This window comes from Peristeroidobacter soli, from assembly GCF_004138485.1.
Taxonomy (GTDB): domain Bacteria; phylum Pseudomonadota; class Gammaproteobacteria; order Steroidobacterales; family Steroidobacteraceae; genus Steroidobacter; species Steroidobacter soli.
Genome location: NZ_RYEV01000005.1, coordinates 1150877 through 1208547, shown reverse-complemented (window position 1 = coordinate 1208547; position 57671 = coordinate 1150877). Strand labels below are relative to the sequence as shown.

31 protein-coding genes (2 of these 31 running past the window's edge) are annotated in these 57671 nt (G+C 63.4%); 9 read left to right on the top strand and 22 right to left on the bottom strand.

The window, feature by feature from the left end:
* From EKO19_RS26425 to EKO19_RS26385, 9 genes are all read right to left on the bottom strand, one after another.
* On the bottom strand, positions 1 to 13211 hold the 5' portion of the coding sequence (locus EKO19_RS26425) for a non-ribosomal peptide synthetase (RefSeq protein ID WP_129780154.1). 6109 nt of this gene lie to the left of the window's left edge; the window shows 13211 of its 19320 coding nt (coding positions 1–13211); the start codon lies at positions 13209 to 13211; its stop codon lies beyond the left edge, outside the window.
* Between the two features lie 14 nt (positions 13212 to 13225).
* Positions 13226 to 14212, bottom strand: a complete 987-nt coding sequence (locus tag EKO19_RS26420; RefSeq protein WP_129780152.1) for a TauD/TfdA family dioxygenase — start codon at positions 14210 to 14212, stop codon at positions 13226 to 13228.
* Positions 14190 to 14924, bottom strand: coding sequence for a thioesterase II family protein (locus tag EKO19_RS26415; RefSeq protein ID WP_217705598.1), 735 nt, complete (start codon positions 14922 to 14924; stop codon positions 14190 to 14192). Before EKO19_RS26415 ends, EKO19_RS26420 begins: the two co-directional genes overlap by 23 nt.
* 11 nt (positions 14925 to 14935) lie before the next feature.
* Complete coding sequence (locus tag EKO19_RS26410) at positions 14936 to 15178, bottom strand: MbtH family protein (protein WP_129780148.1); 243 nt, start codon at positions 15176 to 15178, stop codon at positions 14936 to 14938.
* Between the two features lie 80 nt (positions 15179 to 15258).
* Complete coding sequence (locus EKO19_RS26405) at positions 15259 to 15459, bottom strand: FecR/PupR family sigma factor regulator (RefSeq protein WP_129780146.1); 201 nt, start codon at positions 15457 to 15459, stop codon at positions 15259 to 15261.
* Positions 15460 to 15562: 103 nt separating this feature from the next.
* Positions 15563 to 16081 carry a sigma-70 family RNA polymerase sigma factor gene (locus EKO19_RS26400; RefSeq protein WP_129780144.1) on the bottom strand — a complete coding sequence of 173 codons (519 nt, stop codon included), beginning with the start codon at positions 16079 to 16081 and terminating at the stop codon, positions 15563 to 15565.
* Positions 16082 to 16481: 400 nt separating this feature from the next.
* A complete protein-coding gene (locus EKO19_RS26395) occupies positions 16482 to 18908 on the bottom strand; it encodes a TonB-dependent receptor (protein ID WP_175597196.1) in 2427 nt (808 codons plus the stop codon).
* Between the two features lie 42 nt (positions 18909 to 18950).
* Positions 18951 to 19472: a hypothetical protein gene (locus EKO19_RS26390; RefSeq protein ID WP_129780140.1), complete on the bottom strand. Its 522-nt coding sequence runs from the start codon at positions 19470 to 19472 to the stop codon at positions 18951 to 18953.
* A gap of 100 nt (positions 19473 to 19572) precedes the next feature.
* A complete protein-coding gene (locus tag EKO19_RS26385) occupies positions 19573 to 27375 on the bottom strand; it encodes a non-ribosomal peptide synthetase (protein ID WP_175597195.1) in 7803 nt (2600 codons plus the stop codon).
* A 445-nt stretch (positions 27376 to 27820) separates the two neighbouring features.
* Between EKO19_RS26385 and EKO19_RS26380 the strand changes: the two genes are divergently transcribed.
* Positions 27821 to 29245, top strand: coding sequence for an SDR family NAD(P)-dependent oxidoreductase (locus EKO19_RS26380; protein WP_129780136.1), 1425 nt, complete (start codon positions 27821 to 27823; stop codon positions 29243 to 29245).
* Here EKO19_RS26380 and EKO19_RS26375 read toward each other — a convergent pair.
* Positions 29240 to 31006 (bottom strand): CocE/NonD family hydrolase, encoded by a 1767-nt coding sequence (locus EKO19_RS26375; RefSeq protein ID WP_157995447.1) that lies wholly within the window; start codon positions 31004 to 31006, stop codon positions 29240 to 29242. The two genes, EKO19_RS26380 and EKO19_RS26375, sit on opposite strands and share 6 nt — an antisense overlap.
* A 318-nt stretch (positions 31007 to 31324) precedes the next feature.
* Here EKO19_RS26375 and EKO19_RS26370 point away from each other — a divergent pair, with 318 nt between their 5' ends.
* Positions 31325 to 36685: a non-ribosomal peptide synthetase gene (locus tag EKO19_RS26370; protein WP_129780132.1), complete on the top strand. Its 5361-nt coding sequence runs from the start codon at positions 31325 to 31327 to the stop codon at positions 36683 to 36685.
* Between the two features lie 55 nt (positions 36686 to 36740).
* On the opposite strand, the gene EKO19_RS26365 is transcribed toward EKO19_RS26370, so the two are convergent.
* The 4 genes from EKO19_RS26365 to EKO19_RS26350 are packed head-to-tail and all read right to left on the bottom strand — an operon-like array spanning position 36741 to position 43462.
* Positions 36741 to 39227, bottom strand: a complete 2487-nt coding sequence (locus tag EKO19_RS26365) for a GH116 family glycosyl hydrolase (protein ID WP_129780130.1) — start codon at positions 39225 to 39227, stop codon at positions 36741 to 36743.
* Positions 39224 to 40561: a C69 family dipeptidase gene (locus EKO19_RS26360; RefSeq protein WP_129780128.1), complete on the bottom strand. Its 1338-nt coding sequence runs from the start codon at positions 40559 to 40561 to the stop codon at positions 39224 to 39226. The genes EKO19_RS26365 and EKO19_RS26360 overlap by 4 nt, the downstream gene beginning before the upstream one ends.
* Positions 40562 to 41905 (bottom strand): spinster family MFS transporter, encoded by a 1344-nt coding sequence (locus EKO19_RS26355; RefSeq protein WP_129780126.1) that lies wholly within the window; start codon positions 41903 to 41905, stop codon positions 40562 to 40564. It lies immediately after the preceding gene.
* Between the two features lie 27 nt (positions 41906 to 41932).
* The gene (locus EKO19_RS26350; RefSeq protein WP_129780124.1) at positions 41933 to 43462 is read right to left on the bottom strand and encodes an aldehyde dehydrogenase family protein; all 1530 of its coding nucleotides are present in this window, start codon (positions 43460 to 43462) and stop codon (positions 41933 to 41935) included.
* A 321-nt stretch (positions 43463 to 43783) separates the two neighbouring features.
* Here EKO19_RS26350 and EKO19_RS26345 point away from each other — a divergent pair, with 321 nt between their 5' ends.
* A complete protein-coding gene (locus EKO19_RS26345; protein ID WP_129780122.1) occupies positions 43784 to 44791 on the top strand; it encodes a dipeptide epimerase in 1008 nt (335 codons plus the stop codon).
* A gap of 7 nt (positions 44792 to 44798) precedes the next feature.
* Here EKO19_RS26345 and EKO19_RS26340 read toward each other — a convergent pair whose 3' ends face one another.
* From EKO19_RS26340 to EKO19_RS26330, 3 genes are all read right to left on the bottom strand, one after another.
* Positions 44799 to 45989: an ABC transporter permease gene (locus EKO19_RS26340; protein ID WP_129780120.1), complete on the bottom strand. Its 1191-nt coding sequence runs from the start codon at positions 45987 to 45989 to the stop codon at positions 44799 to 44801.
* 2 nt (positions 45990 to 45991) lie between these two features.
* Positions 45992 to 47161, bottom strand: coding sequence for an ABC transporter permease (locus EKO19_RS26335; RefSeq protein WP_129780118.1), 1170 nt, complete (start codon positions 47159 to 47161; stop codon positions 45992 to 45994).
* 156 nt (positions 47162 to 47317) lie between these two features.
* Complete coding sequence (locus EKO19_RS26330; RefSeq protein ID WP_217705597.1) at positions 47318 to 48814, bottom strand: hypothetical protein; 1497 nt, start codon at positions 48812 to 48814, stop codon at positions 47318 to 47320.
* 235 nt (positions 48815 to 49049) lie between these two features.
* Here EKO19_RS26330 and EKO19_RS38415 point away from each other — a divergent pair, with 235 nt between their 5' ends.
* Together EKO19_RS38415 and EKO19_RS26325 are read left to right on the top strand one after the other, a co-directional pair.
* Positions 49050 to 49202 carry a hypothetical protein gene (locus EKO19_RS38415; RefSeq protein WP_157995446.1) on the top strand — a complete coding sequence of 51 codons (153 nt, stop codon included), beginning with the start codon at positions 49050 to 49052 and terminating at the stop codon, positions 49200 to 49202.
* Positions 49202 to 49606 (top strand): DCC1-like thiol-disulfide oxidoreductase family protein, encoded by a 405-nt coding sequence (locus EKO19_RS26325; RefSeq protein ID WP_129780116.1) that lies wholly within the window; start codon positions 49202 to 49204, stop codon positions 49604 to 49606. The genes EKO19_RS38415 and EKO19_RS26325 overlap by 1 nt, the downstream gene beginning before the upstream one ends.
* 1 nt (position 49607) lies before the next feature.
* On the opposite strand, the gene EKO19_RS26320 is transcribed toward EKO19_RS26325, so the two are convergent.
* Positions 49608 to 50537, bottom strand: coding sequence for a LysR family transcriptional regulator (locus EKO19_RS26320; protein WP_175597194.1), 930 nt, complete (start codon positions 50535 to 50537; stop codon positions 49608 to 49610).
* Between the two features lie 103 nt (positions 50538 to 50640).
* On the opposite strand from EKO19_RS26320, the gene panB reads away from it, so the two are divergent.
* On the top strand, positions 50641 to 51492 hold the full coding sequence (panB, locus tag EKO19_RS26315; protein ID WP_217705596.1) for a 3-methyl-2-oxobutanoate hydroxymethyltransferase: 852 nt from the start codon (positions 50641 to 50643) through the stop codon (positions 51490 to 51492).
* Positions 51493 to 51588: 96 nt separating this feature from the next.
* Positions 51589 to 52257 (top strand): class I SAM-dependent methyltransferase, encoded by a 669-nt coding sequence (locus EKO19_RS26310; RefSeq protein WP_129780110.1) that lies wholly within the window; start codon positions 51589 to 51591, stop codon positions 52255 to 52257.
* 10 nt (positions 52258 to 52267) lie between these two features.
* On the opposite strand, the gene EKO19_RS26305 is transcribed toward EKO19_RS26310, so the two are convergent.
* From EKO19_RS26305 to EKO19_RS26290, 4 genes are all read right to left on the bottom strand, one after another.
* Entirely contained in the window at positions 52268 to 53941 is a 1674-nt protein-coding gene (locus EKO19_RS26305) for a galactose-binding domain-containing protein (RefSeq protein WP_129780108.1), read from the bottom strand.
* Positions 53942 to 54007: 66 nt separating this feature from the next.
* The gene (locus EKO19_RS26300; RefSeq protein WP_129780106.1) at positions 54008 to 54769 is read right to left on the bottom strand and encodes a thioesterase II family protein; all 762 of its coding nucleotides are present in this window, start codon (positions 54767 to 54769) and stop codon (positions 54008 to 54010) included.
* On the bottom strand, positions 54766 to 55035 hold the full coding sequence (locus EKO19_RS26295; RefSeq protein ID WP_129780104.1) for an MbtH family protein: 270 nt from the start codon (positions 55033 to 55035) through the stop codon (positions 54766 to 54768). The genes EKO19_RS26300 and EKO19_RS26295 overlap by 4 nt, the downstream gene beginning before the upstream one ends.
* 316 nt (positions 55036 to 55351) lie before the next feature.
* Positions 55352 to 56311, bottom strand: coding sequence for a threonine ammonia-lyase (locus tag EKO19_RS26290; RefSeq protein WP_217705595.1), 960 nt, complete (start codon positions 56309 to 56311; stop codon positions 55352 to 55354).
* 311 nt (positions 56312 to 56622) lie between these two features.
* Here EKO19_RS26290 and EKO19_RS26285 point away from each other — a divergent pair, with 311 nt between their 5' ends.
* A complete protein-coding gene (locus EKO19_RS26285) occupies positions 56623 to 57546 on the top strand; it encodes an ABC transporter substrate-binding protein (RefSeq protein WP_157995445.1) in 924 nt (307 codons plus the stop codon).
* A 10-nt stretch (positions 57547 to 57556) separates the two neighbouring features.
* Positions 57557 to 57671: the 5' end (the start) of a hybrid sensor histidine kinase/response regulator gene (locus EKO19_RS26280; RefSeq protein WP_129780099.1), read on the top strand. Its footprint extends 2735 nt past the window's final position; 115 of the gene's 2850 nt are visible here — the first part of the coding sequence; the start codon lies at positions 57557 to 57559; its stop codon lies off the right edge, out of view.

Below are 57671 nucleotides of genomic sequence, written 5' to 3'. Positions count from 1 at the left end.
CGTTCCATCGCGATGCCGACCCGCGCCTCCGCACCGACGCCCGATGCGATCAGGCGATGCGCCAGTCGATTGGCCCGATGGTTCAACTCCGCGTAGCCGATCTGTTCATCGTTCAACAGCAGCGCTATCGCGTCGGGACGCTCGCGCGCCTGACGCTCCACGCGGCGTTGTAGCGACTCGGGGCAATCGAGGCGCGCGCCGCCGGCACTCCACTTTCGAAGCAGCCGATCTTCCTGCACAGGGATCGCGCCTAGCTCACAGATTCGCCGTTGCGACTGTATCGTCAGTGCTTCGGCAATGGAACGAAGCGCTACTTGCATGAGCTCGCACACGCGTTGCGCGCCCACACTGCCCGAAACCTGGGCCGACAGCTCGAATCCCTCGCCCAGGTCATCGACGCAGAACGTGACGGGATAGTTCGTGCGCTCCTGAGTCTCGAGCAGCTCCGTGCCTTCGCCATAACGACGGTTGCGGCCCGCTCCGCCTTGCCAACCGTATCGATAATTGAGCAATGCCGAGAACAGCGGCGAATCAGCCACCGCACTACACCGCTGCACCAGTGCCAGACTCGCATGCTCGTGCGTCAGCAAGTCCGTCAGAACCGCATGTACCTCGCGCACGCACTGCTCCACCGGACGCGTCCCGAGCTTGATTCGAACCGGCAGCGTGTTGATGAACATGCCGAGCGCGCGTTCGGCGCCCTCTCCGCCTTGCATCCGTCCGAACAGCACGGTACCAAAGACAACATCGTCCCTGCCGGTGGCCCTCGCCAGCACCAACGCCCACGCGAGGTGGAACAACACCGCGGCGCTCACGCCGTTGCGCTGTGCATGCTGCCTCAACTGGCGCGAGAGCTCTGCCTCCAGCGGCAGCCGCGCTTCTGCGATGTCGATACCGTCGCCCTGCACATCCAGCAGACCGAAGGGCGCGGTCGGCTCTTCCACATCCGACAACATGTGGGTGAAGAATTTCTCGTGCTCGGCTTGACTGACACCCAATCTCGCCTGCGCCACGAAGCGGCGGAACGGGATGGGTTCCGGCAACCGCTCGACCTGGCCTTGCTGGATCAGCGCGATCTCGTTCACGATCAGTTCGAGCGTCGTGTGATCCAGCACTAGATGATGGCAAGCCAGCTGCAGCAGCCAGCGCCGCCGCGCCGGCTCGTGCGCCGCGAATGCCGCAATCATCGGTGCGCGTCGTGCATCGACGCGATATCGATGTGGATCGATGCGCGCACGGAGCCGATCGCTGATCCCTTCGCTCGCTGCTGTGTCCTCGTCTTTCAACCACTCCAGCTGCACGGTTGCCTGTCGATACACGACTTGCACCGGCTCCCTCAAGCCTTCCCACAAGACGGCAGAGCGCAGAATGTCATGGCGTGCGATGACTCGATTCAGGCCGTCGATGAAACCGAGCAGACGATCCGAGCTGTCGAAGGCAAGCAGGCACGGCAGCGTGTAGGCATCACCCGCCGCCTGCAGCACATGATGAAACAGAATGCCTTCCTGCAGCGGTGCCAGCGGATAGATGTCTTGAATGTTGCTCGCGCCGCCCGGCACCGCACTCTCGATGAGATCGATCTCGCGCGCATCGAGCTCGATCAGCGCAAGCATGTCCGGTTCGATCCTCGTACAGCCCGACGGAATCCCGTTGGGTGGCACGACGATCTCAGCTTGCTGCCGCTCGGCCAGCGCCTCGGCGAACGCGGACAACTTCGGGTACACAAAGAGCGAACGCACCTGCGCGTGCCACCCCCTGACCCTCAGTCTCTCCACCAACACCAGCGCCAGCAACGAATGGCCACCGAGCTGGAAGAAGTTGTCGTGTCGACCGACCCGAGGCACGCCGAGCACGTCCGCCCAGAGGGCGGCGAGCTCGACTTCCATCCTTCCTTGCGGCGCTTCGTAAAGCGCATCGCTCACGAACTGCGGATCAGGCAGCGCCTTTCGATCGACCTTGCCGTTCCGGTTGCGAGGCATGCTGTCGAGGAACGCAATCGTTGCCGGCACCATGTAGTCCGGCAGCGTTCGTTCCAGCCGCCGGCGCAACTCAGCACTATCGATACTCTGCCCGGAGCGCGTCACGACATAGGCAACGAGTACGCTACCGGCGATTGTTTCCTTGGCCAGCACCAGCGCCTCGCCGATCTCGGGCTGGGCCAACAGCTGCGACTCTACCTCGCCGGGCTCGACGCGGAATCCCCGCACCTTGACCTGATGATCCGTCCGTCCCAGGTATTCGAGCTGACCCTCGCCATTCCAGCGCACGCGATCGCCGGTGCGGTACAAGCGGCCGCTACCCGCGTCGAATGGATTTGCGATGAAACGTTCCGCCGTCAGATCGGAGCGCTCTACATAACCCAGCCCGACGCCGATACCGGCGATATGCAGCTCGCCCGGCGCACCAAGTGGCACGGGCTCGAGGCGGCTGTCCAGCACGAACAGCGTGAAGTTATCGACCGGGCGGCCGATCGGCAGGATGCTTCGATGACTCGACGGCGCCGACATTGCGGTTTCGACGTGCAACGTCACATCGTCGGCGCATTCGGCCGGGCCATACGCATTGACCAACGTCGACTGCGAATAGCGCGCGCGCCAGTCGCGCGCCAACTCGGGTGGAATCCGCTCACCCGTGGCCATCATCACTCGCAGCGACGGCAGCGGCACGGGAGCCAGAGCGAGCATGCGCTGCATGAGACTCGGCACGGATTCCAGAATGGTGATGCCATGATTGCGCACGCGCTCCAGCAACGCCGCCGGCTCGCGCGCCACATCGTTGGGAACGATGTCGACACAAGCGCCACAAATCAGGCCACCCAGCAACTGCCACACCGAGATATCGAAGCTCGGCGAGGCGGTCTGAGCGATGACATCGCGCGGGCCGAGCGGGAAGGACTGGATCTTGCTCAGCTGATTGTTCAGCATGCCCGCGCTGGTCACGACGACGCCTTTCGGCTCGCCCGTGGAACCGGACGTGAAGATTACATACGCCGGCTGATCCGGATGCATGGGCGTCGCCCTGAAATCCAGTGACGCGGTGATCGCCTGCGACGCCGAGACGACGCGGGGCCCAGCACCGGGCAGAAGCGTCGTCACTGCTTGCAGCTCGGGCAGCCAGGCGTCGTCGGTGACGACCACCTTCGCACCGCTCGACGCAAAAATCCTGGCGAGTCGCTGTGGCGGCGTTTCGATATCGACGGCCAGATAGGCAGCACCGGCCTTGAAGCAAGCGAGCACCATGTCGAGCCATCCGAGGTTGCGCTCGGAAAACACGATGACCACATCGCCAGCTCGCACGCCCGCCGATCGCAGCAACCCCGCAAGTTGTGTGCTCGATGTATCCAGCGCCTGATACCGCACCGACCGATCGTCACAGCGCGCCGCCACTCGCTGCGGATGCAGAGCGACCTGTTGCCGGAACAGACTGATGTAGTCCACCTCGGCCGGCTGATGGCGCAAGGGGCCTCGCCCGAAGTCGATGAGCGCATCGCGTTCGGCTCGTGGCAGAGCCTCGATGTCACGCAGGGCGGCGAGCGGCATGGCGATGAACTGCTCGACTACGTGCCTGAAGCTTGCGAGCAAACGATCGATGGTCGCGGCGTCGAAGCAGCGCTCGTCATAGGTGATCTGCAGGATCAGCTCCGGACGCGGCAGGATGACCACGGTCAGCGGATAGTTCGTGTGCGTCCGCGAGCTCTGTTTGGTGGCCGAGGACTGCTGCGCTCGTTCGAGCAGCGAGAACTCGACCGGTGCGTTCTCGAAGACGAACAGACTTTCGAACAGCGCATTGTCGTGCGCGCGGCCGTTGAGTGTCTGCACTTCGACCAGCGGCAGGTGTTCGAACTCCCGCGATCTCAAGTTCTGTGAGAACAGCGCGCGCAGCCAGTCGGCGACGCCGATGCCCCGCTCCGGACCTGGCATCGGGACGCGCAACGGAACCGTGTTGATGAACAGTCCCAACGTTCGCTGCAGCTGTGGCATGTCGACGGGACGTCCGGCGACCGTGACACCAAAGAGCACATCGTCCAGATCGGCATGACGTGCCAGCACCAGCGCCCAGGCGCCCTGAGTCAAGGTGTTCGGTGTGATCTGGTGGCGTTGCGCGACGGCGTACAGTTGCTTGGTCTGCGCCGCACTCAGGGCCGTCGTCACATCGATCATGCGCGAGCCAGCGACGCCCGCCGCGAAATGACGGCGCATCGGCAACGGGGTGACTTCCTCGAATCCGTCGAGCACGTCATGCCAGTACTCGCGTGCGGCCGACTCGTCCTGCCTCTGCAGCCAGGCGATGAAGTCCCGGTACGGCGCCGGCCGCTCGGCGCTCAACGGTTTACCCAGCGTCCTGGCGTCGTACTCCGCCAACACATCGCCCATCAGCAGGCCCAGGCACCAGGCATCCATCAGCATGTGATGGAAGCTCACGATCAGGTGAAACTCGCTCTGGGCCACCTGCGCCAGCCGTACGCGCAGCAATGGCGCTCGATCCAGTTCGAAGCCGTTGGCAAGCTCGTCCTCGAGCATCGCATCCACCTGCGCGAGCGCGTCGGATCGGCCGAGGTGACGCAGATCCAAATGGTCCTTCGGCAGGGTCACCTCACGATGGATGATCTGGAAAGGCGTTTCAGTCCCTTGCCAGACGAAGCTGGCGCGCAACGCGGCGTGCCTGCGCAGGACAGCGTCCCAACTGTCCCAGAACGCTTGCACATCCAGCGCGCTGCGAATCGTGCTTCGGTCCTGCATCAGATATATGCCGGACGCGGGATCCAGCAGCGTGTGCAACAGCATCCCTTGTTGCATCGGGGTCAGTGGCAGGACGTCCTCGATCGAATCGACGGACACCGGCAACGTCGCGCGCTGTGCTTCACTCAAATGAAACAAAGGCTCGGTCGGCGCAATCGTAGTGTCTTTGAACGCCTCGCCCACGTATTCGGCGACCTGCGCCAGCTCGCTGACCGTTTGCAGCTCGAACAATTGCCTCGGGCTGACCTTCCAACCCATCCGATGCAGCTGCGCCACCACTTGCAGGCCGACGATGGAGTCCCCGCCGGTCTCGAAAAAATTGTCGTGGCGACCGACGCGCTCCACACGCAACACCGCTTTCCAAACAGCGGCAAACGCCTCCTCGACTGCACCTCGTGGCGGCTCATACTCCGCGGCGCTGGTGAACTTCGGCTCGGGCAACGCTGAGCGATCGAGCTTGCCGTTAGGCGTCAACGGCAACTGCTCCAGCACCATGATTGCCGCCGGCACCATGTAGTCCGGCAGCACTTGTGACAAGTGCTCCCGTAGCGTGGTGCTCTCGATCGCTTCACCGACGACATAGGCTACGAGTCGCGCACCGCTCTCGCCGTGCCGGGACACAACCGCCGCCTCGCGCACCCCCGCTTGCGCCAGCAGCTGAGTCTCGATTTCTCCGGGTTCGATACGAAAGCCACGAACCTTGATCTGATGATCGATGCGTCCCAGGTGCTGCAGCTCGCCGTCCCACCCCCAACGCACTCGATCACCGGTGCGATACAGAAGCTCGCCGTTGCTCGACGTGGGATCGGCGACGAAGCGCTCCGCCGTGAGCGCGGGGCGGTTCAAATAGCCGCGCGCCAGCCCCTCTCCGCCGATATATAACTCACCCGGCATGCCCGGCATCGCCAGCTGCAGATCGTCCGTGAGCACACGCAGCCGCGTGGCCGCCACTGGATATCCCAGCGCCGGACGCGCATCCCGCACCTCGCCCGTGCTCGACCAGATCGTGGTCTCCGTCGGGCCATACATATTCCACAGGGCGACACCCCGCTCGCAAAGTTGACTGGCGAGCTCCGGCTGCAATGCCTCGCCCCCGCAAAGTCCCTTGATCGCAGCACCCCGCCAGCCCGCCGCCAGCAACATGCGCCAACCTGCCGGCGTCGACTGCAACGCCGTGGCTCCACTCACTTCCAGCAGCCGCGCCAGTGCAAGACCATCGCGAGCGTCGGCTTCGCTTGCAACGACCACGCGTGCACCGACACACAACGGCACATACAACTCAAGCGCCGCAATGTCGAAAGACAACGACGTCACCGCCACCAGCACATCCTGCGCCGACAGTCCCGGTGATAGTCGCATGCTCTGCACGAAGTTGCTCAGCGCGCCATGACGCACCAGAACGCCCTTGGGTCGCCCCGTCGAACCGGAGGTGTAGATCGCGTAAGCCGGATGCTCCGACTGCAGCGGCACCTCGAGATTTGTGTCCGGTTCCTCGTGCCAATCAGGCTCGTCCACGAGCACGCACGTAACGGCCATTCGATCATGCAACCGCTCTCGCACTGTGCGAGTCGTCAGCAGTATCTCGATGCCGCTGTCACGCCTCATGTAATCCAGCCGCTCTGCCGGATACGAAGGATCCAATGGCACATACGCCCCGCCCGCCTTCAACACAGCGAGCAATCCCACGACCATCTCAGGCCGGCGTTCGATGGCGATACCGACGCGGGTTTCCGCCCGCACACCGAGTGCGATCAATCGATGCGCCAGCTGATTCGCGTGGCGATTGAGCTCGGCATAGCTGAGCGGAACATCCCCTTGCGCCAGCGCGATCGCCTCGCCACTGCGCCGAGCCTGCTGCTCGATCAGCGCATGCACCGGCGGCAGAGCGTCGAAGCGTCGTTCGTTGATTCCCCAATGACTCAGCAGCGCGCGCTCCCTCGTTCCCAGGAGCGCAACGCTGCCGATCGCAACGTCGCTTCGCTCTGACATGCGCTTCAGCAGCTCGACCCAGTGCGCGCACATGCGCTCGACCGTGGCACGATCGAACAGATCCGTGCTGTAGGTCAGGCAGCAATCGAGTGCCTCGCTGATATCGCCCACGTCCAGCATCCAGTCGAGCTTGGCCGCGCGCACGTCGTTCGGCAGAAACTCCACCACCAGCTCGCCCATCCGCGTGCGACGCTGAAACTCCCAGCGATGGACGTTGAGCATCACCTGGAACAGCGGATGAAAGCCGAGACTGCGCGGCGGGCGGATCGCGTCCACCAGGCGGTCGAACGGCAGATCCTGATGCGACTGCGCGCCGATCGCCGTTTGCTTGACCTGACTCAGCAGCTGCGCGAAGGTCTTGGCGCCATCGAGATGGCAGCGCAGAACTTGCGTGTTGAGGAAGGCGCCGATGAGTCCTTCGGCTTCGGGTCGCACTCGATTCGCCACCGGCACGCCCACGCGCAGGTCGCTTTGCGCCGAATAGCGATACAACAATGCGAACATGCCGGCGAGCAGCGTCATGAACAGCGTCATGCCGCGCTCCGTACTGAACGCGCGCAGGCGTTGAGCGAGCTCGGGCTCGATTTGAAAGCGAAAAACATCGCCGCGGGCGCTCAACACTTTGGGCCGCGGACGATCGGTCGGCAGGGCCAGCACTTCATGGTCGCCGGCGAGCTGGCGCTTCCAGTACTCGAGCTGACGATCCCGCTCGCCGCTTTCCAGCCAGCGTTGCTGCCAATGCATGTAGTCCGCGTATTGAAAGGTCAGCGGTGCAAGCGCCGGCACCTGCCCATCGCACAACGCGCCATACAGCGTGACAAACTCGCGCGTGAAGATGTCGATCGCCCAGCCTTCGGCGACGATGTGATGCGTGGTCACGAGCATGACGTGCTCACGCTCATCGAGTCTCAGTAACACCACGCGAAGCAATGGCCCGCTCCGCAAGCAGAATGGACGATGCGCTTCGGCTTGTGACAACCGTTGCAGCTCCGCCTGCCGGTCGACCGCAGCCAGCGCGCGAAGATCCTGTCGCTCGATCGAAATATCGAGCTCGGGTGCAATCACCTGCGTGGGCACATCGTTCATGATCGTGAACGTGGTCCGCAGGGTCTCGTGACGTCGAACCAATGCCCGCAGCGCGGCGTCGATTGCGGCATCGTTGAGCAAGCCCGTCAGCTTGACCGCACCTGCGAGGTTGTACGCGACACTGTGCGGATCGATCTGCCAGAGCAGCCACATGCGCTGCTGCGCATACGACAGCGGTATCGGCTGGCTGCGATCGACGGACTCGATCGGCCCGAAGGCGTTCTTCTGGCCGCCCTCGACACTCTTACGCACCTCGGCCGAGAACTCAGCCAGATTGGGCGTCTCGAACAGCGTCCGCAGCGGTACATCGATATCGAACGCCGCACGCACTCGTGCTATCGCTTGGGTCGCGAGCAGCGAGTGACCGCCGAGCTCGAAGAAGCTGTCGTGAATGCCGATGTCCTCCACCGCCAACACTTGCGACCAGATCGCGGCCACGCGCCGTTCGATTTCGCTGCGGGGGGCAGTGAATGTCCTGCGACCCGACGCAGGTTGATATGCCGCGAGCGCCGCTCGATCAAGCTTGCCATTGCTCAGCAGAGGCAATGCATCGAGCCACGCGTAATGCATGGGAAGCATGTAGTCCGGCAAGCGCTGCGCGAGATGGCGGTGAAGCCGCTCCCTGCACTCGAGCTCATCGGCGACGTCGGCCACTCCGGCACGGATCACGTAGGCGACCAGCTCGTTCTCGCCGATCCGATCCCGCCCGACGGATACGACAGCCTCGCGTACCTCCGGGTGCTCGCGCAGCCGGGCCTCGATCTCGCCCAGCTCGATGCGAAATCCACGTACCTTCACCTGATGATCGATGCGACCGACATATTCCAGCGCGCCATCCGAGCGATAACGCACCAGATCGCCACTGCGATACAGACGCTCGCCAGGCGCGAAGGGATTCGGCACAAAGCGTTGCGCCGTCAAACCCGGCCGACCGGCGTAACCTCGCGCCAACTGCACGCCGCCGATGTAAAGCTCGCCCACCGCGCCCACCGGCACGGGCGCCAGCTCAGGGTCCAGCACATAGAGCTGCGTGTTGGCGAGCGCACGCCCCATCGGCACGACGCGATCCTGCGAGTCGGCGCGACATTCCCAGAAACTCACATCGATGGCCGCTTCGGTCGGGCCATACAAGTTGTACAGTGACGCGGCCGATTGCCTGAAGAACGCCGACTGCGCCACCGTCGACAGGGCTTGCCCACCGACGAACACCCGGCGCAGTGAATCGCAACGGGTCAGCTCGCCGGTTTCGAGGAACGCGCTCAGCATGGGTGGCACGAAGTGCAGCGTCGTGACGCCCTGATCCCTGACGATCTCCGAGAGCCGCCACGGATCCCGATGCGCACCCGGCGGAGCGATGACCAGCGTCGCGCCTGTCATCAGCGGCCAGAAAATCTCCCAGACCGAGACATCGAAGCCGATCGGCGTCTTGTGCAGGACGCGATCCTCAGTCCGTAGCGCATACACCTCCTGGCGCCAGAGCAGTTGGTTCAAGAGCGCGCCATGAGTATTGGCGGCGCACTTCGGCTGCCCCGTCGAACCCGAGGTGTATAAACAATAAGCGAGATTGCCGCCATGGACATCGACACAAATATCGTCCACGCGAGCCTCCGCCGGCGACGTCCATTGCGGGTCGAGCAACCAGGCGACCGCTCCGGCGCTGGCCGGCAGAACATTCATGACATTCCGTTCGGCCAGCACAACGCGAGGCCGCGCGTCGTCGAGGATGTATTCGAGGCGCGATTGCGGATAGGTTGGATCGAGCGGCAGATACGCACCGCCCGCTTTGAGGATGGCAAGCAGCCCGATCACCAGCGCCATCGAGCGTTCACTGCAGATACCCACGACCACGTCGGGTCCGACACCGTGCTCACGCAGTCTCACCGCAAGCACGTTCGCGCAATCGTTCAACTGCCGATACGTGCAGCGCTCGTCGTTGAACACCACGGCGAGCGCATCCGGAGTGTGAGCGACCTGACGCGCGATGTATTGTTGAAGAAAGCCTTGCGCTGGATAACGCCGTGTCGTGGCATTGAACTCATGCAACAGCTTGGCGTATTCCAGGTCACTGAGCAGCGGCACCTCATCGATGCGGACCACGGCCGACGCCACCGCCGCCCGCAAGGCATTCAGCCAATGCCCGGCCAGGCGATCGATGGTTGCATCGTCGTACAGAGCGGTCCGATAGGTGATCGCGGCCATGAGCCGATCGCCCTCTTCCTCCGTGTTCAGCGACAGCTCGAACCTCGCGGTGTGCCCCACCCGTTCGAACGCCTCGACCTGCAAGGGTGCCAGCTCATCGAACGCCGTCCGCTCGCGCCGCTGATGGTTGTGCATGACTTGAAACAGCGGATGGCGCGCCGATGTTCGATCCGGAGCGAGCGCTTCCACCAGTTGTTCGAACGGCAGATCCTGATGCGCGTGCGCCTCGACGACGGTGCGCTTGATCCGCTGTAACAACTCGGCGACGCTCGGATTGCCCTCGAGACTGGTACGCAACACCACCGTGTTGACGAAGGGGCCAACGAGCGACCCGCTCTCCAGCGTGCGGCGGTTGGCCATCGGTGCTCCGACCCGGATGTCGCGGTGACCGCTGTTTCGAGCCAACACGATCTTCCATGCCGCGAGCAGCACCATGAACACCGTCATGTCGTGACGCTTCGCGAGCTCGCGCAGCCCTCGCGTCAGCGAAGCATCCATGGGAACAGTCCGTCGCCGGCCATGATCGTCGGAGGGTGTCGTATGGGCCCGATCCGCATGGGGCGCGACGTCCGGAGCATCCCGACCCAGTTGCTGGATCCAGTAAGCAAGCTGCCGAGCACGCTCCCCCCCATCCAGCCGAGTCTCTTGCCACGCCGCATGATCGAGATACTGCAACGACTGTGGCAGTGGAATGGGCTGTCTCCGCCGAAGCGCGCCATACAGTCGAACGAATTCATCCACGAGCAGCGCCACCGAGATGCCATCGGCCGCGATGTGATGAATCGTGAGGAGCAGCAACTGCTCGTCATCGGCGAGGACCGTCAACGTAGCGCGAAGCACCGGCCCGGCCTGCAGATCGAACGGCTCCTGCAATTCGCTGAGCGACAACTGCTCCGCCCGCATGGCGCGTGCAGCCGAAGGCCAATCGCGCAGATCCTCGGTACGAAGCACAACCGGCGCCGGGTCATCGATCAGCAGCTTGACCTCGCCATTGTCATCGCCAAAGCGCGTCCGCAGAATTTCGTGACGCCGGACCAGCTCATCGAGGGTGCGCTGAACGATCGTCGCATCGACCGGACCGCGCAATCGCAGACCGCCGCCGACGTTGTAGGCCGCGCCTTTCGGATCCAGTTGCCAGGCGAACCACATCCGTCGTTGTGCTGGGGACGGCGGCAGCGATCGATCACGATGCAGGCGCGCGATACTGAATGCTTCGCTTCGTGGCGCCTTCTCGATCTGCGTCGCGAATCCGGCGAGCGTCGGGGTGTCGAGCAACGAACCTGGCGCCACGTTCGCACCCAGCTCATGCGCCACGCGCGCCGCGACCTGCGCAGCACTGATGGACGTTCCACCCAGCGCGAAGAAGTTTGCATCGGCAGTGAGCACCCGATCGACTTTGAGCACGCCCCGCCAGATCTCGCCGAGCTTGTCCTGCATGTCGGTCAATGACGGCTCGACTTCGTTACCCGCCGCGCCGGCGAACTGACCGCGTTCGATGACCGCATAGCTGTCGAGCGAGCCCTCGCGCCATCCTCCTCGACAGGCAGACCGCTGCAGCTTGCCGCTGGAGGTTCTTGGCAGGCCGCCGGGATTCAGCAGCACCGCCACCGCCAACGACTCGCGACAGACTGCACCGACCACCGCACTCAGCTCATCGAACAAACGCTGCGGCGGAATCAGCTTCTGCAAGCTTCGCGACACCTCCACTGCCACGCCGACGCCTTCTCCCGCGTCTGTCTCGATCGCGAACGCCGCGACACGTCCTTTGCGCACGGCCTCGATCTGCGTCTCTATTGCCTGCTCGATGTCCTGCGGATAAACGTTGTATCCACGCAGAATGATGAGGTCCTTCTGACGCCCCGTGATGAAGAGCTGGCGTCGATGGATGAAACCCAGGTCGCCGGTGCGCAACCAGCGCTCGCCGTCCCGCGCCACGAATGTTTCTTCGGTCTCGGCGTCGCGCTGCCAGTAGCCCCGCGACACGCTCGGGCCAGTGACCCAGATTTCGCCGACGCGGGCGTCAGGCTGTTTCGCGCCCGTTGTTGGATCGACGATGCGCACGTTGTGCTGGTCGTGCGAGGTACCGCAGGCCACCAGCGTCGTGCCCTGCTCACTCGGCGTGGCACGGCCCTTCGCCAATAGCTCGCTGGAATACGTGCGCGCGTTCATGCCACCGCCCCGCTGCACGCCGGTGACCAGCAGCGTCGCTTCGGCCAGGCCGTAGCAGGGATAGAGCGCCTGCGGGTCGAACCCCGCCACTTTGAAACGTTCGGCGAAGGCATGCAGCGTGTCGTAGCGCACCGGTTCCGCGCCCGAGAATGCGACGCGCCAGCTCGACAGATCCAGCAACTTCAGCTGAGCCTCCGGAACGCGCTCGACACACAGTCGATAGGCGAAGTCGGGCCCGCCGCTGATGGTGCCGGCGTGTCGCGAGATCAGCTCCAGCCAGCGCACCGGCCGCTCCAGAAAATAAGCGGGCGACATCAAGACGAGCGGAATACCGCTGAACAGCGGCTGGAACAGGCCACCGACCAGGCCCATGTCGTGAAACAGCGGCAACCATGAAACGAACACGTCGGTCGAGCTCACGCCGAGCGACCGACGAATCGCGCGTTCGTTGGCGAGCAGATTGCCGTGATCCACGACTACGCCCTTGGGCGAAGCGGTCGAGCCGGAGGTGTACTGCAGGAAGACAACGTCCTCATCCCGCAGCTCACGCGCAAGCCATCGATCGGCATCGCCAGAGGACAGCACATCCACGAGCAGCAGCTGCGTTCCGCGCAGCAACTCGCTCGCACTCTGGATCGTTGTCAGCAGGTGGCTGCTGGTCAGCACGCAGCGGGCTTGCGCATCTTTCGCGATCGACTGTAATCGCGCGACATGCTGCTCTCGCCGAGTCTCGGGTGGAAACGCCGGGACCGCGACCAGCCCTGCATACAGGCAACCCAGAAATCCGACGACGTAGTGCTCGTCGTTATCGAGCAGCAGTACGGCACGATCGCCCGGGGCGAAGCGCGCCTGTAGCTGTGCGGCCAACGCCCGTGCACGCCGATCGAGCTCTGCATACTGGAGCACGATCTCTCCATCCGAGCTCGCCACGATGAGTGCCGTGTCCGTCGGCCGCGTAGCCGCGAGCGATCGCAAGTGAGCGACCAAATCGTTCGTCAGCCCCTCGCTGGGCGGGCGCAATGCGTTCATCGTCAATGAATCCCTTATGAGTGACGCACGCCCCAGCTCAGATTGTCGTGCGGCTCCGCCATCGCCACGATCACCTTGCGAGGTCCTTTGAATGGAGCGCGCCCGTGCGAGACGCGCATGTTGTCGAGCATCAGCACATCGCCGGCCTGCCATGGAAAAACCACGGACTGCTCGGCGAGCACGCCACGAATGTCATCCAGCAGTGCGTCCGGAATCGCGGTGCCATCCGCGAACAGCACATCGCGCGGAATGTTTTCAATGCCCAAGGCATCGATCAACGACTCGCGCACTTCCGGTTGCAGATTCGAGCTGTGAAACAGGTGCGCCTGGTTGAACCAGACGGACTCGCCGGTTCGCGGATGACGTTCCATGCCCTGGCACAGCTGCTGCGTCCGAAGCTCACCGCCCGACTGCCACTGCCACCCGATGCGAGCACGCCGGCACTGTGCTTCGACGTCCTCGCGACGTTCGGTATTGAACACTTGCTGCCACGGCACGTCGAAGTCGCCGAAGTTGCGCACATAGCGGACGCCGGCCGCGAAGCGCTCGCGAATTGCCGGCGGCATACGCGCATAGATCGCGCGGTTATCGGCGATCGGCGTCTCACCGCCAACGGCCGCTGCCGTCACGCAGTGAAACCAGATCTTCATCGGCCACTCGCGCGTGTACGCCTGCTCGCTATGCAACGGGATGTGCTGGTGCGCCGGATACTCCGTGGAGGTGTACACGCCGCCGGCGATCGCGGTTCGCGGCGTCGACCCGAGCTCGTAGCTCAACAGGGGCTGGCCGAAAGCTGTCGCGAATTCACGAAACTCATCGACGCCCGGCACCGCGAAGCCGCGCAACAGGATTCCACCCACGTCATCGAGCATCTGTTGCACTCGTGGGCGGAGGAGCGCCAGACCTTCCGACAGCGACTCCCTCCGACTCCGCGCTTCAACCAACAGCGGCAGCGAGGAACCTGCGGGCGCGCGACGCTCAAGACAGGGCGACGTCGACACCGGCCACCTCCGCGCCTTCGTACGAAAGCGTTCGCGCTACGTCGTCGAGAATCGCCTGTTCGTGCCGCCGATTGAAAAAGTGGCCGCCGTCGAACCAACGCACCGAGAATCGGGCCGAGGTTTCGGCTTCCCAAGCGAGGATGCGTTGCACGTGAATGTCATCCTCTCGTCCCGCGAATGCATGGATGGGCACAGCGAGCGGATGAGAGTCGCGGTACTGATATCCCCCGCAAAGGCGATAGTCGGCGCGCAGGGTCTCAAGCGCGATCTGCAGCAGTTCCTCGCTATCGAAGACTTCGGCCGGCGTGCCGCCCTGCTTGCGCAGCTCCGCGAGCAGCGCCGTATCGGTTTGCTTGTCGAGGAAGTAGGCAGGATTTCGGAGCTTGGGCGCGGGGCTCGCGGAGACGAACAGCGCTTCGGGCAGCCGTCGTGACAAAGACCGCCAGCGCAGGGCCATCGCGTGCGCGATGAGACCGCCCATGCTGTGGCCATAGAGCGCGTAACGCGCGGCGCTATGGCGCTCGTGCGCCTCGCACAGGCATTCGATGAGCTCGTCGAAATCGTCCATGAAGGCTTCGGCCATGCGGATGCCGCGTCCCGGCAGTTCGACGGGCACGACCCGGAGCCAGCGGGGTAAGGAATGTTGCCAGCGCAGATACACGCTGGCGCTGGCCCCCGCCCATGGCAGACACAGCAGAGCGACAGGCAGCACGGCCACCCCGCTCAGCGTTCGACGGTTTGTTTGTTCGCCTCCTGCTCCGCCATCCATTTGCGCAAGGACAGCGGCCGCATGTCGGTCCAGACCTTCTCGACGTGCTCGAGACAGCGCTGCTTGTCACCTTGCACGCCGGTGTCGGTCCAGCCGCCGGGGATCTGCTTCCACTGCGGCCACAGAGAATATTGCTCTTCGTGGTTGACGAGCACCTTGAAGACGCCGTCCTCACGATCGAAGCAGCTGGTCGACATCGGATCTCCTTGTCTGCCGAGGGTGGCGCGGCCACCGTGGACTACTGTCAAAGGAGATGACGAACGATGCCGCAGATTGTTTAGGAAGGCGGCCGGGGGATCAGTGCGGCGCCCAGCCAGACGCGATGCGCTTCTTCGTAGTGAGCCCGATGCGCGGGATCCGCCTTCAACCAGGCAATGAGTTCGGCACGGCCGGCGTCGTCGAGCACTTGTTCATGCTCCCGGATCACCCACTCCCATGCCGCATTCCATAGCGCCTCGTTCCGTTCAGAACGGCTCATGTGTCGATTTGACCCAGCATGGGTTACCCGTCATACGGCGAACCAAACTCCCTCTACGCCGTCCCTATGATAAGTAATTTCCCCGTCACTATGCAGCTGGCCGTCACGTTTCGACGCCGTCGCGACACTCCTTCAACGCATCGACCGCGTCCTTGATCATGAAATTGACCAGCGTCGCCGACACTCCCAGCCGTTCAGCAATATCACGTTGCGTCAGACCATCGAGCCGATACAGTATGAATGCCTGGCGCGTCCGTGCCGGCAGCCGCTCCAGGGTTTCGCCGATCCGCGCCAGGAACTGGCCGCCCATGGCGCTGGCTTCGGGTGAAAAACTCGGCGCGGACACCGCTTGGCCCTCCGGTTCCGAGACGAAGAACTGAGCCTCCAGCGAGCGCCGGCGACAATGATCGATCGCCAGATGCCGTACTACTTGATAGCAGTAGCTCAGCGGTTGCTGAACGACGACGTGCGCCGACGTTTCCGTGATCCGCAGATAGGACGCTTGCAAGACGTCCTCGGCGAGATCCCGGGTGCCAACGATGCGCTTCGCCGCTTCCCGCAGACGCTCGCGGTGCTCGACAAAGGTGTCCTGCAGATCCTGGCGTTGGCGGTCACTCGACACAGCGCGCTTCCTTAGATCAGAGCATGAAATAAGAGAATCCCCTAAATGGGAGTGATTCTCATTTGTTCACATTATGATCAGAGCGCCTTCCACGGAGCAACCATCTAAGCACCGCTAACAGGAATATCTTCGAGCTTATTTCCCGTGACGCCACGCTGTCCCGGGCTTACCCCCAGCGACACTCCCGGCGCATACCTGGTAAACACGAAGTCCCGACCCTTCGCCGGCGCCGAGCCTGCTGCAGCCAAAACAAACCTGCGTGCCTGGCATCATCTTCGGCTTCCAGGGCCTGGAGTTCATGCAAGACGACCTCGCCTCGATCGACCGTTTCGCCGGCACATCGCGACTATTTTTTATTGAAATTCATTCCAGGCTAGCCAATTGGGTGTTCCGACAGACATTAGAACCGGCATTCCACCTGAATCCCCGCCGTCCTCGGGCGCAAGCTGGTGTCGAAGGCTGGCGGCAGATTTGCGTTGCGCACTGGTGTGGCCATTTCGTTGGTCAGATTGTCCACGAACACCAGCGCACTCCAGTGATCCGTGGCATCGAGCGTAATGCCGGCGCGGCTGGTCAGAATCGTGTCTCCGATGGACACTTTCCGCTCGTCGCCGTTGAGCGCGTGTAGCGCCAAGGACGACGTGTAGTTTGCCGACAGCCACAGGCGCATCTGCAAAGAGTCATTCAACGCAATCCCGTAGCCGGCCGATGCACCGATGACATACTCGGGCGACGTGTTGAGTCGATCGCCGTCGTCGAACAACACCAGGCCCCGCGACAGCACGGCTTCATCCAGGGTCAGATCGTTCCAGCTCACATTGAGGCCGAGCGTCAAGCCGTCGATGGGCTCGGCGTCGAGCGTCAGTTCCACACCCGGTCCGCTCGCCGATGCGCCATTGAGCATCGCGCTGACATTCACCGGCTCGGTCTGCGTTCCAACGTTCACCGCCAGCTGCTGTTGAATGTCGTCCCATTCGATGTAGAACGCCGCGGCCTGCACGGTAACCCTGCCGTCGCCCGATGAGTGTTTGATGCCCAGCTCATAGTTCTTCAGATTGTCCGACTCGAGCGGGCCGAACTGCGGCGCGGTGGCGATCACGCTGCCATTCTGCGGAAAGCCGCTGCGGAAGCCTTCGCCATATGACGCGTAGGCAAGGCTGTTCGCATCGACGTGCCAGGTAAAGACGGCACGTGGGGACAGCTTGTGAAAACTCGCCTCGCTGAACACGAGCTCATTTGGCAATACCACGACGGTGGTGCCGCGGGAGATTTCCCGACTGGAAACATTGTCTTCGAAGTAACGCAGTCCGCCGGTGATCTCGAACCGCCCGCCCTGCAATCGCCGTGTCAGCTCCCCGAACACCGCCATCGAGCGCGATGAATCGAGGTAGTCGGTGGGCTGCGCATACTGTCGCCGGAATTGATACAAGCGGTCCTTGGCATCGCGATACATGCCGCCGAGCGACCAGCGCCAGGCGCCCGGCTCGGCCGACTGAACCATGAGCTCCTGATAAAACGAATCGGATCGCAAATGGGTGGTGAGTACGGTGTCCGGCAGGTTGAGCAGCGAATAGTCGGCGTGGCTGAGGCTGGAGTAATCCAGATGCCCGGTGGCGCTGGACAACGAGATGTCACCGAGCTTGAGCTCCGCCTTGAGCCCGGTCACGTGGAAATCGACGTCGATGGGATCCTCGATCAACGACGGATGCGTCCGGCCATCGGTGGATGCAGGTGAAGCGTCGTAACTGCTCCAGGAGTTCCAGGACAACAAGCCGAGCGACAAGGATTCCGTCGGCGTCGCATCGACGCGCACGCGCGCATTTCGCACATCGCCTTCGTTCGCATTCGCGCGATAGGGTCGATCGATCCAGCCGCCTGACTGTTGATATCCGCCCACCAGACGCACTGCCAATGCATCGGGAATGACGGGCACATTGATCGTCGAGTCCACCCGTGAGCTGGTGCCACCATGCTCGGTCGCCGCGATCGACGTGCGCGCCTTGAACTCGAATGCGGACGAGTCCGCGGCGTGAGTCAGCACACGCACCACCCCGTTTTGAGCGCTCGCGCCGTACAGCGTCCCCTGCGGTCCCCGCAGCACTTCGATCCGTTCCAGATCGTAGAGATTCACGTCCGGCACGAATGCCGACTTGATCAGGCTGAACGGCACAAAATCCAGGTAGTAGGCAATCGGGCTCGAGCCGGTGAAATTCGCCCCCGTGGCGGACACCCCTCGCACCGACAGCACGGTATTGCTGCCTGACACGGCGAGCGTCAGCGCCGTTACCGCGGCGAGCCGGTTCAATTCCTCGGTGGCACCTCGGGCGATGGACGGGTCGAGGTCGACGCCGCCCGCCACCGAAATCGCAATGGGCACATCCTGCAGGCGCTCGGGATACTTCTGTGCCGTGACGATGATCTCTTCGGGAGGCTGCGACGAAGCATGCGAGGCGGACTCGGCGGTCGGCCCCCGTTTTTTATCCTCCGGAGCCCGCGGCGAATCGACGACGACGCTCGCGGCGGTCGGCTTGCGCGACGATCCGTTCGCATTCGGCGTGACGATCACGATGGTTCGCTCGTTGGAGCGCAGAAACGAAAACCCGGTCGTCGCCAGCAATTGAGACATCGCCGCGTCGGCGGTGAATCGCCCACGCAAAGGACCGACCGTTGGATAGGCCGGCATCGTCTCGAGCCAGACGATCTGCAGTCCGGTTTGAGTCGAAAGCGCGTTGAGAGCGCTCGGCAGGGACTGCTGCTGGATGTCCAGAGAGTATTCCGGCGCCGCCTGCGCGGCCGCCGCGATGCCCAAGCCGATTGCGAACAGCACGGCTCCGCCGCACCCCTCGAATGTCATCCGTCCCCCGATTCGCTACGCGCCTCCTTGCTCCACCAGCCCCTTCAGATTCTCAAAGTACTGCTCCAGCAGACTGCGGGCATGCTTGAGCTCTTCCTTCCGGCGTTCACAGAAGCCCGGCTCGCCCTTGCCGGCGAACACGTCGATCATCAGAAAGGTCAATGCCGTTCGTTCGCCCAGATCGTTCAACAGGATGCTGTCGAACGACATCGACTGGCGGGTTTTGCCATAACTACCGCCCTTCTCCGGCATGACCTCCAGCGCGATCAGCTTCAGCGGAATGATCTCCGCGATCCCGTACATATGATAGTGCGGTTGGGGGACTTCCGCCGCCAGCTTCCGTGGCAAGACCTTCTCGAAGTGGCCTACTTTACCCGGCTCGCCGGCTACGGTCTCCAGGTCGTGCGCCGACATCCAGCCACCGATGTTCAGCACGTGGGGCCAGACGCGCCGCACGGGATGATCGATCACGGTTTCGGCGTGCAGATACACCGATTCATAAGGCTTATCGTCCAGGGTCCGGTATCCGTCCGCCATCCATTCCTCCCGTAGCGAGCCGAGTTTTGAGCGCAAGTGCACAGCGGCGTGAACCGGTGCATTCAAGTAGACCGATTCACGCGCCCGACTACTCCCCCCTTTAATGCGGCATGGCGCCGCCGGCCCGGCGCCGGGTCGCATCACGCCCGTGCGCCTCGCGAAGCTCGGCATCCCGGGACAGCATTCCCTCGATACAGCCGCTCAACAGCGAGTCGTTCAGCATCGGCGTCACGATGCCCGCCGCTTCGAGCTCCCGCTGCGTCTTCTCAAAGCTGAATCGAACGTGCACCGCCGAGCGCACCGAGCGCTGGTGGCGCTGAAAGGTGTCCTGGTTCATCGAGAAGGCATACTCGATGAGCGGCACCGCCGGCAGCGAATACCCCTCCAGATGCAGTCGCTTGATCTGCTGAATCCACTCGTAATGAGGCAGCAGCTGCAACGAGGTGCTGGCAATGTCGTTACAGCGCTCGAACACGCCGTCGACGTGCTGGTCGGTGGCGCCGATATGGAATATCCCCTGCCCTTGCGCATGCCGGTTGCCGAGGAACACGATGGCGCGCGCCACGTGATCCACCGGCGTAGGCGGCATCGGATAGCGATAGCCGGCGATGCCATAGCCGGACAGCAGGCTGCTCTTCAATACCCGATACACGTTCTGCAGCTCATCGAACCGTCCGCGCTCCGCATCCGCCCACACCAGTCCGAGTCTGAACACATTGCACGGCACTCCCCGCTCGGCCGCCATCAGGAACATTTTTTCCGAAACCCATTTGCTCGCGAGGTAGCCCTGGGAGTACCGATACTTCTCATGATCGAGCGGCGTCTGCTCATCGACCTGACGCGGGGGCTCCTCGGCGGTGGCGCCGAACACGCCGAGGGTGGAAATGTAGTGAATGGCCTTGGGCCGGCCGTCGGTCGCGAGCCGGAGCAGATCGTTGACGGAGTCGACATTCGCGGCCCGGGCCATGGCGAATGTTTCCAGATGATTCATGCTGGTGGCGCAGTGATAGATGCCATCGAGCGTGCCGGCCAGCATCCGGAAGGTGTGCTGATCCAGACCCAGACGCGGCAATTTCAAATCGCCTGGCAGTGCGACGATGCGCGCGTCGAACTCCGGCCGCCACAAATCCCAATGTGACAGAGTCGCGATCAATCGAGTGCGCGCGTGCGCCCGTGACTCGGCCCGTAGCAGGCAGTAAACGGTCGCCTCCGTGTCCTCGAGCAGCTGCGCCAACAGGAATCGTCCGACGAAACCGGCGGCGCCAGTGAGCAGGAGGGCTCGCGGCGGTACTTGGACCGATCCCGGCGCCGCCACGATATTCGGATCGATGCGTGCCTCGCGACCCAGGTCGACAAAGGCGTCCTCGGCGGCCACACCACCGATTCTGGCTGAGAGCTCCTGGAGCATCGCATTCTTGTAGATATCCGTGACCCGCAGCGTACAGCCGAACTGCTGATTGACCCGCAACAGCAGCTTGAGCGCGAGCAGTGAATGGCCGCCGAGCTCGAAGAAATCATCCCGCCGGCCGATGCGCTCGACGCCGAGCACCGCCCGCCAGATCGCTGCGAGTGCCTGCTCGACCTCCCCTTCCGGTGCCTGGTAGTCATTGCATCCATACGCGCTCACCTCCGGCGCCGGCAGCGCGCGCCTGTTCAGTTTTCCGCTGGGTGTCACCGGCAGGCTGTCCAGGACCACGAACGCGCCCGGCACCATGTGCTCCGGCAACGTTTCTTTCAGATGCAGGCGCAGCGCATCGGGGCCCGGCTCGGCCGACTTGCCGGTGGTGATGTAGGCGACCAATCGTTTGCCGGTCGAGCCGTCGTCGCGCGCCACGACTGCAGCTTCGCGAATGTCCGGATGCCGCCTCAGCTCGGCCTCGATCTCTCCCAGCTCGACGCGATAGCCGCGAATCTTGACTTGATCGTCGTTGCGCCCCACGTACTCGACCGAGCCATCGGCGCGCCAGCGCCCCAGATCGCCGGTCTTGTACATGCGTGCCCGAGGATCCGCGCTGAAAGGATCGCGCAGGAATCGTTCGGCCGTCAGCTCGGGGCGATGCAGGTAGCCGCTCGCCACATTGGCACCGGCGATATGGATTTCACCGGCGACTCCGAACGGCGTCGGCCGGCGCTGCGCATCCAGAATATAAATCTGGGTATTGGCGATGGGCCGGCCGATCGTTGGCAACGCCGGCCACTGCGCCGGCTCGCCAGCCAATGTCAGCGCGGTGACGACGTGCGTCTCGGTGGGGCCATAGTGATTGTGCAGCTGGCAAGACGGCAGCTGCCGGCACAATGCCACGATCTCGTCACTGACGATCAACTGCTCGCCCGCGGTGATGATGTCGCGCAGTCGCAAGCCATCGACCGGCGTCGTGCCGAAACATTCGGCCAGGCTCTGCAGCATGAGCGGTGGAATGAACAGTCGCTCGACCGATTCATCGACCAGCAGGTCCAGCAACGCGCGCGCGTCCTTGCGAACCTGTTCATCGAGCAGCACCAAGGTGCCACCAGTGCACAGCGTCGAGAACAGCTCCTGGAACGCCACGTCGAAACTCAGGGCCGCGAACTGCAGCGTTCGGCGCGGCTCGCTCAGTCGCGCTTCATGTCGGTGCCATTCGAGCAGATTGACCATCGAGCGATGGCCCATGACCGTGCCCTTGGGCCGCCCGGTCGAACCCGAGGTGAAGATCACATAGATGGCGGGATCGGCATCCGAACCGTCCGATGTCAACGGAAGATCGTCAGCATCGTAGCCCGCGATCTGCGGCGCCACATCCTCCAGCGACACGCTCATGTCGGCGTCAGGCACCATCAGTTGCAACGACCGCTGAGTCAGGATCAGCGAGGGCTGTGCGTCCTCCAGCATGGCCTGCAGTCGTTCCGGCGGATAGTTCGGATCGAGCGGCACATACGCCGCACCGGCTTTGACGATGCCCAGTACACCCACGACCATCGCGATGCTACGTTCCATGCAGAGCGCCACGAGCGCGCCGGGCACCACGCCGCGAGCTTGTAGCCACCGAGCCAGGCGGTTCGAGCGCTCGTTCAACTCGCGATACGTGAGCTGCTCGCTCCCATGAGAGACGGCAATGGCCTGCGGTGAATGCCCGGCAGTTTGCTCGAACAAACGATGAACGAACTGTTCGCCCGAATATTCCCGGGCTGTCGCGTTCAGCGACTCGATGAGCTCGCGCTGCTCCGCCGCCGGCACGACGGCGAGGTCCAACGCAGGCAGCTGCGGCGCTCGCGCCAACGCGTCGATCAACGATTCGACCGCGGTTTGCAGATAAGCCGCGACCCGCCGCGGACTCACCCTCTCATCGGTGAGCACCGACAGGCCAAATCCTTCGCCGAGATCGTCGACCGAGACCGTGATCGGATAGTTGGTGCGCTCCTGTCCCGCGAGCACCTGCAGGCCCTGGACACTGCCCCAGTCACCGGCGGGATTGGGCACGCTGTGACGAAAATTCAGCAGCGCGCTGAACAGCGGTGCGGTCCCTTCGATGCCGCTGCACCGCTGCGCATCCGCCAACGAAGCTTGTTCATGATTTAACAGACCCACCAGCTCTCGCTGAGTCTGCTCCACCAGGCCTCGAGCACTCACCTCCTGCAGTCGGACTCGAAGCGGCAATGTGTTGATGAACATGCCGAGCGTGCGCCGGGCTCCCGAGCTCACTTGCAACCGGCCGAGCAGCACGCTGCCAAACACGACGTCGTCGCGACCGCTGGTGCGCGCCACTACTAGCGCCCAAGCCGCATGAAACAGCGTTGCCGCACTCACGCTTTGGCGGCGCGCCTCGCCGCGAATCCGCAGGGAGAGTTCCGGCTCGAATTTCAATCGGGCGTGCTCGATCTGAGTGCCGTCGCCATGCACATCGAGCAGTCCGTAAGGTGCCGTCGACTCATCGACATCGCCGAGCCGCTCCCTAAAGAATGCATTCGCGTCATGCTTGCGCGCATACGCCAGCGACTGCGCCACGTGATTGCGATATGCCGCGAGATTGGAGTCGCTGTGCTCCCGTCGCTCCATGCACTCGACGATCTCGGTCGTGACGATCTGCAAGGCGACGTGATCGATGGTCATGTGATGCAGCTGGAGCATGGCGTAGCATCGTCCATCGCCGCTCGGGTCCATCGCCCACTGCAGTCGTAGCAGAGGTGCCTGACGAATATCCAGTCGCTGCCGCTGCGGCGACATCCACTCCTGGATCTGCTCCGGCACTGGCCGGGTCGCATCCAGTGGCGCTTCGCTGACCGGCAGCAGCGCCCGTCGATACACGACCTGAACCGGGCGCGACAATTGTTCCCACCGTACCGCCGTGCGCAGCACATCGTGCCGATCGATGATGGTCTGTACCGCCGCGATCAGATCGTCGAGCCGATCGCGATTGACAATTGCGAACGCTCTCGGCAGCACATATGCATCGCCGCCGGTTTCCTTCAGCAGATGATGAAACAGGATGCCTTCCTGCAGCGGCGCAAGCGGATAGATATCCTGCACGTTGCGCGCTCCGCCGGGCACGGCCGCGACGATGCGATCGATTTCCGCCTGGCTCAGATCGATCAAGGGCAGCAGGGCCGGCGTGATCACCTCGCAGTCCGCGGAAATCAGATTCGGCGGCGCCTCGAACTGTTCCATCGCCTCCGATTGCAATGTCTGCGCGAGGTCCGCCAGGGTCGGACTCTCGAACACGTCTCGCACCTCCGCCGACAGGCCCAGACGCCGCAGCCGCTCCATCATCTGCACGATCAACAGGGAATGTCCGCCCAGCTCGAAAAAATTGTCGCGGCGGCCAACGCGTTCCGCGTGCAGCAGCGCTTGCCACACGCCCGCGACACTTTCCTCCACAGCGCCCACCGGCGCCTCATAGCTGCGCCGGACATAGGCCGCCGCATCCGGCGCGGGTAGCGCGCGTCGATCCAGCTTGCCGTTGGGCGTAGCGGGCAAATGCTCCAGCATGACAAACGCGCTTGGAATCATGTGCTCGGGCAGCAGCGCCTTCAGATGGGCGCGAACGTCCTCGACGCTCACCTGCTCCGCCGCCTCCGGCACGAAGTAGGCGACCAGGCGCCGGTCGCCAGGAACATCTTCACGTGCGATTACCGCGCCCTCACGAATGCCCGGGTGCCGGATCAATTGCGCATCGATCTCACCGAGCTCGATGCGTACGCCGCGAATCTTGACCTGATGGTCGTTGCGGCCCAGATATTCGACGGAACCATCGGGACGCCAGCGACCGAGATCGCCGGTGCGGTACATCCGCACTCGGGCGTCGGTGCCGAAGCGATCGGCGACGAAACGCTCGGCGGTCAATGCCGGTCGATTGTGATATCCGCGCGTCACCCCCGCCCCGGCGATGTAGATCTCGCCGCACACCCCGACGGGCACCGGCTGGTGATAAGCATCCAGAATATAGATTCTCGAGTTGGCGATGGGCCGGCCAATCGGCGGATTGCCAGCTTCATCAGCAGCGCACACATGCACCGACGCGCAGACGCTGATTTCCGTCGGGCCGTAGCCATTCAGGAAGCGTCGCCCCGGCGCCCATCGTTGCACCAGGCTCTCAGTACAAACATCGCCGCCGGCGAGAATCGACCTGAACGACGCGAGCCCCTCGGTGCCCGGCATCGCCGCGAGCACGATGGGCGAGAGGATGGCATGCGTGATCCCCTGGCTTTGCAACGTCGCTCGCAGCGGCTCGCCCGCGGCCAGCTCATCACGATCCGCCAGACACAGACAGGCACCGGCGCTGTAGCTCGAGGTCCATTCCCACGTGAACGCATCGAAGCTCACGGACGCGAACTGCAGAAAGCGGCTATCCGCGCGCACCTCCAGAGGGCCGAGCTGGGTCACCGCCAGATTGCAGATGCCCCGGTGCGGGACCATCACGCCTTTGGGCCGGCCGGTCGAGCCCGAGGTGTAAATCACATTCGCCAGGTGATTCGGCCCGACGCCAATCTCGGCGGCATCCAGGTCCGCATCCTGGTGGGCGCAGATCTCGTGCCAATCGGCATCGAGCGCTACCACACGCGCCGGCGTTTCCGGCAGCCCGCCTTTCAAGCGCTCGTTCGTCAGCAGCACGCTCGGAGCGGCATCGTTCAACATGTACGCCAGCCGGTCCGTCGGATAGTGAGGATCGAGCGGCACGTAGGCGCCACCGGCTTTCAACACTCCGAGCACACCGACCATCAGCTCGATGCCACGCTCGACGCACAAGCCGACCAGTCGATCGGGCCCGATGCCGAGCGTTCGCAGGAAGCGTGCGAGCCGATTGGCACGCGAGTTCAACTCGGCATAGCTCAGCGCCACGCCTCGATAGGTCAGCGCCAACGCCCCTGGTGTGCGGCGCGCATGCTCCTCGAACAGCTGATGCAGCAACTTCTCGCGCGGATAGGGCATCCCGGTGTCGTTGAATGTTTCAACCACCAGGTGATATTCGGAGCGCGGCAGCAGCTCGAGCGTGCCAATCGGGGCATGCGCGGCCTCCGTCATGCTGTTCAACAACGTCAGATAGCAGGCGCTCCAGCGTTCGACAGTGCGACGATCGAACAGCGCTTCGGCATACGACAACGCGCCACCGATGCTCGTGCCCCGCTCCTCCAGCACCAGTTGCAGATCGAATTTGGCGGCGTCGTTCTCGGTCGCATCCTGCGTGACCTCGAGGCCATGCAGACGCAGCTCGTCGCGAGGCGCGTTCTGCAATACAAATACCGTCTGAAAGATCGGATGCCGGCTCAACGTACGCTCCGGCTTCAGCTCCTCCACCAGCCGTTCGAAAGGGGTGTCCTGATGATCGTACGCGCCGAGCGTCGCTTGCTTGACCTGCTTAAGGAACGCATCGAGCTCGAGCCCCGCTGGCACGCTCACTCGCAGCGGCAGCATGTTGATGAAAAAGCCGATGAGCCCTTCCACCTCCGCACGACGCCGGTTCGCCACCGGCGTGCCTACGACGATATCCTCCTGTCCGCTGAGCCGCGACAACAGCAATGCCCACGCCGCGTGCAACGCCATGAAGAGCGTCATGCCGTGCCGTTGTGCCAGCGCACGCAAACGCGCACTGAGCGCCTCGTCGACAATCAGCGGAACGCTCTGCCCCCGATGATCCTGGATGGCGGGACGCGGCCGGTCCGTCGGCAGATCGACCTGCGAGGCGGCGCCTTCGAGCGCCGTGCGCCAGTAATGCATCTGCTGATCGAGTACCTCTCCCCGCAGCCACTGACGCTGCCATTGCGCATAGTCGGCATACTGAATGGGCAGTGGCTCGAGCGTCGCTTCGGCACCGCTCGCGAACGCGCTGTACAGCTGCGTCAGCTCGCGAATCAACACATTGGTGGACCAGCCGTCCGACACGATGTGATGCATGGTGATCAACAGCACGTGTGATTGCGGCTGCAATCGCAACAGCCGGCCACGAATGAGCGGCCGCTGCCGCAGATCGAACGGCGTGTGCATCTCGTCGCGCCGATGCTGCTGAACTCTGCTCTCCCGCTGCGATTCGGGATGTCCGGTGAGATCGATCAGGCGCAGCTCGAAGGCGACGGACGTGGCGATTTCCTGGTGCGCTTCGCCCGAGACACTGACAAAGCTGGTACGCAGGACCTCATGCCGCTGCACGATCGCATCGAGCGCGCGACGCAAGGCCGGCTCATCGAGCGCGCCGGCGAGACGAAGCGACAAAGGAATGTTGTAGGCGGCGCTGCTTCCCTGCAGCTGATCGAAGAACCACAGCCGTTGCTGAGCCCACGACGCCGGCGCACGCGTCACATTGCCGACCTGTTCGCGCGGCTGCGGCCTGATCCGTGATTTCGCGGTCCGCTTCTCGAGCATCAGCTCCAGCAGCTTTGCCTGTTCGGGGGAAAGGTTCGCGCGCTTGCTTGCGGCCCCGGAAGAATTCGTCATCGTCGTCCGTCCTCCATGTACTCGATCACAACCCGCCTGCGCGAGCGGCAGCGACGAATACCAAAGGCCGGCAACGGGAAGCAATTCATCCTGTCGTTTCATTGTCTGGCCACAACGGCGCGCAACACTCGCGGTCCGATCGTGAACCCGAGGTACAGCGCTCGCATCGGCGCCGAATTGTTCTTGCCATCAACGATCTATGCGCGCACTCACTGGCAACAGCACCGCCGATGGTTGACGCGGTGCAGGTTCGCTACTGTGAATTTACCGGCATGCAGGGCGGAACGTCGGCGAGTGACAGAGGGAGGACTGTTGGGAATTTCACAAGAGCTGCGTCGGCTCTCATATATCCAGCGATACATGAGAGCGCGCTGCTGCGCGCGGATTGTCGCCGTCGACGCGTCGAGCGTATCTTCGCTCCCCCTTTTCAGCGGCGGGCGACAGGATGACGGACTTCACCACGGAATTTGCGGTGTCGCTGGCGGATAGCGTCGCGTTCTCGCGCCTGAGTGGCGACTGCAACCCTCTGCACATCGACGCGGTCGGCGCCCGTCGACTGCGGTTCGGCGGTACCGTCACGCACGGTATTCATTTGTTTCTTCGTGTTCTCGATGAGCTCGCCCGGCGCGGATTGCTGCAAGGACAGACACCGGCCTTGTTGAGCGCAACGTTCAACAACGCCGTCACTTCAGACACGCGAGTCAGCCTCCAGGTGAACGCCCAGGGAAACAGGATCCGCGTCAACGGTGCGGCCGCCGGAGCACCGGCGTTCACTGTCACGATCGAATTGCAGCCGGGATTCATGCCCGAGTGCCCGATCGCAAACACAGAGTTCGCGCCGACGGTTGCCGATGAGATCGAGTTCCCGCCCCCGGTGCGCGAAGGCAAGGTGCCACTGCAGCTCTCCAGCACGCTGCTCGGCGCATTGTTTCCATCACTCGCGGCCCTGCCTCATCACGGCTGGATCGCGGACCTGCTCGCGACCACACAGATCATCGGCATGCGCTGCCCCGGTCTGCATTCGATTTACTCCGGCTTCAAACTGCAGCGATCGTCGGCGGGCTCGACCCCTCAAGCCATGCACTATCACGTGCAGGGCACGGAGCAACGCTTGCAGATGATTCGCTTGCAAGTGGCGGGTGCGCACCTGAATGGCACCATCGAGGCATTCTTTCGAGCACGCCCGGTGGCCCAGCGCCCCTTGCGTGAGATCGCCACAGCGGTTCCGCCGCGCCTGTTTGCCGGACATCGCGTCCTGGTCGTCGGTGGCTCCCGGGGGCTCGGCGAGTTGACCGCGAAGATCGCGGCCGCTGGCGGTGCGAACGTGACCATCACTTACTCCAGAGGCGCCGACGATGCACGTCGGGTCTGCGCCGAAGCCGATGAACTCGGCTATCAGTGCACGGCCCAGCCGCTCGACGTGCTCGGACGATCCGCCCTCGACGACTCACGCTGGCTGGCGAGCGCGGCACCCAGTCATGTCTATTTCTTTGCTTCCTCGCCCATCGTCATGAACCTCGAGCGCTGGGATGCGATCCTGTTCGACAAGTTCGTGCGAATGTACGTCACGGCATTCGCCGGACTGGTGGATCGCGTTCTAGAGGCACGCACCAGCAGGCGACAGCCAGTGCGCTTTCTCTATCCCTCTTCGGTTTTCGTCGGCCAGCCCGAAACGGGCTTCGCCGAATACGCGGTCGCCAAGGCAGCAGGTGAAGCGCTGTGCGATCAGCTGCAAGGCCGGCGCGGCGCGCAGTTCTCCAAACCGCGCCTGCCCCGCATGCGCACCGATCAAACCAGCTCGGTTACCGATATCGGCGCGGCCGATCCGTTTCCGGTGATGCTCGAGACGGTGCGCTCCTTCCATTCATGAGCCGATCGGCACCTGTAGCACGCTCGGATGGGACGGATCGTGAAACAACCGCACCGTGACCGGGCGCGCATCGGCCACGGTTTGTGAAGCGATGTCGCCGCCGGTGTTGTAGTTCTTTTGGTTGTAGATGGAATGCAACGGACCGATCACCAAGCGCAGGCGGTGTCCCTTGCGGATCAGACGGGAGACGAACATGAAACGTTCGAAGTCGTACCGCAACGGTTGATCGGTGTTCACCAGCACCGGCTCACGCAGGCCCAGTCGATAGCGGGCCCGGATCGAATCGAAGCACAGTTGGGTGGCACCGCCGTCGATGGCGACGTCGTACACCCACGCTCGAAAATCCGTGTCCGGCTGATCGATCGACAGCCAGGCGGACAATTTGAAGAAGCCGCTGACCTCGGTATCCCGTTCAAAAGGCGCGCTGTGATACACGAGCAGCTTGCCCACCGACGCGAACAGCATGCGCTGATCGACGCGACTTTGCGGATCGACCGTGCTCTCGAGCGACGCGCGACCGAGATCGCGAGGATCGTGAACGTAATGATCCGGCCCGCTGTTCGTCGCCGGCGCCGCTCCCAACGTGCCGGAATGAAACACGTCGGTGGGATTGACCGTGGAGCTGAGATACAGCGGCTCGTGCTGCCGCGTGACCTCCTCCAACGTATCCGCATACCGCCACTGATCCGCGACCATGAGGTAGTAGGCGACGTTCTTGCGCAGGAATTCCGGCTTCGGACCGCCCTGCAGGGTCCACGCATACCATTGCAGATGGAGCGCGGGCAGATCGACCATGCTGGCCGCACCGACCTCCAGCCCACCAAACTGCGTCGCCGGCGTGCGCGTGCCGGCGTGATCCCAGGGACCGATGACCAGGTAATGACGACTCCGAATCTCCACCGGGCAATGTTTCAGATGCTCGGCGTAATGAGCCAGTGCGCCCGGCTGATCGCCATCGTAACAACCCGTGATGGTCAACACCGGCAGCGACATGTTCGCGTACTGCTGCGCCGTCGGGTTGTAACGATCCCAGTACGCGTCCTGGAACGGGTGCTCCAGCCAGCGTTGAAACACCGGCGACGGACTGCCGAGTTGCCTATCCAGATCCCGGAAGGCGGCACCGGATTCGAACCATTGCCGGAAGCGCTCCCCCCAATAGAGCTCGTTCTTCCAGAACAGCTTGTCCTGCGACGTGCGCCCCCATACCAGCGTCAGCCATTGCATCAGGTACGGCGTGGGCAGGTTGCTCCGACCGGGAAAGTCGGCACCGATGAACGGCGCCGCGGCCGGCACGATCGTCGCTAGATGCGGCGGATGTTCCCGAGCCGTCGCCCACTGCGTGTAGCCGGAATATGAACCGCCCCACATCGCGACCTTTCCGTTGCAGTAGGGCTGGGTCGCGAGCCACTCCGTGATGTCGAAGCCATCGCGCGCTTCGTTGATCAGCGGCTCGAACTCACCTTCAGAGTCGCCGCGGCCCCGCACATCGACGCAAAGGAACGGATAGCCGTGACTGGCGAAATACAGGCCACGGTCATGAGAGGTCTGGGCCACGTAGGGCGTCAGGGTGAAGATAACCGGCCGCGGCTCCAGCGGTTCCGGCGGCAGATACAGGATCGCGTTCAGATGAATGCCATCGCGCAGGGGAATTCTCACCCCCCACTGCATACGTACGTCGGCGCCCGTGGATTTCATGTCGAGTGGACCGGTACAGCCTCGCGATCCAACCCTGCCGATGCCGGCCGTTTGCCAATTTTCCATGACCGGCTCGAATATCCGCGCCCGCATACCGTCTCGGATACCTCCCCGTGTGTCGGCCTCGCGGCGCGCGCGTTCGGAACGGGCGAGCAAGAAAACGTCGATAAATTCAACGGCTAGGCTCCTGGCTTAACAGCACCACACCCGTCCTTTGGAATCCGGTGACCCGCGTCCGAGGATCGCTAACGGCGGTTAACGACTACCAGTCGTAACCTAACTTCCCATCATGGCCGTTCGCAGGGAGGCGGCGGCCCGGAACCGGCCTCCCGACGACTCGATCCCATTGCCCGCAGGCAATCATTAAGCTCAGGAGCTTTGTAGATGAATCAGGCCAGTTCGACCCGGATGGCGATCGCCGCAACCTTCACGGCCGATCCGCTGCAACGGCCGCTCGCGTTTTGGATGGACCGCCTCGGCATCGACGCCCAGCTTTCCCTGGCACCGTATGCGCAGATCCTGCAGGAAGTCCTCGACCCGAACAGCATGTTCGCGCGCAACCAGGGCGGTTACAACATTCTGCTGCTGCGCCTGGAGGACTGGATTTCGGCGCGCCTGGCCGAGGGCCTGAAGAGCAATGTCGAACATGTCACTCGGACCTGCGAGGAGCTGGCGCAGGGCCTGGAAGCGTTACGCGAACGCAGCTCGGCGCAGAACCTGGTTTTCTTCTGCCCGGTGTCGAGCTCGTTGCCGGCTGAGTACCGCGAGCCGCTGGAAACCATTCAGCGCACGCTGCGCGCCCGTCTCCAGCACCTCGCGCACACCCATTGCTGGGATCACGCCGAGCTGCTCCGGATGTATGCACTGCCGTCGTTCGAAGATCCCGCCTCCGACCGCCTCGGCCATATTCCCTACACGGACCGTTACTTCGCCGCGCTTGCCTCGCTGTTCGCACGTCGCATCGGCGTGCTGCTCCGGTCGCGTTACAAAGTGATCGCCGTGGATTGCGACAACACCTTGTGGAAAGGTGTTTGCGGCGAGGATGGCGCGTCGGGCGTGACGATCACACCGGCGCATGCGGCGTTTCAACGCTTGCTGGTCGAGCAGCACGATGCCGGCATGCTTCTATGTCTATGCACCAAGAACAATCCCGCCGATCTGGAAGCGGTGTTCGCTGCTCGTACCGACATGCCGCTGCGCCTCGAGCACGTGGTGGCCTCGCGGGTGAATTGGCAGCCCAAGTCGAGCAACCTGCATGCGCTCGCGCGTGAGCTGGACCTTGGGCTCGATAGTTTCATCTTCATCGACGACAGCTCGCTCGAATGCGCGGAGGTGCGGGCGAATTGCCCCGCCGTCCTGACCCTGCAGTTTCCGCAGGATCCCGCAGCAATGACCGATTTCATGAGTCGCACCTGGGCATTCGATCGGGTAGCGGTCACCGACGAAGCACGACGACGCACCGAGCAGTACAAAGAGAATCGTGCACGCAACGAGGCACTCGCCAGTGCCAGCGGTCTCGATCAGTTCCTCGCCTCGCTGCAACTCAACGTCCAGATGTCAGTCATCGAGCCCGGCACTCTGCCTCGTGTCGCCGAGCTCGTGCAGCGGACCAATCAGTTCAACTTGACGGGCATCCGTCGCTCGGCCAGCGAGCTGCAGCGGTTGCTGGACGGTGCCGAGCTCGCGGGACTCACGATTCGAGTCCAGGATCGATTCGGCGATTACGGTCTGGTCGGCGCAGTGCTGTACCGGCTGACGGACGATGCTGTCGAGGTCGATACCTTCGTGCTCAGTTGCCGTGCGCTTGGCAGAAAGGTCGAGCATCATATCGTCGAGCAACTGGCACAAATTGCCCGTGACAGCGGACGCTCGCAGGTCGTGCTGCCCTTCACCCGCACGCGCAAGAATGTCCCGGCCTGGCAGTTTCTCGAGCAGTGCCTCCATGAGTTTCGCGTTCCAGCCGAGACCGACGACACGGCCAGCTTCGTGATTCCACGAGACGCGCTACGCGGTCTGATCGAGCGCTCGACGACGCTTGCGGCGCCAACGGAGGATACGCCTCGCGCCGACTCACACAGCAAGCAAGACGACACGACGCGCCACCAGTGGCATGAGACCGCCTATCGCTTGAGCGATCTGTCGATCCTGCTGAGCGAGCTTGGCACCAGTTGCGCCTCGGCACCGCCCGTCGAGCAAGAGCAAACAGCACCGCGCACCGAGTTGGAAAGCACGCTGACGGATCTCTGGGCGGATATTCTCGATCTGGATGCGCAGGACGTGGGCGTGACCACTGATTTCTTCCGTCTCGGCGGCACCTCACTGTCGGCGGTGCGCATTCTCGCCCGCATGCAGGCCGATCTAGGCGTGGAGCTATCCGTGTTCGATTTCTTCGAGGCTCCCACGGTGGCGGGCGTGGCAGCCAAGCTTGCGACCGCGGCATCCAGCAGCGTGCCGATCGACCGCGTCGATAGAAACTCGGCGCTGGTCCTGTCGGGCGCGCAGCTGCGCTTGTGGTTCATCGATCGTCTCGAAGGCTCCAACGCCAGCTATCACCTTCCGCTCGCCCTGCGCCTGCGAGGCGAACTGGACTATTCGGCCCTGCAGGGGGCGCTCAACCAGCTGCTGAAACGTCACGAGATCCTGCGCACTCATTTCGACCAGGTCGGCGAGGAGCCCGAACAGAAGATCGTCGCCACCGCGCAGCTCGAGCTGCGACGAATCGACCTCGACCGGCTCGACAGCGCGGCGCGCGAAGTGGCGACAGCGAGGCGGCTGCGTGAGGAGTTCTCAACACCGTTCGATCTGCGCGCCGGCCCGCTCATTCGTGGTCTGCTGATTCGCACGCAAGCCGATGAGCACGTGCTGCTGCTCACGATGCATCACATCGTTTCCGATGGCTGGTCGCTGGGCGTGCTGCTCGATGATCTCGGTGCGTCGTATGACGACATTCGCGCGAATCGCCCGAGCACGTTGCCAGCATTGCCCATTCAGTACGCCGACTACGCTCAATGGCAGCGGCGCTGGGTGGCGGGGCCCGAAGTGCAGCGACAGCTGCAGTACTGGATTCAGCACCTGCAAGGCAGCCCCGAGTTGCTCGAACTGCCGACGGACCGCCCACGTCCCGTCGTGCAAAGCTATCGCGGCTCGAGCGAGCCGGTGAATCTCGGCCGCGAGCTCACCGCGGATTTACAAACATTGGCTCGGCAGCACGACATGACAGCGACCATGGCGCTGTACGCCGGCTGGCTGCTGTTGCTCTCGAAGCTCAGCCGCCAGGACGACATCGTCATCGGCATGCCGGTGGCGAATCGACGCCGCGCCGAGCTGGAAGGTCTCATCGGCTTCTTCGTCAACTCGCTGCCGCTGCGCCTGAGCGTCCAGCCCGACTCGAGCGTGACCGCGCTGCTGCAGCGAGTGAAGCGGGTCATGCTCGATGCGTTCGCCAACGAGGACGTGCCGTTCGATCAAATCGTCAAGGCGTTGCGACCCACCCGCAGCCTGCGGCACGCGCCGATATTTCAAGTGATGTTCGTGTTCCAGAGCGCCTCTCGCCCGACGCCGGGCCTGTCGGGTCTGCAACTGGAGGCTCAGGAAGTACCGTTGCACATGGCCCACTTCGACCTGACGCTGTCGCTGCAGGAGACTGCGGACGGCATTGCTGGCGCGCTCAACTACGCAACGGATCTGTTCGATGCTTCGACCGTGCGTCGCTGGGTCGATTGTTTCAAGGTCCTGCTGCACTCGATGGCGAACGACACCAGCCAGTCGCTTGCCACGGTGCCTTATGTGCCCGTCCCCGAGCGCCACCGCCTGACCGATACGTTCAATGCGACCGGCGCGCCCTACCCTCACGACAAGCTGATTCACGAGCTGTTCGAGGCGCAGGCCCGCCGCATTCCCGGCGTGCCGGCCGTCGTCTATCAGGACCGCTCGCTCAGCTTCGGCGCGCTGAACGCCATGTCCAATCAGCTGGCGCGTCATCTGCGCGAGGCCGGCATCGGCTCCGGCGAACTGGTGGGCATCTGCATGGAGCGTGGCATCGATGTGATGATCGCGATTCTCGCCACGCTGAAGGCAGGTGCGGCCTACGTGCCGCTGGATCCGGACTATCCCGCGGCTCGACTGAAGCACATTCTGGAAGACGCCGCGCCCCGCGCCATCCTCACTCATTTGTATCTACAGACCCGACTGCCCGACACCAGCATTCCCTCGATCGCCGTCGATGCGCAGTGGCAACGGATCGAACAGGAGGCGGACGGCGATATCGACCCGCGCTCCATCGGTGTGACATCGCGCAATCTCGCCTACACGCTGTACACCTCGGGCTCCACGGGCCGCCCCAAGGGCGTGATGATCGAACACCGCAATGTGCTGAGTCTGTGGCAGGGACTCGAAGCGATCTATCGACAATGCGGAGCCTGCGAGCGCGTCGCGGTCAACGCGTCGTTGAGCTTCGATGCTTCAGTCAAACAGTACATGCAATTGTTGTCGGGACGCACCGTGGTCATGGTGCCGCAGGCCTGTCGATGGGATCCGAGCCTGCTGTTGAGCTTCATCGATCGTCAGCGCATCGATGCCATCGATTGCACGCCGATGCAGCTGAAAGCCTGGCTGTCGGCTGGCTTGCTCACGCGGCAGGAGGGTCATCGGCCGCAACTGGTACTGGTCGGCGGCGAGCCCATCGACGGGCCACTATGGCGCACGCTCTCGCAAGCGACCGGCACCGAGTTTTTCAACGTGTATGGGCCGACCGAGAGCACCGTGGACACGACTTACGCCCGCCTGCGAGGCGATAACGGTCCACCGCACATCGGCCGGCCGATGCAGAACCGTCAGGTCTATATCCTCGACGCCGGCCGGCAGATCGTGCCCGTCGGCGTGCCGGGGGAGATATACATCGGCGGCGAAGGCGTCGCGCGTGGATATGCGAATCGACCCGAGCTCACGCACCAGCGATTCTCGCCCAATCCATTCCGTGCCGAGCTCTCCTCTTTATATAAAAGCGGCGACCTGGCCCGGTGGCGTGACGACGGCAGCATCGAATATCTGGGCCGCAACGACGATCAAGTGAAACTGCGCGGCTATCGCATCGAGCTGGAGGACATCGCCAGCCAACTCGATGCGCACCCTGGGATCGAAGATGCGGCAGTCATCGTGCGCGACGACCCTCGAGGTGAGCCGTGCCTGGTGGCCTACTTCGTCGCTCGCGAGGCCGCGCCGGGTGTCGAGGAGCTGCAGCGGCATCTGCGCGCGGCGCTACCTGAGTACATGGTTCCCAACGCATTCGTGCAAGTGCAGAGCCTGCCTGTGACCGCGAACGGGAAGCTCGACAAGCGCGCGCTGCCCGCTCCGGATGCGACTTCCTATCGCACGCGACATTACGAGGCTCCGCAGGGCGAAATCGAGGAGTCGATCGCGTCGGTCTGGCGGGAGTTGCTGGGTCTCGACCGGGTCGGACGCGACGATAATTTCTTCGAGCTGGGGGGCCATTCCTTGCTGGCGACGCAGGTGATCGCCCGCGTCGAGGACCGTCTGTCCATGGCACTGTCGATCCGCTCGCTGTTCGAGTTCCCGACGCTGCGACAGTTCGCGGCGGAGGCGGCCTCTGCGCGGCACAACCCTGTCTCCGCAGCGCCGACCGATGACGATGAGGACATCGATGGGTTGCTGGAGCAGATCGCCGCGATGTCACAAGCGGAGGTCCGTGAGCGGCTCCACGACTACTCGATGAAGGGCGGGCGGTAAGCCGGATCGCGGCGGGGCGCGTTCAGTGACAGCTTTACGATCGGGGAGCGCCGGCTCAGGCCGGCGTGTACTCGATGGATCGACAGGCAATCTCGCCGGCGACGACGTCCAGAAACGGCGCGCCGTCGCGGACGCCCACCGTGCCGTAGCCGGTCGCGGTCGAGAGGAAACATCGGAAGTCGCCCTTGATCGCGGGCCGCAGATGGAGCACTCGATCGACGGCATCGAAGCGTGCGCCGCTGAAGGCCTGGAGCAACGCGTAAGACGACATCGCTCTGGCGTACCAGTGCCCCGCTTCCACTTCGCCGAACGGGTTGCGAACGCGGCCATCGTAACGATTGCGGCACGCACGAACGACCTGTCGTGCGGCGTCGATCCGGCCGAGCAATGCCAGGTGCGAGGCAACCATGTACTCCACACCGGTCCATACCTCGTCGCCCATGTACATGGGGAGCGAGGGACGCCGGTCCTTCGGCCAGCTGCACACGACCAGCCCCGCTTCTTCGGCGCAGCCCAGGAAGCCACGCGACAGATTGACTCGATCGTGCAGACTCTGCTGAAAGTTGTGGCGAAACACTGCGTCGAGATGGCTGGCCACTTTATTGCCATCGAGAATCTCTCCGACCCCGACCAGCGAGCACAGCCACGCGCCGAGCATCGCGTCGGACAGACAGCCCTCGCCAACCTGGTAGGGCGGCCCCTCCTCTTGCGCCACTCGCAGCTGTTCAGGGTGGCGTCGTAGCAGATTCGCGAGCGGCCCGTCGTGCGGAGGAAATTCAGCGCGCAGCCGCCGCCATTCGACCCTCTGAAAGAAATATTCGCCGTTGAACAAGAAATCTTCCAGGCTGCGCACGGCCGCGCCATATAACCGTGTGTAGCCGTCGACGTCCTCGCCCAGCGCTTCGCCCATCAGAATCGCCGCCTTGAGCGCCCCCGCGTAGGCACCCGTGCACAGGCCATCCGGCCCCCAGAACTCCACGTCATAAGTATTGAAGTGCGGCTCTTCGATGACACCGCGACGGCGCGGATCCCAGGCATTGATGGCGTAGTCGAGGCTCAGCTCGATCTTCGGCCACAATCGCCGCAGCCACGCCGCATCGCCGCTGATGCGCCAGTCCCGGTAGACCTTGATGATGGTGCCGAACTGACCGTCGGCCGCCGCCGGAAAGCCCCAGGCGTCTTCCCGCGAATCGCCGATACGACGGGTCGGCAGCGCGGCGCGAATGGCCTGAAAGCCATCGGCGCCCAGATTTTCACCCAATTCAGTCTCACGCAGCGTGCGTTCCAGATCGGGAAACAGATGAGCCAGGCTTTGTGCGAAGTTCCACACATGGTTGGCCGAGCCGTACCACGAGCCGACTTCGTCGAAGCAGCCTTCCCATCCCCACAGCCGGCCGTCCGCCTGCCGCAGCACCGTCGGCGACTTGAGGATGCTCAGATTGGCAGCCACCGCTTCCATCACCTCATCCGGCAACGTGCTATCGAACAGCGTATCGCTGAATCGTTGCGACGCCTGGCGCAGCGCTGCGTAGTGCCCGGTCCAATACTCCTGCAATGTTTCCAGACTGGCGAATCGCGTCGAGTACCACGGCTGGTAGTGCGCGTCGCTGCTCTCGACGCTATCGAAGCGGCCCTGCCGGAAGAAAAAACTCGGCTCGAACAGATTGCTCCGCGGCACATACCAGGCCAGATGCAAACGAAGCGTTCTGGTCTCACCCGGTGCGAGCCGCAGCGGTGCGAACAGCGATACCCCAGGATAGGAGTCCGCGCCATCTGGAACACGCGCCTGGCGCACGCCGGTTGTGATATCGCGCCAGAGCATTTGTATCTGCGCGCGCGATTCGCCTTTGAACCATGTTTGCACACCGGCTTGCTCCGTGGATTCCAGCCAGGCGGCGAAGTACCCCTCGTCCGAAGCGCGATGCTCCGAACCCCGTTCCCCCAGCACGAAGCCACCCGGCGAGGCCCGAATGAAATCCGCAGCCAGCGACTGCTTGTCTGTCGGGTCCGGGCACGCCATGAAATTCCCGGCGCTGAACCAGAACTCCGCCTCGACGGTCGAGCGACCGGGATTGACGAAGGAATACTCCATAGCGGCGACCGGCAGACACGCGTTGTCGGCATCCCCTGGAGCGAACGGACTCCATGCGGTCAACTCCGCCTGCAACGGAAAGCTCTCATCGAGCAGACGCACTTTGGCGAAGGGAAAGCGCGCCTCGAAACTCGCCGCGCGAAATCGCGGCAAGCCAAGAAACATGTTCGGCGCGAGTCCGAGCTTGCCGGGATGGCGCGGCCGCCGCTTCCACTCGGCCACCGGTCCTTCGAGCACTCTGGCGACGCCTGTATCGCGCATCGAAATCGCGGCGAACGCTCTGTGCTCGGCACACAGCTCGGGCTGGTGTCGCAAAGAGAATTTGGAGAGCGCCCCCGAGCCTTCCACACAGATCATGCCCGCGCCCATGCCGCCCAACGGGAACGCAATCTGCTCCAGATGCCGGCCCGTGTAGCAGGCATTGTACTTGCGAGAGCAGCCCTCCCTCATGAAGCAGACAGTTCCAGCCCCGCCACTCGATTCAACTTGTCCCAACCCTCGACATAGGCGGCATCGATCGGCGTAGCGGCCGCCGGAATGCGGGTCAGCCAGCGGGCCTCCACCGCCATGGCCTCCTGCCAACACTGCGCGACGACGTGCGCACGATCGGCATTGCTGCCACCCGCCATCACCGACTTGATCCGCTCATCGAAATCGCGCTCCAGCGCGTCGCGCTCATCGGCAATATCCGCCAGGAACTGATTGAAGTCGCCGAGCAGCGCCGCGCGATGCAAACGTTCGTGACGCCACCACAACGTCGCGGCATCGAAGCGGTCGGAGGGCGCAGGTCCGCTGTCAGGCAAGGGGACGTCGAGCAAGACCGGCTTGAAAATCGAGGTACAGGGCGCTGCCGAGCCGGTCACCCAATGAATCGCCCGGCCGCTGCGCACGTCGGACACCATGGAGCCGGTGGTTTGTCCCGGACTGTTTTCCGGACCGGCGTGCATGCACACCGTGCGTCGAATGGCGCATTCCGCCTGCCAGCCCGCCACGTGCCCTTCACCCGTGCCGTGGTCGCGAAGGATGCGCATCATCCCGAGCGCAGTGAGCCCGCCGTCGTGCAGATTCAACAGCGAGGTACTGCACTGGCGGCGAGCTGTGGCGTGACCGATGTGCTCGCGATTCGGATTGGCGATGACATCGGCGTAGCGCGGTTGCGCATCGCTGCTCCAACCCGAGTCGCGCAGCAACGCCGGCAACCCCGGACTGACGCGCTCGACCCGGTCTTGGATACTGTAGCGATTCGACATCGCGCGCACGCCCGACACTCGCTCGAGCAACCATTCGCGCCCCAATGTTTCCAACACGAACGCGTCGGTGGCATCCGCGATCATGAACGCGTTGTTGAAATAAGAGCGTGTGATGTGGCCGTTGTTGCCGCCTTGACCGAATCGCTCGAGCAGCCGCGTAATGACTTCGACAGCCTCCGCGGCCGAGCTCGCTCGCTCCAATCCCAGACGCACCAGATCGTCGCCCAGCAGCGCCTCCGCTTCCTGCGCGGGATTACGCGCATGCACCGCCTGGTTGCCGATGACGACGCCGTGCTCGTTCGCGCCCATCTCCGCACCCCACATCCAGAACGGACGACACAGCAGGACTGCGTTGGTCCGCGATACTTGTGGAATCGCGATGTAGGTGCACTTCAGCGACGCGTTCACTTCATGAGAGCCGCTCGGCAAGCGTTCGATCGCCTGCGCCTCGTTGCGCTGACGGTCGCTGTTCTTTCCATATAGCATCGCCTCGCCGGCCGTGCTGCCGGGCGGCGCCAGAATGGTGTCACACATTTACGTAGCCTTATGCAAGCGTCCAACTTCCAGTTCACTCTGCGGCTCGCGCGGGATTCGGATCCCGGCGGCAGGCTCAACCGCCGCGCTCGGCAGGTCCCGTTGCACCGAGCCACTGGCCTTCCATAGATGCCACGCAGCCCACCCGTACCCGGGACAGCACAACAGCAGCGAATATCGCAACGACTCTTCGCCGACCCAGGGGCGCAACAGATCGCTGACCACACCTACGATCAGCGGTCCGAAGCCCGCTCCGATCAGATTGGCAATCAGCAGGATCAATGCAATCGCGACGGCTCGCATATGGGGCGGCACCAGCGTCTGCGTCACCGAATACATGGGGCCATTGCTCAGGCCGGCCATGAAGCTGGTCGCCGCCAGCGCGCCGAGTGCCCAGTACATGTCCGATAGAACATAGACACCGACCTTCAGTACGGCGAGCAGCGCGAAGGCGATCGACGTGCCCAGCAGTTGCAGACGCTCATCGTGCGCGGCGTAGCGAGTGGCGAGCTCGCCGCCCACATAGGTGCCGAGAAACCCGACCCCGCCATACGCGAGCGCCAGCCACGTGCCGATCTCGCCACTGCTCATACCATGACTGCGCATGAAGAACGCAGCCTGCCATTGCACCATGCCCGAAACAAACAAGTACTGAATACAGAACGCGAACAACAGATGCCGAAACGTGTCATTGCGCCACAGGGTGGCAGCCACCTCTCGCGCGGACGGTTGCGCATCTGGCAGCGGCTCGTGAGGCTGCACCGTGCCGCGCTCCAGTCTGGGCTCTTTGAGTGTCACGGCGGCGAGAATGCCGAGCGCAAAGCCCGGGATCCCCACGATCATGAAGGTCGTCCGCCAGCCAAACAGTTCGTTCAACCAGCCGGCCGCGAGATTGCCAACGATGAGTGCGATCGGCAGGCCCAGCATGTAACGCGCGATGGCCCGCGGCCGCTCCGCCCGGCTGAACGTATCCGAAATGAGTGACAATGCCGGAGGCTGGCATCCTGCCTCACCCACCGCGACACAGACACGCGTCAACAACAGCTGCGTGAAGTTGGCAGCGACGCCGCATAAGGCCATCGCCCCGCCCCAGAGCATCGCGGTCACCGAGATGATGGTGACGCGGTTGCCACGGTCCGCCCAGCGAGCGATGGGAACGCCGAGCACCGCATGGAACATCGCGAACGCAAGGCCCGTCAGAAACCCGAGCTGGGTATCGGTCAGCGCCAGCTCCGCCCGGATATCTTCCAGCAACAGTCCCAGCGTCAAGCGGTCGAGATAATTCGACGCGAAGATCACCAGCAAAACGGTCAGCAGATAATTCTTGTAACGCGACTCGAGCATCGTCGTTGCGTCAGGCCGTGACCTCGCTCAGGCGTGGCTGAAGCTCACGAGTTGCCGACGAAGGTAGCTTTCGATGCCCTTCATGCCGCTCTCGGTGCCGATGCCGGACTGAGCCGCGGGCTCGTACGATGCCGCGTAACCGGAACCCTCGCCGACCGGCCCGGTCGCGTTGATCCGGATCGAGGAGCGAATACCTTTCATCATCCTCATGCCGGTGGAAATATTGGCGGACCAGACATACGACACCAGGCCGTACATCGTGCCATTGGCGATCCGGATCGCCTCGGCCTCATCCTCAAAGGGAATGACCGACAATACCGGGCCAAAGATTTCTTCCTGCGCGATGCGCGAATTCGGCGCCACGTCCCGAAACAGCGTCGGCTCGATGAAATAGCCGCCCGCATCGAGGCGCGCGCGGCGCCCGCCGATCACCGCTTGTATTCCCTCGCGCTGAGCGCCTTCGATGTACTGCATGACGCGCGCACATTGCTTTTCCGATGCGACCGGACCGAACGTGGTCTTGGGATCCAGCGCATCGCCCATGACGATCTGCTCGAAGCGCGACACGATCTTGTCGACCACCCGATCCTGGACGGACCGCTGCACCAGCAGCCGCGAGCCGACGCTGCACACCTGCCCCTGGTTGACCAACAACTGGCGCGCGATCCGATCGCTGGCGACATCCAGATCGACCCCGTCATCGAACACGATCTGCGGACACTTGCCGCCACATTCCGCCATGACCACTTTCATGTTCGACTGGCCCGAGTACTGCAGCATCAACTTGCCGGCCGCCGTCGATCCGGTGAACGTCAGCATGTCGACATCGCCGTGCAAGCCGAGCGCCCGGCCGACGGTTTCGCCCAAGCCGGGTACGACGTTCAACACACCCGCGGGAATTCCCGCCTCGAGCGCGAGCTGTGCCAGTCGCAGCGACGAGCGCGACGACAGCTCCGAAGGTTTCAACACCACGCTGTTGCCAGCGACCAGGGCCGGGGCGATCTTCAACGCCGCGACGAAGGTTGGAAAGTTCCAAGGCACCAGCGCCGCCACCACGCCCCGTGGCACCAGCCGCTGCAATACGAAGCTGTTCTTGTCGCTCGTATAAACGTCGCCCAGCAGCTTATCGACAGCCTCGGCGTGAAATCGCATCAGGCCGGCGGCGACCGCGGCACTGGCAAATCCCTCCTGGACCGGCTTGCCCATCTCGGCGGCATCCAGCGCATCGAGCTCCTTGGCATGCGCCGTGATGAGATCGGCGAACCGATGCAACGCTTGTTTCCGGACCGAGGGCGCAGCCTCGCTCCAACGCCCGTCGTCGAAGGCCTTGCGAGCCGACGCCACGGCCCGATCCACGTCCGCATCGCTACCGGCGGCGAGTTGCAGACACAGCCGCCCCGTCGACGGATTCATCACATCGACGATGCGCTCGCTCTGCGAGGCGGACAGGCCCCCGTCCAGAAACGGCGCCACCGCGAGCTTGGGCGGTACTCGCTCCGTCCCCCGCTGCTCGGAGGCCGTCCGTGACTCGAGCCGCTCGACATTGGCATTTTTCATCGAAGATCGTCCTGAATCGTGGGCAAACACCGGCGACGAAGCAGCGCGCTCGGACACTCAATTTCTTTGGTGTTTGGTTATGACAACGCTGCTGAATGGGCTCGGGCCCGATGAACGGAAAAGAAGATGCGCCACGTGGGTTGGCGCTGAACAGTCATGCATCCGGAGCTCGCGAACTGTGGCTGCTACTTTTCATGACCGTGTTACCCGCGGCCTTACTCCCCCCTCCCCACGAAATGTTTCGTTGATGAACGTTCCATTCGAATCTGCCATGCTGACGAGGTGAGGAATCGACGACCGAGACCCCAGGGAGCAGATGTCATGACTTTGGAATCGACCGAGCCGGTGCGGCTACACCTTCAGACCGAAGAGTGGCCGCGCCGGATCCCGGCTCGCATCACGGGCTATACGTGGAACGTGACGCGCGTGCTCACCGTCGCTCTGGAACGCAACGGCGCGATCGGCAGAGCCGAAGCCAGCGGCATTTACTACTACGACGACACGCCAGACAGGATGCGAGCGCAGCTCGAATCGCTGCGCTCAACCATCGAAGCGGGTGTGAGCCGCGAGTCGATACAACAACTGCTGCCACCCGGCGGCGCGCGCAACGCACTGGATTGCGCGTTCTGGGATCTCGAAGCGAAACTCACCGGCATCCCCGCCTGGCAACGCGCCGGGTTGCCGAAACCCAAGCCGCTGGTGACCACGTTCACGTGCCACGCGGATACCCCGGAGAAGATGTCGGCGCAGGCACGCAACTTCACTTCGCTGCGTGCCGTCAAACTGAAACTGACGGGCGAGCCCGTCGATGCCGATCGAGTCCGCGCGGTGCGCGAAGCGCTGCCGGACATGTGGCTGAGCATCGATGCCAATCAAGGCTTCACGCGCGCCTTTCTGGAGGAACTGATGCCGACGCTGGTCGCTGCGCGCGTCGCTTTGATCGAACAGCCGTTCCGTATCGGCGAGGAAGCGTTGCTCGACGGTTTCGCCGCGCCGATTCCAATCGCAGCCGATGAGAGTGTGCAAGGGCTCGCCGACATTCCCTCGCTGGTGGGACGATTCAACGTCGTGAACATCAAACTGGATAAGTGCGGCGGATTGACCGAGGGCCTGGCGATGGCGCGCGCGGCGCGCGAACGCGGGCTGGAGGTCATGGTCGGCAACATGGGCGGCACCTCGCTCGCCATGGCACCGGCCTTCCTGGTCGGTCAGCTGTGCGATGTGATCGATCTCGACGGCCCGACCTTCCTCAAGACGGACCGGGATATCACCGTCGACTACACCGACGGCACTCTGTTTTGCCCGGACCGGCTATGGGGCGGCTCATGACATCGCTTCAAAGCTCTCGCAAGGCAATCGCGATCGGCAGGCGCGCCGCTCTGACCGCCGGCAACAGCCCGCCCGCGAATCCAATCGAGAGCGCTGCGAGCAATCCATTCCTCAGCAACTCCGGCGAGACATCGAAGGCAAACATGATCTGACCGCCAGATCCCATGGTGGAGGCGCTGAAGCCATCGAACAGCAACCACGCGATGCCGGCGCCCATCACTCCGCCCACCGCGGCCAGCAGCATGGTTTCGAGCAGGACGGCAACGATGACTGGCACGGATCTGAAGCCGATCGCACGCAACGTGGCGATCTCCCGGGCGCGCGTGGCAACCGCGGAATACATCGTATTGAGCGCCCCGAACATCGCGCCCAGCGCCATGATCGATGCAATCGTGACACCAAACGCACGAATCATTCCGGCCAGCCGTTCCGACTGACGACTGTAGTACTGTCGCGTGGTCATGACATCGACTCTGAGACGGGGATCCGTCGAGAGCTGCGATTTGAATGCACCGAGTGCGTTTGAGTCGCTCAGACGCACGAGCAACGACGATTTGCCATTGCCGCGCCGGAACGCCGGACCGAGCACGTCCGTGTCGGCCCACAGCTCCGAATTGTGCGCATCGCCCGAGTCGAACAGGCCGACGACCGTCCACGCCTGGCCCTGCAGCGTCAGCGTCGAGCCAAGCTCAGTCCCGGCGAACTGCCGCCGCACCTCGCGCCCCACGACCAGCTCATGCAATCCCGATTGAAACTTTCTGCCAGCAACGATCTTCACCTGCGGACGCAACGCCCACGCCTGCCGGCCGATGCCACGCAACGCGACGTTCGACTCGCGTCCCGTGGCGTTCTTTCGCAAGCTCGCGCCGACCAACAATTCCGCCGAGATCATTGCCCGGTCGTCGGCGTCTCTTCGTAGTTGTGGCGCCTGAGAGACGATGGCGAGCGTCTCCCGCCCGAGCGAGGAGGCTGCTTCGGAATGCGCGCCCGCCTGGAGCACGATCAGATTCCGATCATTGCCCGTCTGCGTGAGCGTCTTCTCGAAGCCCTCGCCTATCGCCAGCAATCCGACCAGCACGCCCACGACACCCGCGATTCCGACCACCACCACCGCGGAGGCGCCCAGTCGTTTCGGTATCGTCGCGATGCCCACGCGTGCCACCGAGCTGATCTGTCGACTCACCGTGATGAACGTCATGATCAGCGCCCCGCCAGTGCATCCACGATTCGCAAGCGCAAGCCGCGCAGCGCAGGCAACGCACCGACGATCAGGCCAAGAAGGATGGCCACGCCGATGCCTCGCAGCCAGACCGCGCCACCGATGGGCTGCAGCTGAATGAACAACGCGTTCGACAGCAGCGTACCGACCACATTCACTGAGAGCGTCGCGATTGCCAGCCCCAGCGCGCTGCCAAGAAGTAACAACAGCACGGACTCGCTCAGCACCAGACTCAACACGGCGCCGTCGGAGAAACCGATGGTCTTCAGCACGCCGAACTCCGGAATGCGCTCCTGGGTGGACTGAGCGATCGTGTGGCCGGTCAATAACAGCAGCGTGAAAAACACCGCACTCATGATCGAGGTCAGAATCAGGCCGAAATCACCGAGCTCGCTGATCCAGCTCGCACTGAACGAGTTCTCGCTTTGCGTGCGGGTTTCGTGAGCGGAGTTGGCCGAGAGCGCATCCACCTCATAAGCGATGTTATCCGCCTGCCGCACATCGGCCACGCGGAACACATACCAACCCACAGTGCCCGCGCCGGAGAGACGAGCCTCATCGAAGCCGTCCCAATTGATATACACCGTGTTCTCCCAGACCTTCATGCCAGGATCGGTGAAGCGGTAGATGCCCACGATGTCGAAAGTCCAGACGGTGGAACCCTCCTTGCGCTGCTCTGACGTTTGCAGCGGCACCTTGTCGCCCACCTTCCAATGGAACTTCGCAGCCATGCCCTCGCCGACGATGGCTGCGGTGCGAATGCGTTGAAACGCTGCCCGCGCATCGGGTGCGAGCTCCAGCTCTGGATAGAGATCAAAGAAGGCCGCGGTATGCGTCTCCAGCGGAAACGCGTTCTTGGCATCCTGATAGGAAGCACCGAATGCACACGCATAGTCGATATTGACGATGCCAGGCACCGACTTGATGCGTTGATACAAACTCAGCGGCAGCGTGGGCGCCCCCGGCCGCAGCTTCGACAGGGTGAGCAACCGGTCGTGACCGGCCGTCGATTGCCCGAAGTTCGAGAACGTGCTGCGCACCGTTTCGAGCGGGCCGTATAAAAGGAAGGCGACCGTGATGGACAGCAGCATCAGCACCGCTCGCGCTCTGCGACGGAACAGGCCGGCCCAGATCAGATGCAGATACTTCATCGGCGGTCGCGGAACAGCTGTCGCTGTCCAGCGGACCGCCCCGAGGCTTCAACTGGCCCCTATATTGCGCCCTCGATCACGCGCGTCAGAGCGGCGCAGTAACACTCATTCTGGGCGCATGGTCCGTCGCGGGAGTGGCACGGTCGAATCGCGACGCTAGTGCGTGCACACTTTGGGGCGCGCGAAGTCGACGTGCTTGAAGATGAGCAGCTTGCGCTCCCAGAAATTCGCGTGAGTGGCGGCCCCCAGCGATTGAGCCGTGGCCTTCTCATAGCGAACGCCGTTGAGCTCGTAGGTCACCCAGTGCTCAGGCTTCTTTCTGAGACGTTCCAGCAGCGAGAACATCACCAGCCCCTGGTTGCGATTGGCGAAGTGCTGCAGGTCCGGATCCGAGGACGCCTTGATCATCGCGACCTCGCGTTGATACGGAAACAGATCGATGGGCTCGCGGATCACCAGATGATTCGAGACGCCCGCCTCCGTATGCAGGTTGCTGAACATGGCGATCGACGCCTCGGTGCGCAGCCCGAGATAAGGCGCCGTGCACACGATGAACAACGTCGCCGGCACTGCGTACACCCATAAGGGTCGACGCGGCCCGACGGTGCCACGCCATGGCAGATGATTGATCGCCGCGTCCGCCAGCAGCAGCATCGTCAGTCCACCGTAGACGACCCACATCAATACCCATACAGACTGATACGCGTGCGAGGGCGCCACGTGCGTCTGGCGGCTGAACACTGAAAGCACTCCGACCAGCGTCACCGCCGCGCCGATGACGATACCGAACGGCAGCGCCTGCCCGAGCGTGCCGAAGCGTTCGCGCAGCTGCCGGAACAATCGCGCGCAGCTGTCATAGAACCGTTCGCTAACCTCGCGCGGCACCGACAGGATGTACAGCGCCAGCACCAGGCTCGAGAAATCCATGTACCACGAGTACACGGAGATCGGGATGACGAAATGGAACATCAGCGCCAGCAGCAGGCCGACCGCGAACCAGCGCTTCCAGTACAACGCGACGATGGCGATCGCCTCGATGATGAACGTGCTCCAGATCGCGAGATACTTGCCGGTCAGATTGTTCTGCAACCCGAAGCCGTCGGCCAGCGGCATGTATAACGCGACGGCACAGCTGACTCGTGGATCCAGAAAATCGGTGTTGATCTTGTGAAAGATGCCGTAGAAATACATGGTGGCGAGCAACGCCCGGGCCACCACACGCATGTTCTCGTAAGTGTTCTCTCGCATCTGCGCCGAATTGCCGAAACGCAGGACCGCGTGGGCGCAGATGAGCAGAATGCCTGCGTTCATGAACGCAGCGATCATCTTGTTGTTGCCCGCGACCGGCATGGCGATCGCATAACGCGTCAGCATGACGCCGGCCAGAAGGACCAGCAGCGGCGTCAAGCGCGGACGCCAGATCAATAACAGGGCAACGGCGACCGCGAGCCAGCTGATCAGCCCGAGCAACGCACCGTCACGGAACAACAGCATGGTGCGATCGCCGGCCAGGCTGAAGATCGCAGCGGCCGCCCACACGGGCGAGAATGCGGTCAAACCATCGGCGGCGACATGATCGGTTGCGTGACTCAGCGGGCGCCGCCAGAAACTGCCGAAAAATTTGTCAATGGAACGATCGGCTCCAGCGCTCATGTCCCTTCAGTCCCCTTCCTCATTTGTTTATGACTCAAGATAGAGCGCAGCTTCGAGGTGCGCCGAAGTGTGCCAGCTGAGGCGAGTGCGCGCCAGCTGTCACCAACCGGAGCCACGCGGCGCGGCCAAATCGGGGAGTTGAAGCGAAAACCGTGCCGGCCCGGTATTTTCTCGCCGGTACTGAATGTCCGCTGCCGATGCAGTAATATCGTCGGCATCCGGGAAGGGAGGAAACATGCTCACACGCAGGAAATTGGCGCTTTATTTCCTCAGCGCGCTGGCGCTGGCCGGCGCCTACGATGCTTTACGTAACCTGCCGGTGTTGAGCGGTTGTAATTTCTACTCCGAGTGCCCGGACAATTCTGCCACCGGCAGCCTCAACGACTGATGGCTCCATCATCGGCCAACTGGCTGCTCTACGACGGCGACTGCCCTTTCTGCTCGCGTTACGTCGTTCACGTGCGCCTTCGTGAAGCAGTGGGTGCGGTGATGCTGGCGAATGCTCGCGAACATCCGGCACTCGTCGAAGAGGTGCAGCGGCTCGGCTACGATGTCGACGAAGGCATGGTCTTGAAGCTGAATGGCCGCTACTACCACGGCGCCGATTGCATCCATGCCCTGGCGCTGCTGACCACGAAGGCGGGCTGGTTCAACCGGCTCAACTCGCTGGCGTTCCGTTCGCAAGCGGTCTCGCGCGTCGCCTATCCCGTGCTGCGCGCGGGCAGAAATTTCACACTCAAGCTGCTGGGCCGATCGCGCCTGCAGGCCAACCCCGCCTCTCTCGACGGCTGAGTCAGCGGACCGCCGCCGCGAGGTCCAGGCCCGGCACGCTGTGCAGCTTGCCGATCTCCTGATTGGTGATCTCCACGAAATCACGCGCGGCCGGCGACAGGTGATGCCAGTGCCGGAATGCCCAGCCAATGGACACCGGGGGCAGATCGGAGATGAGCACCGCCCGCACCGAGCCGCTGCGCTCGAAGTTGTAGGCGTGCACGGCCGGTACGATCGCCTGCCCCAGCCCCAGCTCGACGAACAGTTTCGCGGTATCGAAATCGTCGCAGACCACCTCGGCCTTGAGCTCGACGCCCCGTTGCGCCGCTGCCTGCTCGATGGCGCTGTGATGAGTCGTGCCGCCGGCCAGTCCAAGGTAGCGAATGCCTTTGAGGTCCTGCAGCCGCAGCTTGCGACGGCGTGACAGCGGATCGTCCTTCGTCGTCAAAAGAAACAAGCGCTGCCTGGCGATGGTCTTCTCGTTGATGCCACGGGCCGGCTCACCGGTAGTGACAAATCCCAGGTCCGCCTGATTCAGCCGCAGTATCTCGAAACAGCGGCGCGTCGAGCTGGCTGGCAGAAACCGCAGGTTCACGCCCGGATGTGATTTTCTGAAACTCACCACCGAATGGCGCATGAAGTGACGCACGGTGGTACCGCCGGTGGTGATGGTCAGCGTATCGGACTCCCCATGCTGAAGCGCCCGTACCCGCTGCAGCCCGACTTCGATCGCATCCAGCCCTTCGAGGGCGAAGTCCTTGAGAATCTTGCCGGCAGCCGTGGGCTGCACGCCGCGCGCATGCCGCTCGAACAATCGAATGCCGAGCTCGGCCTCGAGCCGCGCGATGTGCTGGCTGATGGAGGACTGGGTCCGCTGCAGCTCGCGCGCCAGCGAGCTCATGCTGCCGGCCTCGCAGGCGGCGACCAGGATGCGAAGATCTTCGAGCGTCATGCCGCCATATAAGCATTTCCTTGGGTCGATGCAAAGAACCTTAGCGTTGACTAATGTCCAGGCAAATGGAATCGTGACCGGGCTGAAACCTGGGGGACACGCTGTGAAGGGCCAACGACTCTCGACCATCGACATCGTCGCGATGAAGCGCCGGGGCGAGCGCATCGCCATGCTGACCGCTTACGACTACACGTCGGCGCAGATGGTCGATGCCGCCGGGGTGCACATGATCCTGGTCGGCGATACCGTGGGCATGGTCGTGCAGGGGCAGGACACTACCCTGCCGGTGACGCTCGATCAGATCATCTACCACTCGCAGATGGTGGCCCGGGGCGCGCAGCGATCGCTGCTGGTCGGCGACATGCCCTTCATGACCTATCAGGTGTCGGTCGAGGACGCATTACGCAATTCGGCGCGATTGCTGACCGAGGGCAAGGTTGGCGCCGTGAAGATCGAAGGCGGCGCGACCATTGCGCCGACCATCGAGCGGCTGGTCGGCGTCGGCATTCCGGTGTGCGGCCATCTTGGCTTCACGCCCCAATCGGTGCACGCCATGGGCGGCCCGCGCATTCAAGGCAAGGAGCCCTCCGCGGCCGCATCGCTGGTGGCCGATGCCAAGGCCCTCGAAGACGCCGGTGCCTTTGCCATCGTGCTCGAGCTGGTGCCCGCCTCGGTGGCGCAGGAGATTTCTCAGCGCGTCTCGATCCCCACCATCGGCATCGGCGCCGGGCCGCACTGTGACGGCGAGGTGCAGGTGTTCCACGACCTGTTCGGTCTCTACACCGATTTCAAGCCGCGCCACACCCGTCGCTATCTGAACGTCGCGCAGGATGTGGTGACGGCCGGCCGGCAGTTCGTCCAAGACGTGTCGGAAGGCACGTTTCCGGGCAAGGAGCAGACCTCGGATATCGGACCGGAAGCCAAGGAGCGCTTGCGAGCCTTGCTGAGCGCCTGAAGCTCGATCAATCGTTCGTTTGTATGCGAGCATAGCGGCTGCGCGCACTGGGGTTGCCAGTGCCGACAACGTCAAGAAAAACGTGCCGCCCCGGTTATGCCACTGCCCAAACGTACGATTGCCGCGAGCTATCTGCCGGACCGGTATCGTTACTACTATTCGCTGAGCAAACTCGCGATCGATCCGCTGTACGAAGCCGTGCCCGACGCGTTCGACGAGGACGCCGAGCCGTTGCTGGATCTGGGCTGTGGCATCGGTCTGCTGTTGCACTGTCTGCGTGCGAGCGGTCGCAAAGTGCCGTATGTCGGTGTGGACACCGATGCCGTGAAGATCGCGGCCGCCCGTGTCGCCTCCTCGCGCGGCGGTCATGACGATGCCGACTTCCAGGTCTGCGACTTGAGCGAGCGGTTTCCCAAGCACCGGGGCAGCGTCGCGCTCCTGGATGTGCTCCAGTACCTGCCACACCAGGCACAAGGAACGTTGCTGTCGCAAGCGGCTCAGTGCGTCAGCAGACGAGGCCAGTTGGTGATTCGTACCGGACTCGCCGATGGCACGTGGCGAAGCGCGATGACCCGCGCCACCGATCGTTTCGGCCATCGGGTCGGCTGGATGAAAACATCGTTCAAGGCGCAGCCCTCGGCGCAGGAGCTGCGGGCCACGCTGCACCGACACGGCCTGCATGCGGAATTCAAACCGCTGTGGGGCCGCACGCCTTTCAACAACTGGCTGGTCATCGCGCGGCGCTCAGCGAGCGCCGCGGCTTGAAGAGATCCGCTCAAGGATAGATTTCAATCTCCTTGAGCCCGTAGTTGCGAGCCGTCGTGCCGCGTTTGATGGCGAACACCCGCACGAATCGACCGACGCCGGTCAACCCGCGAATGTCATCGACACCGCCATCGCCCGCCGTCGTCTTATAGATGTTGACCCACGTGTTCGTGCTCACCTGCACCTGGATGGTGTACTCGGACGCGTAGGCCGTGTCCCAAGTGAGTCGCACGCGTGAGAGCGAGTAACGCTGGCCCAGATCCACGTAGATCCATTGCTTGTCGCCGCCGGCGCTGTGCCAGCCGGTCAAGGTGCTACGGTCGGTAACATTGGCCGCGGCATACGCGCTGCTCTCGGTCGAGCTGGGATAAGCCTTGCGGCCTGTCGCCAGATTGCGCGGCGACTGTGCAGCCGCCAGCATCGCTCCAAACTCTTTCCAGCCCGTAGCTTCGAGCGGACGCTGGCCGCTGAGGAATGTCAGCCGATCCGCGCCCGACGCCTGCGGCCACACCTCGACCACTTCGAGTTCCAGGCCTTGCGCCATCGCCGCGCTGAGACGCTCGCCGAGATAGATCGGATAGTCGCCTTCATCGACGGGACCGCCGCCGTTACGAGTCACGCCGACGTTGCCCGCGCCCGTCTCGGACAACGCGAAACGTTTGCTATGCGCCAGCGCGAAGCTGATCGCCGCAGGCAATCCCCAGCCGCGCGTCGGATTCCAATAGTCGGCCGCGGGGTAGTCCCAAATCACGCGACGATTCGCCGGGTTCGCGAGCCACTCGGCGAGAGCGACGTTCTGCCCGCTGCTCCAATCGTGATAAGCCGTCTTGTCACGTGAGCGGGTCGGATTCCAGACCGGGCTGTAATGCGTCGGCGCGATGATGTCGACGTAAGAGTCGCCGGGATAACTGCTCTCCTCGCTCAAGCCGTAATTGGCATAGGACGCCGACGGGCTCCACATGGTTTCGATGACCATGCCGTTGGCGCTCGCATAGGAATGCGCGAGATTCGCGACGTGTCGCCACGCCTGGATGTAAGCAACCCGCGTCGCCTCGCTGCGCACCTGCCAGCCATACCAATTGCCGTTCTGTTCCCAGCCGATGCGCAGATAGATCTTGCGAAAGCCCTTGTTCTTGAAGGCATCGAAGATCGCCGGCCACACGCGGTAGCGACCCTGGCCGTCGAAGTCATATCTGCCGGCGGCGACCGCGTTCATCATCCCGATAGCCGCAGTCTCGCTATATACGCCGCGATTGGGATCGCCTTCCGGCAGATTGAGCTGATACACCGTGGGATCGTCGGTGAGCCCCACGCTCACGATCGGAACCAGCGTCGGCCGGCCTTCCGAGTCGAGCCGGTTCAGATGATCCACCGAGCACAGCTCCGCCAGATTGCCCGCCGCCCAGGTCGCGTTGTTGCGCCATTTGGGATCGTACGTGCCGGCGCTCCAGATCGGCTCGCGATAATCGACGAACACATTGGTGGAGTTCGGAATCTGTTGCACCCTCTCGACGAAGGCGCGATAGGACGGCGCCGCGGTCGCGGGCGTCGCCTCGCCAACAAAAAAGCCGAGCTTGTCGAACTGTTGCGCGTGAGCCGCGACCGCACTCAACGCCATCCACAATCCCAGCAACCGTGCCGCTACTTTCAAGGGAATCTCCTGCAGTGCCGCCCCGCGAGTCATTCGCGGGTCCTGTGCCTGTGGGCATAGGATGGGTAAACCGCAGGAAGATGAGGATCAGCGCGACAGTCAAACGCCGGCCCGCAAAGCGGGCAACGCAGCATCAGTGTTTGCCTGGAGCGCCCTAAGCGTCCCGGCGAGTTGTTGCTCGATCAGACGAACCACCAGTTTCTCCTGAGGGCGCAAATAGAAATGTCCGCCGTCGAACCAATGGATGGAAAAGCTCGCCGTCGTCTCCCGGCGCCACGCCGCGAGTTGCTCCTGTCGGACCTCATCGTCGCGACCGGCGAACACACGTAAGGGCACGGGCAGATGCGCCGGCCCCTGATACTCGAAGCTGTTGCAGAGGACGTAATCGGCCGCCAGCGCATCCATCGCCAGACGCAGCATTTCAGGGCTTTCCAGCACGTCCTCGGGCACGCCACCGTAGCGATGCAAGTCCCTTAGCAAGGCCTCGTCGTTATCGCGTCCCGAGAAATGCCAGGTGCCGCTCGAGGGTGCGGGACTCGCGGAAGCAAACATCATCAATGGCAGCGACTGGCCGTGCTGTTGCAAATGTTTCGCCATGCCGTAGGCGAGCAGCCCGCCCATGCTATGCCCGAATAAGGCATGAGGCGTTTCGAGCACGCGCGCATGCTCCAAACACAGCTGCTCCACCAGGTTGGAAATGTTACAGCTGAACGGCTCGGCGGCTCGTGCACCACGACCGGGCAGCTCGACCGGAATCAGCTGAATCCATCGCGGCAGTTGCAGACGCCAGCGCGCATAGATCGCAGCGCTGGCGCCCCCGCATGGCAGGCAAAGCAGAGAGACCAGCGCCTTCGACGTCATGCCTCGGGAGTCGCTGTCTCAGCGGACTCGGCGGACTCGGCGGCGGTCTTCTTGGCGTGCTCTTCCATCCACACGCGCAACGATTTGGGACGCATGTCCGTCCACACTTTGCCGACATAGTCCAGACAGGTCTTTTTGTCGCCGGCCACGCCCGTATCGATCCAGCCGCGCGGAATCTCCATCCCGTCCAGCCACAGGGAATATTGCTCTTCTTCGTTCATCAGCACGCGGAACTTGCCGTTCTCATCGTCAAACCCACCAGCCATGGCACGCCTCCAGTTAGTCGCTGCGAAGTCCGCGCGATGCTAACGAGAGATGAAACCGATCACCGCACCGAATGCAGGAGGTCGGTGCGACGCTGTTCACCCGGCCGCCGGAAGCCCTGGTATTGCCGCATGGAAACGACGCTGGCACGCGGGACGGTCACGTGCCGACGCGAGACCTCTGGCACGGATTGTTGGTCCTGCGGACGGCACCGACGATTGCAGAGGAACTGGCCGGGTTACAAACAAGTCGTGCTGGATACCCGCGTGTATCGATGTGCATATTCCGGCGATGCTCCGCTGACCATCGAGGGGCCTGCTACGCTGTGGCCGGTGTCATCCAGGGCAACGACTCGAGATCCAGGTTGCCGCCGGTAAGAATGATGCCGACCCGGCGCCCCGGCACGTCGAGCTGGCCATCGACCAGCGCGCCGTAGGCCACTGCGCCCGACGGCTCGACGATGATCTTCAGCACTTCCCAGATCGCGCGCATCGCGTGGACGATCTCCTCTTCGGAGACCGTGACGATGCCATCGACGTGACGCTGGATTTCTTCGAACGTCAGCTCGCCCAGCGTGCCACGCAAGCCATCCGCGATCGTATTGGGCGAGGTACACGGAATGATCCTGCCCGCGGCGAGCGACTGCGCAGCGTCATCCGCCCCTTTGGGCTCGACGCCGAACACGTGGATCTCCGGGTTGATGCTCTTGATGGCCGCGGACACGCCGCTGATCAACCCGCCGCCGCCCACCGGGCACAGAACGTCGGTGAGATCCGGAACGTCCTCCAGCAACTCCAGCGCAAGCGTGCCCTGCCCGGCCATCACGCGCGGATCGTTGAACGGATGAATGAACACCGCACCGGTACGCTCGACCACGCTCTTCGCGTTGCTCTCCCTCGCGGCATAGGTCGGCTCGCACAGAATCACTTCGGCCCCGTAGCGACGTACCGAGGCCACCTTGGCCTGGGGACAGGTCGAGGGCATCACGATGTAGGCAGGAATGCCTCGCAACCTGGCCGCACGCGCCAGAGCGGCAGCGTGGTTGCCCGAGGAATGCGTCACCACGCCGCGCTTCGCTTCCTCATCGGAAAGCAAGGCGACCGCGTTGGTCGCGCCGCGCGCCTTGAAGGCACCGATCTTCTGCAGGTTCTCGCATTTGAAGAACAGCTGAGCGCCCGCCTTCTCATTGAGCGTGGCGCTGGTCATCACCGGCGTGCGATGGACTCGATCCCGGATGCGGGTCTGTGCGGCGCGGATATCGGCCAAGGTCAGAGTCATTCGCATCCCCAGGAAGGCGCGGTGTGGATGCGACGCATTATACGCCGATGCGACTGACGTGACCGAGCGCACAGTTTTGCTCCAGGTCCGTGACGTGGCCCGCGGTCGGGCCGTTGTCTGCTCAAGATTCCGTCAACGACGCCGCTGTTCGAGATGAGAAATCCCGGCAAACGGGGTCGACGGACGATCGGGTCGTGATCAGCAGGATGTTCCACGCCTTCAAGTCGCTTGTGACCGCCGGCCGCGCTCCGTTCGCGGCCGCGGCGGCGATGCTTGCTGCCTGCGTGCTGACGAGCTCTTGTGAGGCGCCAGTGTCCCCACAACCTGCCTCCTCCGCACCGATCCGCCTCGCCACCTATGTGTGGCCGGGCAGCTACTGGATCGACGTCGCGTGGGACAAGGGTTGGTTCGAGGACGCCGGTCTGAACGTCGAGCGCGTCGACGTGAATCTCAAGTACTTCGAGTCCATGGAAAAGGTGAACTCCGGCGAGCTGCAGGGCATGGGCTTCACCGAGTACGACCTGGTACGGCACGTGACCGCCGGCAACGATCTGGTCGGCATCATCGCCATCGACTATTCCGAAGCCGCCGAAGCGCTGATCGCCAGGCCCGGCATCCATCGCCTCCAGGATCTGCGCGGCAAGAAGATCGCCCTGCATCGAGGCACCTATCTGGAATATCTGCTGTCGGTGGTCGCCGAGCGCGATCATCTGAAGCTCGACGAGTTCGATCTCGTGGATATGAATGGCGATGACGCCATCAAAGCGTTCAACGCTGGCACCATCGACGCGTTACTGGTCTGGGAACCCTTTGTCACCGACGCCAAGGCAGCAGGCGGCCGGCAGATCTTTTCCGCCGCGGACTTTCCGGGCCTGACCTACTCGGTCTTCACGATGCGACGGGACTTCATCGAGCAGCATCCGCGTGAAGTGGAAGCGCTGGCGCACGTGTGGAAGCGCGCTGAGCGCTACATCCGTGAGCATCCGGATGCAGCCTGTGCGATCGTCGCGCGGCTGTCGAACGAACCCTTGCCGTACGTGCAAGGCCTGTTGAGCACCGACCGGACGCTCGGCCTCGCCGACAACAGCCGTGCATTTTCATACGCCGCGGGCTTTGAATCGTTGCATGGCTCGTGGCGCCGGATGAACGACTTCATGTTGAATCGCGGCCTGGTCACGCGCCGCGTCGACAGTCCGGCGCATCTGGATTCACGCTTCATCCGGGCGCTCGAGTGAGCAGACGACGATGACGCTCACCCGAAAAATCCTCACCGCCCTGTTGGGAATGACGGCGATATCGCTGGCGGTCGCGGTCGGCGCGCTGTATCCCATGATGAAGCTGCACACCGAGCAACTGGTGG

Excerpts from the sequence above, each read along its gene's own strand:
- EKO19_RS26365 (WP_129780130.1), bottom strand. The coding sequence starts at position 39,227 with ATGAGGGAGGGCTGCTCTCGCAAGTACAATGCCTGCTACACGGGCCGG.
- EKO19_RS26325 (WP_129780116.1), top strand. The coding sequence starts at position 49,202 with ATGGCTCCATCATCGGCCAACTGGCTGCTCTACGACGGCGACTGCCCT.
- EKO19_RS26340 (WP_129780120.1), bottom strand. The coding sequence starts at position 45,989 with ATGACGTTCATCACGGTGAGTCGACAGATCAGCTCGGTGGCACGCGTG.
- EKO19_RS26380 (WP_129780136.1), top strand. The coding sequence starts at position 27,821 with ATGACGGACTTCACCACGGAATTTGCGGTGTCGCTGGCGGATAGCGTC.
- EKO19_RS26350 (WP_129780124.1), bottom strand. The coding sequence starts at position 43,462 with ATGAAAAATGCCAATGTCGAGCGGCTCGAGTCACGGACGGCCTCCGAG.
- EKO19_RS26410 (WP_129780148.1), bottom strand. The coding sequence starts at position 15,178 with ATGTCGACCAGCTGCTTCGATCGTGAGGACGGCGTCTTCAAGGTGCTC.
- EKO19_RS26305 (WP_129780108.1), bottom strand. The coding sequence starts at position 53,941 with ATGACTCGCGGGGCGGCACTGCAGGAGATTCCCTTGAAAGTAGCGGCA.
- EKO19_RS26345 (WP_129780122.1), top strand. The coding sequence starts at position 43,784 with ATGACTTTGGAATCGACCGAGCCGGTGCGGCTACACCTTCAGACCGAA.
- EKO19_RS26310 (WP_129780110.1), top strand. The coding sequence starts at position 51,589 with ATGCCACTGCCCAAACGTACGATTGCCGCGAGCTATCTGCCGGACCGG.
- EKO19_RS26360 (WP_129780128.1), bottom strand. The coding sequence starts at position 40,561 with ATGTGTGACACCATTCTGGCGCCGCCCGGCAGCACGGCCGGCGAGGCG.
- EKO19_RS26405 (WP_129780146.1), bottom strand. The coding sequence starts at position 15,459 with ATGAGCCGTTCTGAACGGAACGAGGCGCTATGGAATGCGGCATGGGAG.
- EKO19_RS26385 (WP_175597195.1), bottom strand. The coding sequence starts at position 27,375 with ATGACGAATTCTTCCGGGGCCGCAAGCAAGCGCGCGAACCTTTCCCCC.
- EKO19_RS26375 (WP_157995447.1), bottom strand. The coding sequence starts at position 31,006 with ATGGAAAATTGGCAAACGGCCGGCATCGGCAGGGTTGGATCGCGAGGC.
- EKO19_RS26335 (WP_129780118.1), bottom strand. The coding sequence starts at position 47,161 with ATGAAGTATCTGCATCTGATCTGGGCCGGCCTGTTCCGTCGCAGAGCG.
- EKO19_RS26370 (WP_129780132.1), top strand. The coding sequence starts at position 31,325 with ATGAATCAGGCCAGTTCGACCCGGATGGCGATCGCCGCAACCTTCACG.
- EKO19_RS38415 (WP_157995446.1), top strand. The coding sequence starts at position 49,050 with ATGCTCACACGCAGGAAATTGGCGCTTTATTTCCTCAGCGCGCTGGCG.
- EKO19_RS26390 (WP_129780140.1), bottom strand. The coding sequence starts at position 19,472 with ATGGCGGACGGATACCGGACCCTGGACGATAAGCCTTATGAATCGGTG.
- EKO19_RS26295 (WP_129780104.1), bottom strand. The coding sequence starts at position 55,035 with ATGGCTGGTGGGTTTGACGATGAGAACGGCAAGTTCCGCGTGCTGATG.
- EKO19_RS26330 (WP_217705597.1), bottom strand. The coding sequence starts at position 48,814 with ATGAGCGCTGGAGCCGATCGTTCCATTGACAAATTTTTCGGCAGTTTC.
- EKO19_RS26355 (WP_129780126.1), bottom strand. The coding sequence starts at position 41,905 with ATGCTCGAGTCGCGTTACAAGAATTATCTGCTGACCGTTTTGCTGGTG.
- EKO19_RS26320 (WP_175597194.1), bottom strand. The coding sequence starts at position 50,537 with ATGACGCTCGAAGATCTTCGCATCCTGGTCGCCGCCTGCGAGGCCGGC.
- EKO19_RS26300 (WP_129780106.1), bottom strand. The coding sequence starts at position 54,769 with ATGACGTCGAAGGCGCTGGTCTCTCTGCTTTGCCTGCCATGCGGGGGC.
- EKO19_RS26290 (WP_217705595.1), bottom strand. The coding sequence starts at position 56,311 with ATGACTCTGACCTTGGCCGATATCCGCGCCGCACAGACCCGCATCCGG.